Annotated in this window: 52 protein-coding genes and 2 pseudogenes (1 of these 54 running past the window's edge); 20 read left to right on the top strand and 34 right to left on the bottom strand. The window is 63.4% G+C overall.

From position 1 onward, the window contains the following. Positions 1-374 carry the 3' portion of a cytochrome b/b6 domain-containing protein gene (locus HDG39_RS31470; protein WP_184011723.1) on the top strand. The gene continues 319 nt to the left of window position 1, outside the view, so only the last 374 of its 693 coding nucleotides appear in the window; the start codon falls outside the window, past its left edge; the stop codon is at positions 372-374. Positions 375-418: 44 nt separating this feature from the next. Here the strand turns inward: HDG39_RS31470 and HDG39_RS31465 are convergent, their stop codons facing one another. Beyond that, positions 419-880, bottom strand: coding sequence for a CHRD domain-containing protein (locus tag HDG39_RS31465; protein ID WP_184011722.1), 462 nt, complete (start codon positions 878-880; stop codon positions 419-421). 335 nt (positions 881-1215) lie between these two features. Here HDG39_RS31465 and HDG39_RS31460 point away from each other — a divergent pair, with 335 nt between their 5' ends. Further along, positions 1216-2424, top strand: a complete 1209-nt coding sequence (locus tag HDG39_RS31460) for a GGDEF domain-containing protein (RefSeq protein ID WP_184011721.1) — start codon at positions 1216-1218, stop codon at positions 2422-2424. Between the two features lie 176 nt (positions 2425-2600). On the opposite strand, the gene ilvD is transcribed toward HDG39_RS31460, so the two are convergent. Then, the gene (gene ilvD / locus HDG39_RS31455; protein ID WP_184011720.1) at positions 2601-4463 is read right to left on the bottom strand and encodes a dihydroxy-acid dehydratase; all 1863 of its coding nucleotides are present in this window, start codon (positions 4461-4463) and stop codon (positions 2601-2603) included. Positions 4464-4948: 485 nt separating this feature from the next. Here ilvD and HDG39_RS31450 point away from each other — a divergent pair, with 485 nt between their 5' ends. Next, positions 4949-6340, top strand: coding sequence for a TIGR00366 family protein (locus HDG39_RS31450; protein WP_018423655.1), 1392 nt, complete (start codon positions 4949-4951; stop codon positions 6338-6340). Between the two features lie 109 nt (positions 6341-6449). Here HDG39_RS31450 and HDG39_RS31445 read toward each other — a convergent pair. The 6 genes and pseudogenes from HDG39_RS31445 to HDG39_RS31420 all read right to left on the bottom strand — a co-directional run. Further along, a pseudogene (locus HDG39_RS31445) lies at positions 6450-6785 on the bottom strand (ABC transporter substrate-binding protein); the annotation flags it as partial. A gap of 178 nt (positions 6786-6963) precedes the next feature. Further along, a complete protein-coding gene (locus HDG39_RS31440; protein ID WP_184011716.1) occupies positions 6964-7395 on the bottom strand; it encodes an NUDIX hydrolase in 432 nt (143 codons plus the stop codon). A gap of 23 nt (positions 7396-7418) precedes the next feature. After that, complete coding sequence (locus HDG39_RS31435; RefSeq protein ID WP_184011714.1) at positions 7419-8063, bottom strand: LysE family translocator; 645 nt, start codon at positions 8061-8063, stop codon at positions 7419-7421. An 88-nt stretch (positions 8064-8151) separates the two neighbouring features. Continuing rightward, a complete protein-coding gene (locus HDG39_RS35970) occupies positions 8152-8286 on the bottom strand; it encodes a hypothetical protein (RefSeq protein ID WP_018423659.1) in 135 nt (44 codons plus the stop codon). 55 nt (positions 8287-8341) lie between these two features. Then, positions 8342-9322: a substrate-binding domain-containing protein gene (locus HDG39_RS31425; RefSeq protein WP_184011712.1), complete on the bottom strand. Its 981-nt coding sequence runs from the start codon at positions 9320-9322 to the stop codon at positions 8342-8344. Continuing rightward, positions 9319-10713: a leucine-rich repeat-containing protein kinase family protein gene (locus HDG39_RS31420; RefSeq protein ID WP_184011710.1), complete on the bottom strand. Its 1395-nt coding sequence runs from the start codon at positions 10711-10713 to the stop codon at positions 9319-9321. The genes HDG39_RS31425 and HDG39_RS31420 overlap by 4 nt, the downstream gene beginning before the upstream one ends. 299 nt (positions 10714-11012) lie before the next feature. Between HDG39_RS31420 and HDG39_RS31415 the strand changes: the two genes are divergently transcribed. Together HDG39_RS31415 and HDG39_RS31410 are read left to right on the top strand one after the other, a co-directional pair. Then, complete coding sequence (locus tag HDG39_RS31415; protein ID WP_018423662.1) at positions 11013-11636, top strand: methylated-DNA--[protein]-cysteine S-methyltransferase; 624 nt, start codon at positions 11013-11015, stop codon at positions 11634-11636. A gap of 134 nt (positions 11637-11770) precedes the next feature. Next, entirely contained in the window at positions 11771-12076 is a 306-nt protein-coding gene (locus HDG39_RS31410) for a panthothenate synthetase (RefSeq protein ID WP_184011708.1), read from the top strand. Between the two features lie 8 nt (positions 12077-12084). On the opposite strand, the gene HDG39_RS31405 is transcribed toward HDG39_RS31410, so the two are convergent. The 4 genes from HDG39_RS31405 to HDG39_RS31390 all read right to left on the bottom strand — a co-directional run bounded on the left by HDG39_RS31405 (position 12085) and on the right by HDG39_RS31390 (position 15819). After that, positions 12085-13326, bottom strand: a complete 1242-nt coding sequence (locus tag HDG39_RS31405; RefSeq protein ID WP_184011706.1) for a Zn-dependent hydrolase — start codon at positions 13324-13326, stop codon at positions 12085-12087. After that, on the bottom strand, positions 13320-13511 hold the full coding sequence (locus HDG39_RS31400; RefSeq protein ID WP_260328404.1) for a hypothetical protein: 192 nt from the start codon (positions 13509-13511) through the stop codon (positions 13320-13322). Before HDG39_RS31400 ends, HDG39_RS31405 begins: the two co-directional genes overlap by 7 nt. A gap of 103 nt (positions 13512-13614) precedes the next feature. Beyond that, the gene (locus tag HDG39_RS31395) at positions 13615-14322 is read right to left on the bottom strand and encodes a dienelactone hydrolase family protein (RefSeq protein ID WP_184011704.1); all 708 of its coding nucleotides are present in this window, start codon (positions 14320-14322) and stop codon (positions 13615-13617) included. 324 nt (positions 14323-14646) lie between these two features. Beyond that, a complete protein-coding gene (locus HDG39_RS31390) occupies positions 14647-15819 on the bottom strand; it encodes a porin (RefSeq protein WP_184011702.1) in 1173 nt (390 codons plus the stop codon). Between the two features lie 377 nt (positions 15820-16196). Between HDG39_RS31390 and HDG39_RS31385 the strand changes: the two genes are divergently transcribed. Next, positions 16197-17705: an MFS transporter gene (locus HDG39_RS31385; RefSeq protein ID WP_184011725.1), complete on the top strand. Its 1509-nt coding sequence runs from the start codon at positions 16197-16199 to the stop codon at positions 17703-17705. A gap of 136 nt (positions 17706-17841) precedes the next feature. Here the strand turns inward: HDG39_RS31385 and gudD are convergent, their stop codons facing one another. Together gudD and HDG39_RS31375 are read right to left on the bottom strand one after the other, a co-directional pair. Beyond that, entirely contained in the window at positions 17842-19191 is a 1350-nt protein-coding gene (gene gudD / locus HDG39_RS31380; RefSeq protein WP_184011700.1) for a glucarate dehydratase, read from the bottom strand. 130 nt (positions 19192-19321) lie between these two features. Further along, the gene (locus HDG39_RS31375; RefSeq protein ID WP_184011698.1) at positions 19322-20653 is read right to left on the bottom strand and encodes an MFS transporter; all 1332 of its coding nucleotides are present in this window, start codon (positions 20651-20653) and stop codon (positions 19322-19324) included. Between the two features lie 415 nt (positions 20654-21068). Between HDG39_RS31375 and HDG39_RS31370 the strand changes: the two genes are divergently transcribed. Then, positions 21069-21779, top strand: coding sequence for a FadR/GntR family transcriptional regulator (locus tag HDG39_RS31370; protein ID WP_184011696.1), 711 nt, complete (start codon positions 21069-21071; stop codon positions 21777-21779). Positions 21780-21834: 55 nt separating this feature from the next. Here the strand turns inward: HDG39_RS31370 and HDG39_RS31365 are convergent, their stop codons facing one another. The 3 genes from HDG39_RS31365 to HDG39_RS31355 are packed head-to-tail and all read right to left on the bottom strand — an operon-like array spanning position 21835 to position 24830. Next, complete coding sequence (locus tag HDG39_RS31365; RefSeq protein WP_184011694.1) at positions 21835-22140, bottom strand: AtuA-related protein; 306 nt, start codon at positions 22138-22140, stop codon at positions 21835-21837. A gap of 1 nt (position 22141) precedes the next feature. Next, complete coding sequence (locus HDG39_RS31360) at positions 22142-23500, bottom strand: acyclic terpene utilization AtuA family protein (protein WP_184011692.1); 1359 nt, start codon at positions 23498-23500, stop codon at positions 22142-22144. Positions 23501-23525: 25 nt separating this feature from the next. Then, positions 23526-24830, bottom strand: a complete 1305-nt coding sequence (locus HDG39_RS31355) for a CitMHS family transporter (protein ID WP_184011690.1) — start codon at positions 24828-24830, stop codon at positions 23526-23528. Positions 24831-24928: 98 nt separating this feature from the next. On the opposite strand from HDG39_RS31355, the gene HDG39_RS31350 reads away from it, so the two are divergent. After that, positions 24929-25825, top strand: coding sequence for a LysR family transcriptional regulator (locus tag HDG39_RS31350; RefSeq protein ID WP_184011688.1), 897 nt, complete (start codon positions 24929-24931; stop codon positions 25823-25825). Between the two features lie 359 nt (positions 25826-26184). Next, a complete protein-coding gene (locus tag HDG39_RS31345) occupies positions 26185-26412 on the top strand; it encodes a hypothetical protein (RefSeq protein WP_184011686.1) in 228 nt (75 codons plus the stop codon). A 188-nt stretch (positions 26413-26600) separates the two neighbouring features. On the opposite strand, the gene HDG39_RS31340 is transcribed toward HDG39_RS31345, so the two are convergent. Further along, positions 26601-28829 (bottom strand): NADP-dependent isocitrate dehydrogenase, encoded by a 2229-nt coding sequence (locus tag HDG39_RS31340; protein WP_184011684.1) that lies wholly within the window; start codon positions 28827-28829, stop codon positions 26601-26603. A 362-nt stretch (positions 28830-29191) separates the two neighbouring features. On the opposite strand from HDG39_RS31340, the pseudogene HDG39_RS31335 reads away from it, so the two are divergent. After that, positions 29192-29527: pseudogene (locus tag HDG39_RS31335) on the top strand (substrate-binding domain-containing protein); the annotation flags it as partial. A gap of 46 nt (positions 29528-29573) precedes the next feature. On the opposite strand, the gene HDG39_RS31330 reads toward HDG39_RS31335, so the two are convergent. The 9 genes from HDG39_RS31330 to HDG39_RS31290 all read right to left on the bottom strand — a co-directional run bounded on the left by HDG39_RS31330 (position 29574) and on the right by HDG39_RS31290 (position 38364). Continuing rightward, positions 29574-29924, bottom strand: a complete 351-nt coding sequence (locus tag HDG39_RS31330) for a type II toxin-antitoxin system ChpB family toxin (protein ID WP_184011682.1) — start codon at positions 29922-29924, stop codon at positions 29574-29576. After that, positions 29918-30169, bottom strand: a complete 252-nt coding sequence (locus tag HDG39_RS31325) for an AbrB/MazE/SpoVT family DNA-binding domain-containing protein (RefSeq protein WP_184011680.1) — start codon at positions 30167-30169, stop codon at positions 29918-29920. The genes HDG39_RS31330 and HDG39_RS31325 overlap by 7 nt, the downstream gene beginning before the upstream one ends. 191 nt (positions 30170-30360) lie before the next feature. Continuing rightward, positions 30361-31245 carry an alpha/beta fold hydrolase gene (locus tag HDG39_RS31320; RefSeq protein WP_184011678.1) on the bottom strand — a complete coding sequence of 295 codons (885 nt, stop codon included), beginning with the start codon at positions 31243-31245 and terminating at the stop codon, positions 30361-30363. Between the two features lie 81 nt (positions 31246-31326). After that, complete coding sequence (gene mhpT / locus HDG39_RS31315; RefSeq protein WP_184011676.1) at positions 31327-32589, bottom strand: 3-(3-hydroxy-phenyl)propionate transporter MhpT; 1263 nt, start codon at positions 32587-32589, stop codon at positions 31327-31329. A gap of 101 nt (positions 32590-32690) precedes the next feature. Beyond that, a complete protein-coding gene (dmpG, locus tag HDG39_RS31310; RefSeq protein WP_184011674.1) occupies positions 32691-33722 on the bottom strand; it encodes a 4-hydroxy-2-oxovalerate aldolase in 1032 nt (343 codons plus the stop codon). A gap of 13 nt (positions 33723-33735) precedes the next feature. Further along, the gene (locus HDG39_RS31305; RefSeq protein WP_184011672.1) at positions 33736-34686 is read right to left on the bottom strand and encodes an acetaldehyde dehydrogenase (acetylating); all 951 of its coding nucleotides are present in this window, start codon (positions 34684-34686) and stop codon (positions 33736-33738) included. 35 nt (positions 34687-34721) lie between these two features. Continuing rightward, entirely contained in the window at positions 34722-35531 is an 810-nt protein-coding gene (locus tag HDG39_RS31300; RefSeq protein WP_184011670.1) for a 2-keto-4-pentenoate hydratase, read from the bottom strand. Positions 35532-35549: 18 nt separating this feature from the next. Continuing rightward, complete coding sequence (locus HDG39_RS31295) at positions 35550-36500, bottom strand: 3-carboxyethylcatechol 2,3-dioxygenase (RefSeq protein WP_184011663.1); 951 nt, start codon at positions 36498-36500, stop codon at positions 35550-35552. Between the two features lies 1 nt (position 36501). Then, positions 36502-38364 carry a bifunctional 3-(3-hydroxy-phenyl)propionate/3-hydroxycinnamic acid hydroxylase gene (locus tag HDG39_RS31290; protein ID WP_184011661.1) on the bottom strand — a complete coding sequence of 621 codons (1863 nt, stop codon included), beginning with the start codon at positions 38362-38364 and terminating at the stop codon, positions 36502-36504. A 220-nt stretch (positions 38365-38584) separates the two neighbouring features. Between HDG39_RS31290 and HDG39_RS31285 the strand changes: the two genes are divergently transcribed. Then, on the top strand, positions 38585-39424 hold the full coding sequence (locus tag HDG39_RS31285; protein WP_184011659.1) for a DNA-binding transcriptional regulator: 840 nt from the start codon (positions 38585-38587) through the stop codon (positions 39422-39424). A 495-nt stretch (positions 39425-39919) separates the two neighbouring features. Here the strand turns inward: HDG39_RS31285 and HDG39_RS31280 are convergent, their stop codons facing one another. From HDG39_RS31280 to HDG39_RS31260, 5 genes are all read right to left on the bottom strand, one after another. After that, positions 39920-40615, bottom strand: a complete 696-nt coding sequence (locus HDG39_RS31280) for a response regulator transcription factor (protein ID WP_184011657.1) — start codon at positions 40613-40615, stop codon at positions 39920-39922. 32 nt (positions 40616-40647) lie between these two features. Next, entirely contained in the window at positions 40648-42030 is a 1383-nt protein-coding gene (locus HDG39_RS31275; protein ID WP_184011655.1) for a sensor histidine kinase, read from the bottom strand. Positions 42031-42080: 50 nt separating this feature from the next. After that, a complete protein-coding gene (locus HDG39_RS31270; RefSeq protein ID WP_184011653.1) occupies positions 42081-43121 on the bottom strand; it encodes an ABC transporter substrate-binding protein in 1041 nt (346 codons plus the stop codon). A gap of 126 nt (positions 43122-43247) precedes the next feature. Next, on the bottom strand, positions 43248-44633 hold the full coding sequence (locus tag HDG39_RS31265) for a sensor histidine kinase (RefSeq protein ID WP_184011651.1): 1386 nt from the start codon (positions 44631-44633) through the stop codon (positions 43248-43250). A 2-nt stretch (positions 44634-44635) separates the two neighbouring features. After that, positions 44636-45313: a response regulator gene (locus HDG39_RS31260; RefSeq protein WP_018423692.1), complete on the bottom strand. Its 678-nt coding sequence runs from the start codon at positions 45311-45313 to the stop codon at positions 44636-44638. Between the two features lie 280 nt (positions 45314-45593). Between HDG39_RS31260 and HDG39_RS31255 the strand changes: the two genes are divergently transcribed. The 7 genes from HDG39_RS31255 to HDG39_RS31225 all read left to right on the top strand — a co-directional run bounded on the left by HDG39_RS31255 (position 45594) and on the right by HDG39_RS31225 (position 53013). Continuing rightward, the gene (locus HDG39_RS31255) at positions 45594-46613 is read left to right on the top strand and encodes an ABC transporter substrate-binding protein (RefSeq protein WP_184011649.1); all 1020 of its coding nucleotides are present in this window, start codon (positions 45594-45596) and stop codon (positions 46611-46613) included. Positions 46614-46652: 39 nt separating this feature from the next. After that, a complete protein-coding gene (locus HDG39_RS31250; RefSeq protein WP_184011647.1) occupies positions 46653-47447 on the top strand; it encodes an ABC transporter ATP-binding protein in 795 nt (264 codons plus the stop codon). 16 nt (positions 47448-47463) lie between these two features. Further along, positions 47464-48327, top strand: a complete 864-nt coding sequence (locus HDG39_RS31245; RefSeq protein ID WP_184011645.1) for an ABC transporter permease — start codon at positions 47464-47466, stop codon at positions 48325-48327. 286 nt (positions 48328-48613) lie between these two features. Next, on the top strand, positions 48614-50089 hold the full coding sequence (locus tag HDG39_RS31240) for a tetratricopeptide repeat protein (RefSeq protein WP_184011643.1): 1476 nt from the start codon (positions 48614-48616) through the stop codon (positions 50087-50089). Positions 50090-50143: 54 nt separating this feature from the next. Beyond that, positions 50144-50626 carry a glycoside hydrolase family 108 protein gene (locus HDG39_RS31235; RefSeq protein ID WP_018423697.1) on the top strand — a complete coding sequence of 161 codons (483 nt, stop codon included), beginning with the start codon at positions 50144-50146 and terminating at the stop codon, positions 50624-50626. Continuing rightward, the gene (locus tag HDG39_RS31230) at positions 50626-51318 is read left to right on the top strand and encodes a hypothetical protein (protein ID WP_090807513.1); all 693 of its coding nucleotides are present in this window, start codon (positions 50626-50628) and stop codon (positions 51316-51318) included. Before HDG39_RS31235 ends, HDG39_RS31230 begins: the two co-directional genes overlap by 1 nt. A gap of 150 nt (positions 51319-51468) precedes the next feature. Continuing rightward, positions 51469-53013 carry an alkaline phosphatase family protein gene (locus HDG39_RS31225; RefSeq protein WP_184011641.1) on the top strand — a complete coding sequence of 515 codons (1545 nt, stop codon included), beginning with the start codon at positions 51469-51471 and terminating at the stop codon, positions 53011-53013. A 253-nt stretch (positions 53014-53266) separates the two neighbouring features. Here the strand turns inward: HDG39_RS31225 and HDG39_RS31220 are convergent, their stop codons facing one another. Beyond that, complete coding sequence (locus HDG39_RS31220) at positions 53267-53899, bottom strand: LysE family translocator (protein WP_184011639.1); 633 nt, start codon at positions 53897-53899, stop codon at positions 53267-53269. A gap of 377 nt (positions 53900-54276) precedes the next feature. On the opposite strand from HDG39_RS31220, the gene HDG39_RS31215 reads away from it, so the two are divergent. Continuing rightward, positions 54277-55227 carry a PhzF family phenazine biosynthesis protein gene (locus HDG39_RS31215; RefSeq protein WP_184011636.1) on the top strand — a complete coding sequence of 317 codons (951 nt, stop codon included), beginning with the start codon at positions 54277-54279 and terminating at the stop codon, positions 55225-55227. Positions 55228-55372: 145 nt separating this feature from the next. Then, a complete protein-coding gene (locus HDG39_RS31210; protein ID WP_184011635.1) occupies positions 55373-56416 on the top strand; it encodes a hypothetical protein in 1044 nt (347 codons plus the stop codon). Positions 56417-56884: 468 nt separating this feature from the next. On the opposite strand, the gene HDG39_RS31205 is transcribed toward HDG39_RS31210, so the two are convergent. Continuing rightward, entirely contained in the window at positions 56885-57349 is a 465-nt protein-coding gene (locus HDG39_RS31205) for a hypothetical protein (protein ID WP_184011633.1), read from the bottom strand. Between the last annotated feature and the right edge of the window lie 322 nt (positions 57350-57671).

Raw genomic sequence — 57671 nt, 5'->3', positions numbered from 1 at the left:
ATGCGGCCGGCGGCTGGATGGTTCTATTTCTGCTCGTCTTGCTGCTGACCGAAACGCTGAGCGGGCTCTACGTCAACAACGACATCGCCGACGAAGGGCCGTTTAGCGAACTGGTGCCCGCGTGGCTCGCCAACGCAATCTCGGCGTTGCACGGCCTTGTCTGGTACGTGCTGCTCGCCGCGGTGGTGCTGCACGTGCTCGTGATCGCCCTCTACGCGGTAGCGAAGGGACACAACCTGCTGCGCCCGATGCTGACCGGCTACAAACTGCTGCCCTCGTCCGTGGACGCGCCGCGGCAAGCGCCAGCGCTGCTGGCGCTGCTGCCATTCGGCGTCGGCGTTGCCGTGGTGATGCTGCTCGCGGCTTATCTTTGAGCCTGACGCAAACCCGCTCTCCGGGCGCGGCTACCGTGCCTGCTTCAGTTGCCCTTCGGCGGCGTCACCTGGCCGCGAATCTCGCCATCCGGATTGTTCTTCGTGTGAACGTTGATGTACATGTCACCGGCTTCGAACATCTTGGCGTCGGCCGGAGATAGCGTGGCCTGACCGGTGATCGGGCTCGTCACCTCCATGGTGCCCTTCTGCGACAGCCAGACCTTTACGCCAGCGTTTTTACCGGCCGGGGCGGGTCCGTGGAAATGCGCCATCGTGGTCGGACTCGTCAATCCGCTGAAGCTGATGTTCCAGGTGACGACCCGTGTGCTGGGGTCGTACGTGAGCTTGGCGCTGCCGCTGCCCGGCGTCTGCACCGGCGGAACCTGTTGGGCGCCCGTCAAAGGCACCTCAAATGAGACGGGCGCCGCTTGCGCCAAGGTCAGCGTACCCGCGAAGGCCAAACCACCGAACACCATGAAAGCGCGCCGCGTGATGGATCGTGACATCTGGTTTTCTCCTGTTGGGTTGCCCCTGGTGAGCGGGCGATTATTGAAGACTGCAGAAGACCTCGTCGGCGTTGCTGGCAGCCAAACAAGTGAGTCAAGCATAGACGCAAGCAGGCCGTAACGCGAAGGTTGCATGAGGCCGAAATCCGGCTATGCGTGGCGACCGCCCCGTTACGTCGACGCCAGATGAGTCTGTCCAGCGATTCGAAAGGAAGCCGTCGAGCGAAAATCGTTGAAATTTGATCTGGCGCGAAAAATTCTTCCGGTACGATATGTGCTTTGCGCGAAGGCAGCGGATGTAACTGGCGCGACCTGGTGTTGCGCCAGGAGCCTTCATGGATCACACCCATTGTTACGCTGCCATGTCCATCCCGAACGCTTTCATCGGCATTGCGATTCTGTCCTGCCTGATGAGCGTCGCCGTTCTCGGCTCGCTGTTTCGCGCTCAGGTTCCGGGGATACGCCATTGGTGTGTGGCAAGTGGCCTGCTGGCCGTCACGGCCACGCTCCTTCTGTTCCGTCGGTCGGATATCGTCGTACTGGGCGCAAGCGCGTTGCTGCTACTGGCCTCGCTCCTCGCGATCCACGGCTTCCGGCGATTCTTTCATCGGCCGCCATCGGTTATCTGGGAATACGGCGCGCTCTGTGCGATCCTGGCTGGCCTCGTCTATTGGACCTACGTGCGGCCTGACGTCAGTGCCCGGGGCGCGATGATCTCGGGCTTTCTCGCCTATGTCCGATTCGTCATCGCCTGGGTCGTCCAGCGCTACCGGCCGGTGGGCAGACCAAAATATGGCTACCACTTCGTGGCTATGGCCTCGGTGTTGGGGGCGCTCGTCCACGCAGTCCGTTGTGTCGTATATGGATCCGGCCTGGCGCATGAAACGACTTTTCTGGAGGACACGCCGCTGAACGTCGCGTTTCTCGGCATGGCGATCCTGACCTTGCCATGCCTGTCGGTTGGCATGGTGATGCTGGCGCATGACCGGCTGGCGGAGCGGATGGAGCGCCTCGCCACCATCGACGATCTGACGGGCGCGCTCGGGCGGCGGGCGTTCATCGCCAGGACCGAGTCGCTGTTCGAGTTGGCAAAGGTGGCGAAGTCGAAGCTGTCCATCGCTATTCTGGACATCGATAACTTCAAGGGCATCAATGACAGATACGGGCATGCTGCCGGCGACCAGGCTCTTGCGCATGTTGCCTTGACGATATCGCGCGAAATTCGGCAAACCGACGTCCTTGGCCGCATCGGCGGTGAGGAGTTTGCGCTACTGCTGCCACTGACCGGGAAAGAGGAGGCGGCCCGTCTCACGAACCGGTTGCGCGCACTCGTCGCGGCGTCTGTTGCGCGCGCTCCGACCGGCGACGTCGCATGCACACTCAGCGCTGGCGTCGACGAATTCGGTGACGGCGATACCGTTGCCTCGGTGATGGCGAGAGCCGATACAGCGCTCTATGCCGCGAAAGCCAACGGCAGAAACTGCGTGATGCTGGCGGGGTCGTCGCAGCGTGCCGATGACATCGTTTCCAGTTTTCCGGCTTAGGAAAGGCTCCGCCCAGGGCTGCGCAGGAGACGCCTTAGCGATCGTCGATTCGCACTGCCACTGCAAAAAAAACCGGCATGCAGTCGCCCGCATACCGGTCTCTATTGGGGTCCAGTCGCGTCACCGCGAAAAGGGCCGCCGCGCCGATCCGCGCCAGTCCGCGCTTTATTGGCGCTTTACTTGCGCTTCAATTGCGAAATATCGCGCACCGCGCCGCGATCGGCCGAGGTCGCGAGCGCCGCATACGCCTGCAATGCCTGCGACACGACACGCTCGCGATTGGTCGGCTGCCATGCGTCGTCGCCGCGCGCTTCCATCGCCGCGCGACGGCGTGCGAGCTCTTCATTCGACACCGCGAGATGCATCTTGCGCTGCGGAATGTCGATCTCGATCACGTCGCCGTCTTCGACCAGACCAATTACGCCGCCTTCCGCCGCTTCCGGCGACGCATGGCCGATCACGAGGCCCGATGAGCCGCCCGAGAAACGGCCATCGGTAAACAGCGCACAGCTCTTGCCGAGGCCCTTCGACTTCAGATACGAAGTCGGGTACAGCATTTCCTGCATGCCCGGACCACCCTTCGGACCTTCATAGCGGATCACCACGACGTCGCCCGGCACGACCTTGTCACCGAGAATCGCGTCGACCGCGTCGTCCTGGCTTTCGAACACGCGGGCGCGGCCCGAGAACAGCCACTGCGATTCGTCGACACCGGCGGTCTTCACGATACAGCCCTTCTCCGCGAGGTTGCCGTACAGCACCGCGAGGCCGCCGTCCTTCGAGTACGCGTTTTCCTTGCTGCGGATACAGCCGCTCTTGCGGTCCGTATCGAGCGTCGCGTAGGTCGCTTCCTGGCTGAAGGCGACCGTGGTCGAAATGCCGCCCGGCGCCGCGCGGAAGAATTTCTGCGCTTCCTCGCCCGCGCCGCCGGCGACGTCCCACTTCGCGATCGCGTTGCCGAGGGTGCCGCTATGCACGTTGCCGCACGACAGATCGAGCAGCTCCGCGCGCGCGAGCTCACCGAGAATACCGATGATGCCACCCGCGCGATGCACGTCCTCGATGTGGTACTTGTCGGTCATGGGCGCGGCCTTGCACAGGCACGGCACCTTGCGTGAGATACGGTCGATGTCCGACATCGTGAAATCGACGCCCGCTTCCTGCGCGGCGGCCAGCAGGTGCAGCACGGTGTTGGTCGAGCCGCCCATCGCGACGTCGAGCGTCATCGCGTTTTCGAACGCCTGCTTGGTGGCGATGCTGCGCGGCAGGACCGAGGCGTCCTCTTCCTGATAGTAGCGGCGGCACAAATCGACGACCAGGCTGCCCGCCTGCTCGAACAGGCCCTTGCGCCATGCGTGCGTCGCGACGATGGTGCCGTTGCCCGGCAACGCGAGGCCGATCGCCTCGGTCAGGCAGTTCATCGAGTTCGCGGTGAACATGCCCGAGCACGAACCGCAGGTCGGGCACGCGCTGCGCTCGACTTCGGCGACTTCGGCGTCGCTGATCTTCGGATCGGCGGCCTTGATCATCGCGTCGATCAGGTCGATCTTCGCGATCACCTGGCCGTCGATCGGCGACTTGACCTTGCCCGCTTCCATCGGACCGCCCGACACGAACACGACCGGAATGTTCAGGCGCATCGCGGCCATCAGCATGCCCGGGGTGATCTTGTCGCAGTTCGAGATGCAGACCATCGCGTCCGCGCAGTGCGCGTTGACCATGTACTCGACCGAGTCCGCGATCAGTTCGCGCGACGGCAGCGAATACAGCATGCCGCCGTGGCCCATTGCGATGCCGTCGTCGACGGCGATCGTGTTGAATTCCTTCGCCACGCCGCCGGCCGCTTCGATCTGCTTCGCGACCAGCGCGCCCAGGTCGCGCAGATGCACGTGGCCCGGCACGAACTGCGTGAACGAATTCACGACCGCGATGATCGGCTTGCCGAAATCGTCGTCCTTCATGCCGGTGGCGCGCCACAGCGCGCGGGCGCCGGCCATGTTGCGGCCATGAGTCGAAGTGCGTGAGCGATAGTTGGGCATCTGTATCCTCAGGAATTGCTGTTATCGGTTTTGATGAGCGCCCGCGCGGGCGTGGGGATCGCATGAGTACGCGGACTTTGCGCTGGGAACGAATAGTGCAAGAGCGCCGGTAAGACGTCCAATATATTTTTTCTGGGTAATTAGGTCGTGAAAGATATTAATCGATGTCGCGACCGTTCAGCCGATTTCACGTTTTCTTGACATTGCCCGCTCCCACCGCGAATAATGCAGCGTTCGTTTAACGAAACCGTGTTCACCGTAAGAACATTGAAACGGAAACAGAGGTCTTTTCGAGCGCAACAGCGGGTTCGAGGCCAGTCGCGCCCAAGCTTGGGCCCACCCTCCTGGATTCGCGCCAATCTGTCCGCTGTGATCAAGATCAGGTAAGGCAAGTTTGCCGCCAATACGCGCCAGCATCCCGCGCCGGCGCGCCGTACCCGCCCCTCCGCCCAGCACAGGGCCGGGCACTACACAGAGTCACACACATGAAGCGAGACACTCCCCCTCACGCCGCCGGCCGACCGGCCGCTTCGCGCGGCATCGTCGAAGGTCTGGTGTATGTTTTCGAGCAGGTCATGCCCGACCCGTTCGTGCTATCGATCTGCCTGACGTTCTTCGTCGCCGTGCTCGCGATGCTGATCGCGCCGACCGGCACATTGCCGACGCTGCTCGACTCCTGGTACACCGGCACGTTCGGCATCCTGGGCTTCGCGCTGCAGATGATCCTGATCCTTGCGACCGGCTTCGCGATAGCGGAAGCGCCGATCGTGCAACGTGGTCTGCGCGCGCTCGCCTCGCACGCGAACTCGCCGACGCGCGCCGCGCTGCTCGTGTTTCCGGTCGTCGCAGTTGCCGCGTGGCTCAACTGGGGGTTCGGGCTGATCGTCGGCGCGTTGCTGTCGAGGGAAATCGCGCGGCGCGTCGACGTCGATTTCGCGTGGCTCGTCGCCGGCAGCTATTCGGCCTGGTCGATCTGCAATAGCGGGCTGTCGAGTTCGATCGCGCTATCGCAGGCGTCGCACGGCAATGCGCTGAACCTCGTCGAGAAAGCGACTGGCCACGTGGTGCCGCTCAGCGAAACCATCTTCGCGCCGTTCGTGTTCATTCCGACCGTGCTGGTCGTCGTCGTGATGACCGCGATCTTCATCAAAATGCATCCGAGGGCGGAGAACGTCGTCGCGTTTCGTCAGAGCGGCGAAGCAGCCGCCGACACCCCGAGCGACGATCCGCATGCCCGCGCGAGCGGTGCGACATCGCTCGCGGCGCGCCTCGAACAGTCAATGCTCGGCACGCTGCTGCTGCTCGCGCTCGGCATCGGCTATCTGGCGATGACGTGGCACAAGGAAGGCTTCGATCTCGACATCAACAATACGATCCTGATCTTCCTGATGATCGGTCTCGCGCTGCAACGCACGCCGATCGCATACGCGAATTCGATCCGCCGCGCCGCGCGTCAGACCGGCTCGATGCTGCTGCAATATCCGATGTACGGCGGGATCATGGGCATCATGAAGGGCACGGGTCTCGCGTCGATGATCGCGAAGGCGTTCGTGACGATCGCCTCGCCGGTCACGCTGCCGCTGTGGAGCTATCTGAGCTCGCTGATCATCACGCTGCTGGTGCCGAGCGCCGGTGGCCACTGGGCGGTGCAGGGTCCGTTCGTGCTGCCCGCGGCGCTCAGCCTGCATGCGTCGGTGCCGCGCACCGCAATGGGCGTCGCGATGGCCGAGAACGTATCGAACATGCTGCAACCGTTCTGGGCCGTGCCGATCGTCGCGATTGCGGGTATCCGGATTCAGCGCGTAATGGGCTATACCGCGGTGACGTTTGCGGTGTCGCTGGTGATTTACGCGGTGGCGTTGTGGCTCGTGCCATAAGTGCAATGGCCTGAGTCGAACCAGGCCACTACCGTTAAAACAAAGGGCCGATGAAGCAATGCTTCACCGGCCCTTTGTGCTTTTACCGCTTTTACCGCGTCTACCGTTCTTACATCTTCACGACGTCGAGCAGCGTCTTCTTGCCGTCCTTATAGTCGTACAGCGAGATCACGCCGTGCTGAAGGTCGCCCTTCGCGTCGAACGTCGTTTCACCGGTCACGCCCTTGTAGTCGGTACCCGACGCCTTGGCGAGCACCTTCGCCGGATCGGTCGAGTTCGCGCGCTTCATCGCGTCGACGACGATATACACCGCGTCGTACGTGAACGGTGCGTCGAATTCGATCGGATGACCGAAGCGCTTCGTGTACTTCGCCGCGAATTGCGCGCCACCGTTCATGCGCTCGACGGCCATGCCGGCCTGCGAGCACACCACGTTGCCCGCCGCCGGATTTGGTGCAGCACAATAACGCAAAACCGGCGCAAGCGACAGATTCCCGCGCAATCCCGATTGGAGGCGCGTCAACTGGCGGTCGTTTCGTCGCTCGATTCAGCGCGATTTTGCGGGTTTGATTCGTTCAGGACATCGTCAGCAAAAGTGACGAGATAAGCAGGAACTCCGCGAATCACGGCTTGAAATCGGCCAGCATCACACCGTCGCGGATATGCGCGAGAGCGGCCGCCACGTAGTCGACGACCGGTGCCGGCGGATGGTCCGGCTTCGCCCACACGAAGCCCGAGCACTTGTGCGGCTCCATGTTCGCCAGTTCGCCTTGCCATGAACGGCACACGAGAAAGAAGCTGATGCGGTTCGTGTCCGAGTCGCGCCGCATCACGAGTTTGAATTCGAGCGCGCCGGGCGCGATCGTCACACCCGCTTCTTCTTTCGATTCGCGAATCGCGCATTGCTCGATCGATTCGCCCGGTTCGAGATGGCCCGCAATCAACCCGTACTGGCCGTCCCTGAAACCGGTATTCGCGCGCCGGATGAAAAGGCACTCGCCCTGCCCATTCAGGAACAGCACGTTCACATCGACGATGCTTTGCATTCGGCTCATTTTCTTGCCGGCATCATGACTGACTAGCCGCGTTGCGCGGTCAGCAGCTTGATGCCAAGCGCGACGAAGACGAGCCCGCTGGTGCGTTTGATGGCCGCGACCCAACGGCTGGCTCCGACGCGCGTATGGATACCGCGCACGCCGAGCGAATAAATGGTGTGCACGAGCGCGACGGTGACCGCGATCGTCAGATACATCACGGTGAACTGCTCCGACAGGCCGCGCTCGTGGTCGATGAATTGCGGCATGAACGCCGATAGAAAGATCATCGTCTTCGGATTGCTGCCCGACACGAGCAACGCTTCACGGAATACCTTCTTGCGCTCGAACGTATAAGCGGACGATGCGACGCCCGCCGGCTGCGCGGCCCGCGATGCCTCCTTGTTGCCGCCGCGCAGTTGCCTGATGCCGAGATACATCAAATAACCCGCGCCGAGAACTTTCATCGCGACGAAGAGCGGCGGCAGCGTCGTCAATACCGCGCCGACACCTAGCGCCACGAGCGCGACGACGACTCCTTGCGCGAGCAGATTACCGGCAACGCTCGCCGCCGCGCCGCGGTTTCCATAGCGGACCGAATTGCGGATCACGAGCAGAACGTTCGGTCCCGGCGAAATGGTGGTGAGCAGATAGGCACCGGCGAAAAGCAACCAGGTATGAAAGGACATGGCAGGTCCAGCGGTTCGTTGTGGTTGAATACCAATACACCGGGCATCATCATGCCACGGAAAAAATCGCTGCCGCCGTCGCTGCGCGCTAATCGGTACGCACGACCTGACACAAGAACTGCTTCAAACGCGCGCTTTGCGCGACGCGCTGCTGGCCGCCCGATAGTTGCGTCGGGTACTTGTGCACCTGCCCGGGAATGCGCACGCGCTCGATGTAGTGCATCGCGAGAGCCTGCGCATCGGCCTTGCTGATACGCCGGACGACGTCGCGCGCCGCCTCAACGTTTCGAGCCCGTCACCAGTTGCAGCGGCGTCTCGATCACTTTCGACAACTCGCGCTGCTTGCGCCGCTCGGTCACCGCCTTCAACGCGAAGTCGATGCCGAACACGGTCTGGCGGCCGGCGAACTGGTTCATCGTCGCGAGCACGCGGCCGTCGGCGAGTAGCGGCTTGATCGCATCGATCGCGTCGTAGCCGGTGACATAGACGCCGCCGCCGCGACCCGCGTCGCGAATCGCGTCGACCGCGCCCATCGCCATGTTGTCGTTGCCGCATAACAGCGCGCGCAGCTGCGGGTGCTCGGCCAGCATTTTCGCGGCCACGTCGCGGGCCTTGCCGTACTCCCAGTCACCCGGCTCGACCGCGACGACCTGCACGCTCGCGGCATCCATCGCGTCGCGGCTACCGGCCGTGCGCTGCTGCGCGTTGCTGCTCACCGAAATACCTTCGATGATGCCAACCTGATCGCCGGGTTTCAGCCGCGTGGCCAGATATTGGCCGACCTGCTTCGCGCCGTTGCGATTGTTCGGCCCGACGAACGGCACCGAGATGCCGGCGGCCGCTTGCGCCGCATCGTCGAGCGGGTTGTCGATCGTGATCGTGATGATGCCGGCCTTGATCGCGCGCGCGATCACCGGGATCAGCGCCTTCGAGTCGGTCGGCGCGATCACGATCGCGTTCACCTTTGCCCTGATCGCCTCGTCGACCATGCGGATCTGCGCGGCGGTGTCGGTCTGTTTGGCCGTGCCGCGAATCGTCAGGCTGAATTGCGACGAGAAGTGGTCCTGGTAATTGCGCGCAGCATCGACCATCGCGACCGTAAACGGTTCAGACATCGATTTGAGTACGAGCGCGATCTTCGGCTTCGTGCCGGGCAGCACTTCGGCGCCGGCATCGTCCGCGAACAGCGCGATGCCAGTGAGACCAGTTGCGGCCAGCGCGCACGCGAGCAGCACGCGGCGGCGCATGTTCTGCGTCATGGCTTGACTCCTTCGCGGAGGTGCCGGTTGCGGAGGTGCCGGTTGCGGAGGTGCCGCTTGCGGACGCGCCGATCGAACGACGCGACGCTGGCGGCAATTTCGTCGAAGAGCGGCCGGCTGTCGATGTCTTCGCTCAGACAACGCGTCTTCAGGGCGGCGAGTTGCGCGTCGAGTCCACCGGGTACGTCGCAACGCTCGAGCAGTTCTTCGAGCAGACAGCCGTACGCCCTCACTTCGAGCCGCTGCAACGCGATAGCGAGCTCGCGATCGCCGGCGTCAAAAAACGACGCCGCCCCGAAATCGCCGAGCAGCGCGCGCCCCACGCCGCCGTGCAGGATATTGTGCGCGTACAGATCGCCGTGCATCACGCCGCTCCGATGCAGATGACTCGCGACCGTAGCGATGCCGCCTGCGATACCGAGCACCGTCGCAAGATCGAAGCGCGCGTCGTCGCGATAGATGTCGCGCGTACACGATGCGAGGCTCGGCGGACCGGCGAGATTGGCGAAGCGCGGATCGATCAATCCCATCACGAGGCCATGCGTATCCGACGGATGCCCGACCACCTTGCCGAGCACGGGGATCAGGTTCGCATGTTCGCCGCCGCGAATGCAAGCAGCCATCTCGCAGTCGGGCAAACCGTCGCTCGTCACCGCGCCCTTGAACAGCTTGACGGCGACCGCACGCGGCGCGGGCTCGTTGTCCGCGTGCAGCGCCGCGCGATAGATGACGCCCGATGCCCCCTCGCCCAACGGCCGTTCGAGCCGCAACGCATCCCAACGAATGCCGCTGATCGGTGTGTCGATGAGGGCCGCCTGTTCGAGCGCCGCGTTGAACGGATTGCCCGCATACGCGAGCCACGCAAGCCGCGGCAGACGCAGCAACCAACGCGGCAATGCATCGAAACGATTCGCCGCGAGCCGCAGCAGTTCGAGCCGCGTGCATGCGGCCAACTCCTCGGGCAGCGCGCGCAGCCGGTTGCCGGCAAGCATCAGCTTCTGCAGTTGCGTGCAGCGGCCGAGCTCCGCGGGCAAGCGTTCGATGTCGTTGTCGGTCAGAATCAGCCAACGCAGCAGCGGCGGCAGCGCGCGTGCCGGCACCTCGCGGATGCGATTCGACTTGAAGCCGATCATGCTCAGTTGCGCGCATTCGCCGAGCACGCCGGGCAATTCGGTGAACGGGTTGTTGGACGCGAACAGGATGCGCAGTTTGCGCAGACGCGGCAGATCGTCCGGCAGCGTCGTCAATGCGTTGTTCGACAGGTCGAGCACTTCGAGCGTATCGGCGAGATCGAAAATCTCGCGCGGAAATTCGCTCAGGCCGCACGCGAGTTTGAGTTCGCGCGCACCCGCCAGTCGCCCGGCCCGCAGTTGTTCTAAAGTCGTGGTCACAGTCGTGGAAAAGAAGATCGGGCAGCGCCCGCAGCGCGTCGTACCGAAGCTGTCGATTTTACTGAGTCAAAGGCCATCTGGGGTGCTCTGCGATACAGTGACGTGATCGCTGCGACGGTCACGCTCGTCGCGGCCATGTCGAATGCGAATGAGACCGCAATATCTGGAGCGCGTTCAGGCGACACAAGCGACACACTATTGAACAACGGCGCAGCCTTCATGCAGCTTTCCGCGTCCGGTCGAAGAAACGCCTCCGCCTCGCGAACCTTGCGCCTCCACCCTGTCAGGAGCCTGAGAAAGTGACGTACACATACAAGTTGATCGATTCGCCGGTCGGTCAGTTGAAGCTCGTGGCGAAAGGCGAATGCCTTGCCGCGATTCTGTGGGAGCACGACAAGCCGAACCGCGTGCGACTCGGCGAAATGCGCGAAGCGAACGAACTCGCGGTGCTCGTCGAAACCGAGCGGCAATTGCGCGAGTACTTCGCGGGCACGCGCCAGGCCTTCGATCTGCCGCTCGACTTTCAGGGCACCGAGTTCCAGAAGCAGGTCTGGCGCGCGCTGCTGACTATCCCGTTCGGCCAGACCCGCAGCTACTCGGAGATCGCGCAGCAGATCGGCAACCTCAATGCGGTGCGCGCGGTGGGCGCGGCAAACGGCCGGAATCCGATTTCGATCGTCGCGCCGTGTCATCGCGTGATCGGCGCTTCGGGCGAGCTGACGGGATTCGCCGGCGGCCTCGCCAACAAGATGCTGCTGCTTTCGCTGGAGGCGGGGCAGACCTCGCTCGAAGCAGCGGCCGATGACGCGCATCGGCTGGCGCCGAAGCGAAACGCGCCGCAACCGGTCAAGGACGATGCACCCGCGAAACCGGCGCATCGTCCGCCGAGTCGGGGAACGCAGGGTTCGCTGTTCGGCAGCTAATGCAGGGCACACCCAGCACGACGCGCCACCCATCGGCCGTATTCGCCGATGCTTCGTCTGCGATCAACGCCACCGGCCGCGCATGCAACACCTATCCTTAAGATGCCCTTTGGGGCATCGAACAGGAGGATGACATGCGCATGCTTCTCAACATACAAATACCGAACGAACCGTTCAACACGCTCGTGCGCGAAGGCCGAATCGGCGAACTGATGGCAAAGATCCTCGAGGACATGAAGCCGGAGGCCATCTACTTCACCGAACAACAGGGCAAACGCGGCGCGGTGGCGGTCGTCGAGGTCGCCGATGCATCGGCGATCCCCGCGCTTGCCGAACCGTGGTTCCTGACGCTCGACGCCGACTGCGAGCTGCGCATCGCGATGCTGCCCGAGGATCTGAGGAAAGCCGGCCTCGACGCGCTCGGCGACAAGTGGAAATAGCGCGGCCCTCAGGAATGCCCAGCCGATAGCTGCAGCAGCATCGAAGCCGCGGCCGTCGCCGCGACCTGGCAGCCGAGCACGATATGCTCCTCGGCTGTGTCCTCGATAAAGTCGTGACTCACGCCGCCGATGCTCGGCACGAACATCATGCAGGCCGGCATGCAACGCGCGATCACCTGCGCGTCGTGCGCGGCGCCGCTCGGCATGCGCAACCACTGGCCCGGCGCGAGTGCTTCGGCGGCTCGCGCGATGTGCTCCGCGAGCGTGGCGTCCATGCTGACGGGTTCGAACGGCTCGTCGAGCGTCTGCAATTCGACGCTCACGGCGTCGTGCGCGTTGAAATCGCGCACCAGTTCCGCGAGCGCGCGTTCCATGGCCTGAAGCCGTGCCGGGTTCGCATCGCGGAATTGCAGGTACATGTCGGCCGCGCCGGGCACGACGCTCATCGAGCCCGGATCGAGATCGATGCGGCCCACGGTCCAGACGGTATCCGCGTCCGCCAGCTGCCCGAACGCGTCGTTCATCCGCGCGATGAACGCGACCAGCGCCGCGCCCGCGTCGCGGCGGATCGCCATTGGCGTCGTGCCCGCGTGATTGCGCTGACCGGTGAAGCGCAGCCGCGATTCGCGCAACCCGACGATCGTCGTGACGACGCCGATCGCTTTGCCGATCGTTTCCAGCCGTCCACCCTGCTCGATATGCGGCTCCAGATACGCGACCTGGCGCCCTGCCTCGAAACGTGCACGCGGCCGGCCCGCCAGTCCAGCGGCCTCGAGTACGTCGGCGAGGCGTTCGCCCTGCCGGTTCGTCGCGCCGCGAATCGAGTCGTCGACCGCCTCGCCGACGAAGCTGCGGCTGCCGAGCAGGCCCGAGAACGTGCCCTCCTCGTCGATCCACGACGCGACGTCGACGGCGAGGTGCCGCGTCGCGTCATGCTCCGCTAGCGCGCGGGCGATTTCGAGCCCGTACATCACGCCCATTGCGCCATCGAGCCAGCCGCCGGTCGGCTGCGTGTCGGTATGCGAGCCGATCACGAGCGCGGGACCGCTATTACGCGAGCGTCCGAACACGGTGCCGACGCCGTCGATGCGCGCGTCGAGCCCCGCCTCCGTCATCCGGCCGACCAGCCATTCGCGCGCCGCCAGATCGACCGGCGACAGCGCGAGCCGGACCACGCCGGGACCGGTCGCGCCAAAAACGCGCAGCCGTTTGAGGTCGGCCATCAGCCGGTCAGGATCGATCTTCACCACGTTGTCGTCTCCATGAATTGATTGCGGATATACGCGTGAAGCCCACCCTCCGGCTCGAACAATCGATACAGCGTGGGCCGCGACAGCTGCGACATGGCCAGCACGCTGTCGACCGTCAGATCAGGTTGGCCGGGATTTGCGTCGATATAGCGGCGCGCTGCCGTGAACATCGCGGTGCGTGCCACCGCCCAACGTGCGGCACAGTTCGGACGGCCGTATCAAGAAAGCGCCACGACCGCGGGCACCCCCACGAAGCGGACGAGCCGTCCGCTTCCGCCATTCACCAACTCATTTCCACAGCGTGCGGCCAAAGAACGTCAACGTACGATCCCACGCCTGTTGCGCCCAGACCGGGTCGTATTGCGTCCCCGCGATGCGGCCCGACCCGACCGCCGTTTCGTTCGCGAACGCGTGACGCGCCAGATAGCGATGAAACTCGACGTCGACTTTCGCGTCGGTGAGTTTCTTTTCGAGCGCGTCGACGATGTCGGCGGCGAAGAACTCGTCCTGCAGACCCCAGTGGCCCATCACCGGAACCTTGATCTTCGACGCGTCGATATAGTCGAGCGGCGGGAAGCCATACCAGACGACGCCGGCCGCCACTTCAGGCACGTTGCACAGCGCGAGAAACGTCAGCGCGCCGCCCATGCAATAGCCGGTCAAGCCAACCTTCGCCGCGTGCTGCTGCAAATACTGGACCGCGCCGCGCACGTCCTGCGTTGCGGCATCGCCGAAATCGAGGCCGCTCATCAAGTGGTGCGCCTCATCCTCTTCGACCGTCGACTTGCCGCGATACAGATCAGGCACCAGCGCGAAGTAGCCGGATTTCGCGAGGCGATCGGCGACGCCGCGAATCTGGTCGTTCAAGCCCCACCATTCCTGGATCACGACGACCGCGGGCGCACCCGCGGTTTTTTCAGGCTTCGCGAGATAGCCCTGTAGCTGCTTGCCGTCGGGACGGTTGAACGTGATCATCGAACCTGCGTGTTGGGTCATCGGTCGCTCCTCGAGTAGACGAAACCGCTAGCATAGCGCCACTACCCCGTTTTCTGTTCAATCGGAATCGTGCCAACGCGCGAGCGCGATCCCGCGGAATCTGCGCGTTATGTGAATCGAACGATGCGAGGATCAACATCAGGAAAATTGTTTATTGATTCGTCGACGCGAAACACGCCCTCAGCCGTTTCGTGTTGAAAGCTGGCGTAAAAACGCGACGCAGAAATCAGGCCCGCGCGACATGTGATTTCGCGCACGCATTCAAGCGCTTTTATCCAATGGGTGAATTGACTCGACTGAAAGCTTGACGTATTGCGATGCGCGCTAGAACCGCTCTATCACACCAAATTGGACGCCCGCGACCGGCGCGCCCGGATAGGCAACGGGCAGCCCGGTCACGTTGACGCCGCGCAGCGTGAAGCGCGAGTCGTCGTGATTCGCGAGATAGGCGGCGCTGAAATATAGCAGCAGCGTCGGCGACATGCTGTATTCGAATGCCGCGCTGAACTGGTCCGCGCTGCCGCCAGGCGTCGTGTAGTCGCGCACGTGCGCATAGCCGAGCGAGGCACGCGCATTGGTCGAAAAACTGTACTGCGCCGACAGCGAGCCGCCCGCGCCGTGATAGACCGGTGTGCCGCCATCGCCGTTGAAAAAGGACAGCCACACGCGCAGTTTGCCGAAGGCGTAGTTCGCGCCGCCGAGGTTCGCGCGCAGCTCGCCGGCACCGTGCGTCTGCTGGCGCGCGTACAGCAGATGCAGGTCGTCGAGCCGATACGACGCGCTCACGTAATAACCGTCGATGCCGTTGCCGTCGGCCTCGGACGGATCGCGCATCGCCATCATCAGCGTCGCACTGAAGCCGGCGATGCGCGGCGACAGATACGCAACCGCGTTGTTCGCATACGGCGTGATCTTCGACAGATTGTTGAGCCCCGAGGCGATCGTGCCGGCGCCGAACGCGTCGAGATCGCCCTTGAACGGGATATAGATCGGCGAATACTGACGGCCGACGCGCAGTTCGCCCCAGCTGCCGCTCGCGCCGATCCATGCCTGACGATTGAAGATCGAGCCGGGCACCTGCAAGCTGCCGTCGGTCGAACTGAAGCCGTTTTCGAGCGTGAACACGATCGCGTTGCCGCCCCCGAGCGGCTCCGCGCCATGCAGCCCGACCCGCGAGCCGCGATACGCGCCGGAGTCCATGCGCGCGACCCAGCCCGAACCGGGGTCGGTGATTTCGACGCTCGTATCGATCACGCCATACAGCGAGACGAAGCCGGTGTTGATTCCCGAGGCGGCGCCGGCGCCGGTATCGATGTCGGTGACGGCGGCTGCGCCGTGCGCATAGAGCAGAAGCGCGCCACCTCCCCAAACCGCTCTCGCGCCGACGCTGATCGTCAAGGCTTCGCGGACTGTGTTCAGCAGGAAAGCCATGGCGTGACGCAGGATGAGTTCCTCCTCGAACACATCGATCGGATATTCCGCGAGCGAACTTACCACGTTCGGGCGAACCCGTGCGGGCCGTCCAGTACGCTCGCGCACGTCCCAACGATGCAAGCGCGCGCCAGCGTCCGCGACTGGAGGACGGCGATGCAGGGGTCGCCGCGGCCCGTGTGCGGCGCCGTGCCCGGGGCACCGCCTTTTTTCCGGCGCCGTGTGGTTTTTCGTGCGACGAATGATTTTGACCAAGGGGAAACCCGTATAATCCCCGAGACGTCAGACAACTTGCGCACAATCGCCGGGAGCCTGACCGCGATCCGCCGTGCAGCGTCCACCCCGAACCGCCTTCTGCCCGATCCGTGAATTCCACCGCCCCCGCCAGTTCCGCCGCCGCCGCCGCCGCCCCCGCCCTGCCGTTTCGCCACGCGCTTTACGCGATGCTCGGCATCGGCCTCGTCAACATGCTGGTCGCGCTCGACCAGACCGTCGTCAGCACCGCGCTGCCGTCGATCGTCGCCGAGCTGCACGGCTTCGAATATTTTGCGTGGATCGCAAGCGCGTACCTGCTCGCCTCGGTCGTCACGGTGCCGGTGTTCGGGCGGCTCGGCGACTACTTCGGCCGCAAGCGCTTCGTGATCGCCGCGGTGATCACGTTCACGGTCGCGTCCGTGTTGTGCGGCCTCGCCAACAGCATGCTGTTTCTCGCGATCGCGCGCGGACTGCAAGGCGTCGGCGGCGGCATGATGGTCGGCACCGCGTTCGCGTCGATTCCCGATCTGTTCCCCGACCCGCGCACCCGCGTGCGCTGGCAGGTCGTGCTGGCCGCGGCCTACGGCATCGGTACGGCGGCCGGCCCGTCGCTCGGCGGCTGGATGAGCGAGCACCTCGGCTGGCGCTCGACGTTTCTCGTCAATCTGCCGGTTGGCGCGGCGGCGCTCTATTTCATCTGGATGCATCTGCCGAATTTCCGGCGGCCGCATGACGGCGAAGTCAAGATCGACTGGCTCGGCGCGGGGCTCGTCGCATGCGTGCTCGGCGGCTTGCAGGCGTTTATCGAAGCGGTGCCGAAGCACGGCCTCACCGTGGGCAATCTCGTGCTCGGCGCGTGCGTGATCGCCGGCGCGATCGCACTCTTCACGTGCGAAAAGCGCGCCACGCATCCGATCATTCCGCTCGATCTGTTCAAGGACGCGCAGCTCGTCACGCTATTCACGCTCGGCATGCTGTCCGGATTCGTGATGTTCTCGCTGATCTTCTTCGCGCCTTTGCTGCTGCAAGGCGGTTTCGGTCTTTCGCCGCAGCAGGCCGGGCTGCTCGCGACGCCGATCGCCGCGTGCATCGCGCTCGGTAGTGTGCTGAACACGCGCATCGTGATTCACATGAAGAAGCCCACGCGCATTCTGACGATCGGTTTCGGGCTGCTGATGTTCGCGTCGATCGCGCTCGCGTTCGCCAATCCGGACACGCCGCACTGGCGCATCGTGCTGCCGATGGGCGCGGTCGGCATCGGCCTCGGCTTCATCCTGAACAACCTGAATGTGTTCGGCCAGGAGATCGCCGGACGCGAGCGCTTCGGCATCACGACCGCGCTATTGCAATCGACGCGCATGGTCGGCGGCATGCTCGGCACCAGCATCGTCGCGACTGTCGTGCAGCATCACTATCGCAATGTCGTCACGCGCACGATCAGCGTGCTCGGAGAGCCGGCCTCATCGCAATGGCGGCCGCGTTTCGTCGATCTGCGCATCCTGATCGACGACGCGTCGCGCACACAGCTGATTGCGGATATGAAGACCTCGGGACTCAATACGCTCGCGCTAATCGATAGCGCACGCGACGCGCTCGTGCAGTCGATTCATATCGGCGTGTGGCTGACGGCGGTGGCATCGCTCGCGGCCGCGCTGCTGGTGCAGCGAATTTCGCATGTAGTGTTTCGCAAGAGTTGACAAGTGGCCCGATGATGGCCGCCGACATCCGCGGTGCGGCTATCTCGCACCGTGCAATGCAAAAGGAAACAAAAAAGCCTGGTGAACCGCACCTTTCGTGCAGCCCGCCAGGCTTTTTGATTGAGTTAAATCGTCCTTAACGCACGAGACACGGCCGCTTGTTGTCGAACTTCCAGTTCGGAATCAGATATTGCATGGCAACGCCGTCGTCGCGCGCGCCGAGGCCGTGCTGCTGATACAGCGCGTGCGCCTTCTCGAGCGCATCCATATCGAGGTCGATGCCGAGCCCCGGCTTCTGCGGCACCTTGACCTTACCGCCGACGATCTGCAGCGGATCTTGCGTCAGGAACTGACCGTCCTGCCAGATCCAGTGCGTATCGATCGCGGTGATCTTGCCCGGCGCCGCGGCCGCGACGTGCGTGAACATCGCGAGCGAAATGTCGAAGTGGTTGTTCGAATGCGAACCCCACGTGAGGCCCCAGTCGTTGCACATCTGCGCGACGCGCACCGAGCCCTGCATGGTCCAGAAATGCGGATCGGCGAGCGGAATATCGACCGATTGCAGCTGGATGGCGTGACCCATCTGACGCCAGTCGGTCGCGATCATGTTGGTCGCCGTCGGCAGGCCGGTTGCGCGACGGAACTCGGCCATCACTTCGCGGCCCGAATAGCCGTTCTCCGCGCCGCATGGATCTTCCGCGTAGGCGAGAACATTGTGCTTGTCACGGCACAGGCGCACCGCTTCCGCGAGCGACCACGCGCCGTTCGGGTCGAGCGTCACGCGCGCTTCGGGGAAGCGCTCGGCGAGAGCCGTGACCGCTTCGATCTCGGCGTCGCCTGGCAGCACGCCGCCCTTCAGCTTGAAGTCGTTGAAGCCGTAGCGCGCCTTCGCGGCCTCGGCAAGACGCACGACCGTCTCCGGCGTCAGCGCTTTCTCGGTGCGCACGCGCTCCCAGTCGTCACGCGCGCCGGCGTTGTTCGCGTACGGCAAACCGGTCTTGTTGCGATCGCCGATATAGAACAGGTAGCCGAGCATTTCCACTTCGTCGCGCTGCTGGCCTTCGCCGAGCAGTGCCGCGACCGGCACGCCGAGATGCTGCCCGAGCAGGTCGAGCAGCGCGGCTTCGAGCGCGGTCACCGCGTGAATCGTCGTGCGCAGGTCGAAGGTCTGCAGGCCACGCCCCCCAGCGTCGCGATCGGCGAACTGCGTGCGCACCTTGTTCAGAATCGCCTGCAGATTGCCGATCGACTGACCGACCACGAACGGCCGCGCGTCGTCGATCGTCTTGCGGATGTTCTCGCCGCCCGGCACTTCGCCGATGCCGGTATGGCCCGCGCTGTCCCGCAGAATCACGATGTTGCGCGTGAAGAACGGACCATGCGCGCCGCTCAGATTCATCAGCATGCTGTCGCGGCCGGCGACGGGCACGACGCGCAGTTCGGTGACGACCGGCGTGGCGTTCGATTCGGTAGGTATGGTGGACATGGGAAAAGCACCTGTGTGATGAAGTAGGCCGGCCGGCGGAAGCCGCCGCGCGCCGCATGCGTGTTCGACCGGACCGGATGAGAACTCGAATACAGAAAAATCGACGGCCGCATGCGAGCCGTCAGCGTAGTCAATGCGCGTTGCCGTGCAACGGATCGGGCAACGGCTCGCGATTGCCGGGCTTCTTGCGCGTCAGGAAGCCGGCCGCCGCCGCGAGCAGCGACGCGACGCCGAGACCGTACAGCCCGCCCGCGATCGAGCCCGTATGCTGCTGCAGATAGCCGAAGGTGGCCGGCGCGAAGAAGCCGCCGAGGTTGCCGAGCGAATTGATCAGCGCGAGCACACCGGCGGCGACGCGCGCATCGAGGTAGCCCTGCGGAATCGGCCAGAACAGCGACGCCGCCGCCTTGAAGCCGATCGCCGAGAAACAGATCGCGACGAACGAGAACACCGGGTTGCCCGACGTCGACGCGAACAGACCGACCGCCGCTATGACGAGCGCGACCGCGAGCCAGCCCTGCTGATGACGCCATTTCGCCGATACGACCGCGAAGCCGTACATCGCGACCATCGAGATCAGCCACGGAATCGCATTGAACATGCCGACCTCGAAGTCGGAAAGGCCGCCCATCTTGCGGATGATGGTCGGCAGCCAGAAAGTGGCCGCGTAGATGGTCAGCTGGATCGCGAAGTACAGGAAGCAGAACAGCGCGATTTGCGGGTCCTTCAGCAGCTTCACCGTCGGCAGATGTGCGCCGCCTTGCGCTTCGCGCTCGGCCTGTTCGGCCGCGATCGATTGTTCGAGCACACGCTGTTCTTCGGCCGTGAGCCAGTGCGCGTCGCGGATGTGCGACTTCAACAGCAACCAGCTGACGACGCACAGCGCGATCGAGAACGCGCCTTCGATCAGGAACATCCACTGCCAGCCTTGCAGGCCGAGGCCGCGAATCGACAGCAGCGAGCCGGTGATCGGACCGGACAGCACCGACGCGAGCGCCGAGCCCGACAGAAAGATCGCCACCGCCTTGCCGCGTTCCTTTTGCGGCAGCCATTGCGTGAAGTAATAGACCACGCCGGGAAAGAAGCCCGCCTCGGCGACGCCGAGCAGGAACCGCAGCACGTAAAACGACGTGTCGTTCCAGACGAACGCCATCGCGCCCGCCACCAGCCCCCACGTGCCCATGATGCGCGTGAGCCAGGCGCGCGCGCCGAACTTCTGCATCAGCACGTTCGACGGCACTTCGAACAGCGCGTAGCCGATGAAGAACAGCCCGCTGCCGAGCCCGTAGGCGGCCGCGCCGATGCCGAGATCGGCCTTCATATGCGCGTTGACGAAGCCGATGTTGACGCGGTCGATATAGTTCGCGATGAACATGATCAGGAAAAGCGGCAACACGTTGCGCTTCACCTTCGCGACCGCCGATTCCAGCGGGTCGAGCGCGGTGGTCAGAACTGGTGTCAAGTTGTGTCTCCTTGTCGGCCACAAGGCCTGGTGGAACGCAGCGCGGCGCACCGGTGGGTGCAAGCCCTGCCCTACGCTTGGTATGTTGTCTGACGACAGTCTACCGCTTTGCCTTGGTCAAATCCAGTAGGGTGTTTACCCTGTGGTTCCAGGCCGATCGCTCTGAAATCATGACAGATTCAAAGGTTCAGAGCCATGTTGACCAGCCCGGAATTCGTCTCGAACTAAGACGTCTGATGTCTATAATTGGCAGACTGTAGTCAGCAGCACATGCGTTTGCGCAAATGTCCGCCTCGCCCCCGCCCCACCGCGCATCCGCACGCAAAAAAATTGCCCGCGCCGATGCCGCCGAACGCGGCAGAAACGAGTACAGTCCTGTGCGATACTTTGCAGGATCAGTCAACCAGCCACAAAAATGAGCAGCCTAACTGAAAAGGTGGTGGCCACCCTTTCCGATGAGATTCGGCGCGGGGCGCTGAGACCTGGCGACCGCATCCCCACCGAAGTCGCGATGATGAAGCAGTTGTCCGTGAGCCGCTCCGTGGTCCGCGAGGCGATTTCGCGTCTGCAGGCAGCGAGGATCGTCGAGACGCGCCACGGCATTGGCACGTTCGTGCTCGCGCCCGCCGCCGAAAAGCCGATGCAGCTTCCCGCCGCCGATCTCACCAGCATGCTCGACGTGATGGCGATCATCGAGTTCCGGATCGACGTCGAAGCGGCCGCGGCCGCGCTCGCGGCATCGCGGCGCACCGAGCAGAACCTGAAGCAGATCCGCACTGCGCTCGATCGATTCGAGTCGGAACTCGAGCGCGGCAGCACCGACACACTCGCACACGACATCGAGTTCCATCTGCAGATCGCGCGCGCGAGCGGCAACCGCTATTTCTTCGACGTGCTGAGCCAGCTCGGCCGCTCGGTCAGCCCGCGCACCCGGCTCGGTTCGGCCGAGATCGCGGAGCTAGACCATATCGAGGTGTTGCGCAGCGTGCTCGGCGAGCATCTGACGATCTATCGCGCGATCGAGCGTCAGGATGCCGACGACGCGCGCGCCGCGATGCGCATGCATCTGAGCAACAGCCGCGAGCGACTGCGCCGCGCGCATGACCTGACGAAGGCTGGCGTGTGATCACATGCGGGGCTGAGCGGCCGCCCCGCAATACGACACGCCGCCGGCAATGCCCTCACTGGCCCACGTCGAGATCCATTAACGCCGAGCTCAGCGATTTGCCATGCGCATCGAGCGCGAGCGAACGCGTAACGCCGCCGCCGAGCGCGTCGCCGAGCACGAAGTTGAATGCGGCAAGGCCCGGCAACTCATGGCGCACCACATCGCCGCGCACCACATCGCGCAGATGCGTCTTGACGCGCTCGAGCGTCAGCACATCGCGCAACCGCTCGTAATGCAGCGCGTCGTAGCAGATCACCGAGATATTGAGCGTATTGCCCTTGTCGCCGGTGCGCGAATGGGCCAGTTCTCGTAGTTTCATCTCAAGCCTCCATCAGCGAGAAAGCCGGCGTCGCATGCTCGCGCGGCAGCAGCACCGATTGCACCGCGACCACCTCGCGCGCCACCTTCGTCACGCCGCCGCCGCCCGCCGGTCCGTTCGTGTACAGCGTCTCGACCTCGTTGCCGATGCGCAGCGCCTGCGCGAGCGACGCCGTGCGTCCCGCCACCCGGGCGCGCACTTCGTACGGCTCGCCATGACCGGCCGCCACCGCATCACCATGCAGTGCATTCACGCCGATCAGATCGAAGCGCAACTCGCGCGTCTGCACGCCGGTCAGCGCGAGACGCTCGCGCACGATATCGAGCGCGAGCCGCGCCCGCGCGAGCGCGCCGGGTCCGCCGTACGAAATCTGCCCCTCGCCGATATAGCCGTCGAAATACGCAACCGACACTTTCAGCGTCGCGGTGCGCTCCGTGCCGCCACCGCCGGTGACGCGCACACGGTCCACGGCTTCCTGCTCGACGCGCACCTGCGAGAAATCGGCGACCACGTCGGGCTGCAGATAACGACGCGGATCGTGGATCTCGTAGAGCAACTGCTCCTTGCAGGTCGCCTCGGTCACGAGCCCGCCACTTTGCGCGAGCTTCGTGATCACCGCTGAACCGTCCCGCGCAACTTCGGCGATCGGAAAGCCGAGCCGTGCGAGATTCGGCACGTCCTTGAAACCGGGGTCCGCGAAATAGCCGCCGGTGATCTGCCCCGCGCATTCGAGCAGATGGCCGATTACCGTCGCCTGGCCGAGCATCGGCCAGTCGTCCATGCGCCAGCCGAATTCGTGGATCAGCGGCGCGACGAACAGCGACGGATCGGCGACGCGCCCGGTCAGCACGATCTGCGCGCCGGCCGCGAGCGCCTCGACGATGCCGCTCGCGCCGAGGTATGCATTGGCCGATATCAGCCGGTCCGCGTACGCGGCCACCGCCTCGCCCGATTCGACGAAATGGAAGTCGCCCGCGCGCACGACATCGAGCACGTCGTCGCCGGTGACTGCGGCAATCCTCAGGCCGCCGAGCCCCAACTCGCGCGCGATCTGCGCGGTCCGGCGCGCTGCCGCGAGCGGATTGGCCGCGCCCATGTTCGACACGATACGCACGCCGTTGCGCGCCGCGACGGGCAGCACCGCGCGCATGCGGGCTTCGAGCAGCGGGTCGTAGCCGAGCTCCGGGTCCTTGCTGCGCGCCTGCTGCGCGATCGCGATCGTGCGTTCGGCGAGGCATTCGAACACGAGATAGTCGAGCTGGCCGTGTTCCGCGAGTTCAAGCGCGGGTTCGATGCGGTCGCCCGAATAGCCCGCGCCCGCGCCGATGCGCACGACGCGTCGAGGTTCAGTGGCTGTCATGGTGCTCCCGTTCGTTCAGTGAAGCTCACAGTGGAAAGATCCCGAGCACGACGCACGCGATCGTCATCACGACCGACGCGCCGAACAGCAGGGGAAACGTGAATCTTTGATGATCGGCCAGATCGATACCGCACAGCCCGACCACGAGGAACGTCGCGGGCGTGAGCGGACTGACCGGAAAACCGGTGGTCATCTGTCCAAGCAACGCGGCCTGACCGACGTGCACCGCGGGCACACCGAGCTGGCCCGCCACTTCCGCGATCACCGGCAGTACACCAAAATAAAACGAATCGGGATCGAACAGCATGCTGAGCGGCATCGACAGCAGGCCGAGCACGATTGGAATATGGCTCGCCATCGCCGGCGGCACGAAGCCGACGGCCGCCTGCGCCATCGCCTTCAGCATGCCGCTGCCCTGCATCACGCCGGTGAACACGCCGGCCGCGAGCAGGATGCCGGCCATCATCAGCGCGGCGCGCGCATGCGCGTCGATCCGTTTGCGCTGCATGTCCACATTCGGATAGTTGACCATCAATGCGATGCACAGGCCCACCATGAACATGATCGCCGGCGGGATCTTCTCGCCCATCACGATCATCGTGCCGAGCACGACGAGCGTCAGCACGATGTTGAACCAGAAGTTTTGCGGGCGGCGCAGCGCCTGTTGTTCCGGCGTCAGTTCGCGTTGGGGCATCGGCACCGAACCGCTCGCAGCGTTGAGACCGAGGCGCTTTTCCTCGCGCCGCCCGAGCCAGTACGCCATCGAGAACACAAATACGAGGCCGATGGCCTGCACCGGAATAAGCGGATTGAACAGCGCCGAGATCGGCAGATGCAGCGACGCGGACGCGCGAATCATCGGCCCCGTCCATGGCAGGAAATTGATGCCGGCCGCCATCGATACCGCCGCGGCGAGCACTCGCCGGTCCATTTTCAGGCGGTCGTAGAGCGGCAGCATCGCCGGAATCGTGACGAGGAAGCAGACGGCGCCGGAGCCGTCGAGGTGGATCAGCAGCGCGAGCAGCGTGGTGCCCATCACGATGCGCGTGGGCCGTGTGCCGACCGCGCGCAGGATGCGCTCGATGATCGGGTCGAGCGTACCGGCGTCGGTGATCGTGCCGAAGTACAGGATCGCGAATACGAACATGCAAACGACGGGCGCGAGGCTCTTGAGGCCATCGACGACGAACTTGCTCGTCTGCAAGCCGAAGCCGCCGAGCAGCGACGCCGCGAGCGGCACGATGATCAGCGCGACGAGCGGCGACATGCGTTTGGACAGGATCGCGCCGAGCAGCACGACGATGGTAGCCAGCCCCAGCAATGGCAGCATGAGCTTGTCTCCAGGTTGTTTTTTAGTGTGATCGAGCGTAAGTTCGGGGCAGCAATAAAGCAATTGAAACGAATTGATTGCAGCAATCACACATCATCATGGATCTGAATCTCCGGGACATCCGCGCATTTATCGCGGTCGCGCAAACGGGCAGCTTCACGCGTGCGGCCGCGCGGCTGCATCTGTCGCAACCGGCGTTGACGGTGCAGATTCGCCGGCTCGAGGAAACGGTCGGCCTGCGCCTGTTCGATCGCAACAGCCGCAACGTCGCCCTGACGCCGACCGGCCGCGAGCTGCTGCCCGTGCTGCAGAAATCGCTGCACGACATGGAGCACGTGCTGCTCGATGCGCGCGCGCTCGGCGAAGGCGCGAGCGGCAAGGTGCGCATCGCGTGTCTGCCGACCTTCGCGGCGAGCGTGTTGCCCGAGCTCGTGCAGGCGCTGAGAAAAGCCGTGCCGCGTGTCGGCTTCGAGGTGCGCGATGTCGTCGCGAGCATGGTCAACACATTGGTGCGCAACGAGGAAGCCGATATCGGACTGACTGGCGGCGAGCTGAACGACAGCGGGCTCGAGGTGCTGCATGCGGGCATCGACCGGCTCGTCGCCGTGCTGCCAAAGCAGCACGCGCTCGCGCGGCGGCGCCGGCCCGTCACGCTCGCCGATCTCGCCAGCGAGCCGCTCGTGCTGACTGCGCAGGGCACGAGCGTGCGAGCGGTCGTCGACAGCGCGTTCGCCGACGCGCAATGTGAGCCGCGCATCGCCTGCGAGCCGACCTACATGATGAGCGCGGTCGCGATGGCGCGCGCCGGGCTCGGCATCACGATCCTGCCGGCGTCGGCGCGCGAGGTGCGCGCGGAGCCCGAGCTAGTCGCGCGACCGATCGACGAAGCCGCGTTCACGCGGCGCATCGCGCTGATCAAAAAGCGCGGCCGAACCTTGCCGCCGGTGACCGAGACCTTCGTCGCGATGCTGATCGAACGGCTCGACGCGTCATAGGGCCCACAGCGTCGTTTTGCGCGTCGCGCGCAGCCCTAATTTTCACGATACGAAACGATGGCGCGCGTCGTAAAAAATCATGGTGCGTGGCACAAAGCGGCCATTTCACGATGCCCGGCGGCGTTGCACATCGCAAAACGAATCGCGCAAGCCTTTGTTTTTACATTAATATTTTTAAGATAAAGACCAGTTCGACGCCCAATTGCCCGCCGATTCGCTGACGTAGACTCTTTCGCAAGAGCACGCGCTTCACGCAGTCGGATTCGAGGGGCCTCACGACACGGCCACCCAAATCCCACAGATTGCGAAGAAGCCGTCACGAATCGCGGCTTTTTTTATTGGCAACTGGGAGACTAAAAATGAAAGGCTTTCGCTTTGGTTCGACGCAGGGAGCGTTCTACATTCTGCCGGGTCAGGACGGCTGGGAAGCCACCTACGGCAACGAAACGCTCGGAGAATTCTCGAGCCCGCAACAAGCCGCCGACGACCTCGCGCGCGGTCTGAGCTGCGAGCATCTGTCGGAGCTCGACACGTCGACGCTCGAGATTCCGGAGAGGCTCGCCGATTGGGAAATCGTTCACGTATAAGGACGGGTATGACCGACGGCGACGTAGCAGTGACAGTAGAAACGACAATGGCGCCCGAAGGCGCCATTGTCGTATTTGCGGTCCTGCTTGCGGCTTTGTCCTCGGTTGCGCTGCGTGCTTACCGCGCGGCTTTCGGGGCCAGCGCAGGTGCGGCCGCGGCGCTTACCGCATCAGTCGCCCGCGCGAGCTCAAGCCACCGAATCGACGATTGCGTTCAGCGTCGCGCTCGGGCGCATCGCCTTGCTAGTCAGCTCGACGTTCGGACGGTAGTAGCCGCCGATAACCACCGGCTTGCCCTGCGCCGCGCCGAGTTCCGCGACGATCTTCGCCTCGTTGTCGGCCATCGCCTTCGCGACGCCCGCGAACTGCGCCTGCAGCGCGGCATCGTCGGTTTGCGCGGCCAGTGCTTCGGCCCAGTACATCGCGAGGTAGAAGTGGCTGCCGCGATTGTCGATACCGCCGACCTTGCGCGCCGGCGACTTGTCGTTGTCGAGGAACTTGCCGGTCGCCTGATCGAGCGTCTTCGCGAGAATCTGCGCCTTCGGGTTGTGATACGCATTGCCCAGATGCTCGAGCGATGCCGCCAGCGCGAGGAATTCACCGAGCGAATCCCAGCGCAGGAAGCCTTCCTCGACAAGCTGCTGCACGTGCTTCGGCGCCGAACCGCCCGCGCCGGTTTCGAACATGCCGCCACCGGCCATCAGCGGAACGATCGACAGCATCTTCGCGCTGGTGCCCAGTTCCATGATCGGGAACAGGTCGGTCAGGTAGTCGCGCAGCACGTTGCCGGTGACCGAGATCGTGTCCTTGCCGGCGCGGATGCGCTCGACCGAGAACTTCGTCGCTTCGACCGGCGTCATCACGCGGATGTCGAGACCGTCGGTGTCGTGATCCTTCAGGTACTGCTCGACCTTCTTGATGATCTGCGCATCGTGCGCGCGCGCCGCGTCGAGCCAGAACACGGCCGGCGTGTTGGAAGCGCGGGCGCGGTTCACCGCGAGCTTGACCCAGTCGCGGATCGGCGCGTCCTTGGTCTGGCACATACGGAAGATGTCGCCCTGTTCCACCGGCTGCTCGAGCAGCACCGCGCCGGCTTCGTCGGTCACGCGGACCACGCCGTTCGCCGGGATCTGGAACGTCTTGTCGTGTGAACCGTATTCTTCGGCGGCTTGTGCCATCAGCCCGACGTTCGGCACCGTGCCCATCGTGACCGGGTCGAACGCCCCGTGCTTTTTGCAGTCTTCGATCACCGCCTGGTACACACCGGCGTAGCAACGGTCCGGAATCACCGCCTTCGCGTCGTGCAGCGCGCCATCGGCGCCCCACATCTTGCCCGACTCGCGGATCATCGCCGGCATCGATGCGTCGACGATCACGTCGCTCGGCACGTGCAGGCTCGTGATGCCCTTGTCCGAGTTGACCATCGCGAGCGGCGGACGCTGTTCGTACTGCGCCTTGATGTCGGCTTCGATCGCCGCGGCCGTTTCAGCCGGCAGATCCTTCAGACGCGCGTACAGGTCGCCGATACCGTTGTTCGGGTTGAAGCCGGCCTTGGCCAGTGCTTCCGCATGCTTTGCGAGCACGTCCTTGTAGAACACCGACACCACGTGACCGAAGATGATCGGGTCCGAGACCTTCATCATCGTCGCCTTCAGGTGCACCGAGAACAGCACGCCGTTCGCCTTCGCGTCGGCGATCTGCGCTTCGATGAAGCTGCGCAGCGCGTTCTTGCTCAGCACCGACGCGTCGATGATTTCGCCTGCCTGCACCGGCGTCTTCGCCTTCAGGACCGTGGTCGTGCCGTCGGCGGCAGCCAGTTCGATCTTCACGCTACCGGCCTGCGCGACCAGCGCCGACTTCTCGCTGCCGTAGAAATCGCCATCGCTCATGTGCGAGACGTGCGACTTCGAGTCCGCGCTCCATGCGCCCATCTTGTGCGGATGCTTGCGCGCATAGTTCTTCACCGACAACGGCGCGCGGCGGTCCGAATTGCCTTCGCGCAGCACCGGGTTCACCGCGCTGCCCTTGATCTTGTCGTAGCGGGCCTTGACGTCCTTCTCGGCGTCGGTCGTCGCGACGTCCGGGTACGACGGCAGCTTATAGCCCTGGTCGCGCAGCTCGGTGATCGCGGCCTTCAACTGCGGCACCGACGCGCTGATGTTCGGCAGCTTGATGATGTTCGCTTCCGGGCGCGTGGTGAGTCCACCGAGCTCCGCCAGATCGTCGGAAGCCTTCTGCTCCGCGCTCAGGTAGTCCGGAAATGCGGCAATGATCCGGCCGGCGAGCGAGATGTCGCGCGTTTCGACGAGCACGTTGGACGAGCGCGTGAACGCCTTGACGATCGGCAGCAGCGAGTACGTCGCCAGTGCGGGCGCTTCGTCGGTCAGGGTGTAGATGATCTTCGGCGGTGTGGACATGATTAATGCTTTGCTAGGAAGTGATAGACAGAGCGTTGGCAGTCGAAGCCAGCGCAAATCGTGGCGCGACGGCGACGGCGTCAGTTCGCCACGACGCAACCCCGCGACCTTCGTTTTGCGATACGACCGAGAGTATATGCGCGTTTTCCACTAAATGTGACCAGACAAACAGGTCGCGAGACCGTACCCAAACGGGTCGATCCATGACTGGCAAGGGTTTGCGGCGGATTACCCTAGTCTTAAGACAGATATCTTATAGATGACCTGTCGCATATTATTTTTGAACAAATGCGAATTGGTCGCATTGACGAGCCTCAAATGCCGCCATGGAGCCGTGACTGCTGCCCTCCACTTGATCGCCGCTCGGCTTCATCAAGGAAGCGCGCGAGCTGGGCTTCTCGTTGCCGCGCGATGTTTCCATCGCTGGATTCGACAACGTGCCGTATGGCGAGTACGCGTCGCCGGCGCTGACCTCGGTAGACTTTCAGAGCGAGAAGATGGGTGAGCTCGCGATAATGAAGCTGAGCGACGAACTGCACGGTAAGGGCGAAGAAAGCGCGGGTTATTCGATGCTTGATCCGCATCTGGTGGTGCGGGAGTCGACGGTTAGGCAGGAGTCGGGAGAGGCAGCGGACGACGCCGCGGGTAGTGATGGGCGGGTGCCGAAGAGTGTGACTCGGATGCCGGCGGCGGAGTGATGGGGTCGCTCGCCGCGGATTGGTTCAGTTCGTATCGTCTTTCCCGTCATTCCAGAATCGTTTGAAGTCGGGCGAGCGCGTCCTCGACTACCTCGGCCGGAGCGCGCTCGACTTTGCGTGCGCCGCGGGCCTCGAGGTCCAGAGTGCGCACCATATTCACCAGAGCCACCCCCTGAGTCTCTGTTCCCGAACCCGAGAGCGGTACCGCAAATCCGGCATATCGAGCGAACTCCCCCCCCTGCGTGATCGGCGCAACGAGCGCGACCCCAAGAGCATTGAATGCGGCAGGCGACAAAACCAGCGCGGGACGGAAATCGCCTTGCTGCTCCTTGCCAAGCGTCGGATTCAGGCTCACGCGCACGATATCGCCGCGCTCAAACTTGATGCGCCTTACCATGCTTCGCGCCCCGCCGGCTTGACTTCACTCCAGACGTCGAGATCGGCTGGCGGTGGCGCCTTCGGATCGCACTGCGCGACGAGTTCATCCAGTGAATACTTGCGACGCGCAGGCGTAAGCAATACCCCCTCGGGGCGCACGTCCGCGTTCAGCGAACTGCCCACCGACGCATGAATTTGCTCCAACAACACGGTCGGCAACCGTACTGCAGCGCTGTTGCCCCACTTCTGAATCTTGAGTTCCATATTCCAGCTCCAAATGTATATCCATTGTAGATACTCACAGCGAAAACAGCAAGTCGCCCGTATCTACATTGACTCTACATTTGGAACCTTGAAATCGCCTATTAGTCGGCGAAGAAAAGAACCCAAACCTAAACGAGGCAACCAGCCCGCCGCCGCAACGACGCACCAGTCGCCCACAACGACAACCGTTCTTATTGCCCGCGTCCGAGAAACTCCACCACCATCCGGTTGAACTTGTCCGCATGCTCCCACTGCGCCCAATGCCCGCAGCGGCCGAACACATGCAGATCGGCGTTCGGCATCCCGGCAACGAGTCGCAGGCCGATGTCCATCGGCACGAAACGATCGTCGCGGCCCCAGATCACGAGCGTCGGCGCGGTTACTTCGCCAAGGCGCGGCCCGTAGTCGTTGAACTGCTTCGGATGCGCGGCGAGGCTCGCGACGAAGTTCTCGAGATGATCGCGGCGCGCCAGCATGTTCGCGAGGCGCGCCTGCATCAGGTCTTCGGTCAACGCCTTCGTGTCGAACACGAAGACGATCATCATGCGCTGCAGGTTCTCGATGGTCGGGTTGCGGTACAGCCCTTGCAGCAGCTTGATGCCTTCGGTCGGCATCGGCACGAACTGGCTCGGGCCGCCGGTGCCGCCGCCCATCAGCACGAGCTTGCCGACGCGTTGCGGCTCGGCGAGCGCGAACGCGACCGCGCTATGCCCGCCCATCGAGTTGCCGATGATATGCGCGCGTTCGATATCGAGCGCATCGAGCAGCGCCTTCAGGCAGCGCGCGTTCAGTTCCGAGCGCGAGCCCTTGCAGACGATCGGGTCGCTCTTGCCCCAACCGAGGCAGTCCATCAGGATCACGCGATAGCCCGCCGCGACGAGCGGCTCGACGTTGCGATTGAAGTTGGCCCAGCCGGTCGCGCCCGGTCCCGAGCCGTGCAGCATCACGACCGTTTTCGCACCCTGCCCCACGTCGTTGTAGTGAAGCTGCATCTCGCGGCCGTCTTCGGTGATGCGGACGAATCGGCTGGTCGCTTCCTCGGTGATCGCTGCTGCTTGCGTATTGGTGTTGCTCATGTCGAATTCCTTTGTTTCACGGATTAAGTGACCGCGAGTCGCCGTTGACGGCGGACCCGCGCGGTATTTCGGTCTGCAAAGCTATTGCGCGGCCACCGGGGTATAACGAAGTGTCGAGCGATTCACGACGAGCCACGCGCCAATCGCGGCGAGCGCGATCAACGGAATGCTCGCGCCGAGCAGCACGCTCGCGCCTTGGCCGATCGCGAGCAGTTGCCCGGCGATCAACGGACCGAGGATCGAGCCGAGACGGCCTACCGCCACCGCCGCGCCGACGCCGGTGCCACGCACTTCGGTCGGGTATAGGCTGCTTGCCAGCGCATACAACACCGACTGCCCGCCGACCAGGAACAGCCCCGCGAGCAGACCGCCCCACGCCATCGACGTGCCGCCATTCGCGCTCAGCAACGCGCCAAGCGCCACGACGATGCCGACATACATGCCCGCGACCGTGCGGCGCCGGCCCATCCGGTCCATCATGCCGGCGATCACGATCGCGCCGATGCCGCCGCCGATGTTGAACATCATCTGTACGACACCGGACTGCACGCGCGTCAGACCGCGCGTCAAGACGAGCGACGGCAGCCAGTTGATCAGGAAATACAGCACGATCAGCGTGCCGAGATAGCTGATCCACAACGCGATCGTCGTGCGCGCGCGTCCTTCCCGCCACAGCGCGTGCGTCACGCTAGCCGACGCATCGCGTCGCGCGCCCTTGGTTGCACGCGCCGCGACGAACTGCGCCGACTCACGAAGGAACAGCGTAAGCAGCGGCAGCACCAGCAACGGCCCGAAGCCGCCGACGTAGAAGATATGCCGCCAACCCGCGTCGCCCGGACTGATGATGCCGACCACCGCCGCGAGCGCCGCGCCGAACGGCATGCCGCAATACATGGCGCCGACCGCGGTGTTGCGCTGATGGGGCGGCGCCGCTTCCGAGCACAGCGCGATCAGATTCGGCATCGCTGCGCCAAGACCGAGGCCGGTCAGAAAGCGCGCGGCGAGCAGGCTGTTCAGGTCCCACACCTGCGCGGTCGCGAGCGAGAAGATGCCGAATAGCGCGACCGACCACATCAGCACGCGCTTGCGCCCGAGCCGGTCGGCGAGACGTCCGCCGATCGCGGCTCCTGGCAGCAGCCCGAACGCGCCGATGCTGAACGCCCAGCCCATCTGCGCGACCGCGAGATGAAATTCGCGCGCCATGCGCGGTGCCGCGAGGCCGGTCGATTGCAGGTCCACGCCTTCGAGCAGTGCGACGATCAGGCAGAGCCCGATCGTCAGCGCGCCGCCGGCAAGAGGTTTCGTCGACTGTGTTGTTTGCGTTGTTTGCGTTGACTGCCGCATAAAAGTCTCCAATGTTGAGTCAGCGTCGCTCTTGCGGCGACCTTGCTGGATGAAATGAACGCTGCGCGCGCGGCATGCGGCGCCGTCGCGCAGCGTCCGGGTCATGAAGCCACTGCGTCGGTTGCGTGCGCGCGCTTCAGATCCAGTGCGACGTCGACGATCATGTCTTCCTGGCCGCCCACCATGCGGCGTTTGCCCAGCTCGACCAGAATGTCCACGGTCTTCAGGCCGTATTTCTTCGCGGCCACTTCTGAATGACGCAGGAAGCTCGAATACACCCCCGCATAGCCGAGCGCGAGCGTTTCACGATCGACGCGCACCGGCCGGTCCTGCAGCGGACGCACGATGTCGTCGGCGGCGTCCATCAGCGTGTAGAGGTCGGTGCCGTGATTCCAGCCCATCCGCTCGGCCGCCGCGATGAACACCTCGAGCGGCGCATTGCCCGCACCGGCGCCCATGCCCGCGAGCGATGCATCGATACGGTCGCAGCCCCCTTCGACCGCGACCATCGAGTTGGCCACGCCCAGCGCCAGGTTGTGGTGCGCGTGCATGCCCGTCTGCGTTTCGGGTTTCAGCACCGCCTTCACCGCGCGGAAGCGGTCGCGCACGTCGTTCATCGTCAGCGCGCCGCCCGAGTCGACCACATAGATACAGGTCGCCCCGTAGCTCTCCATCTTCTTCGCTTCGATGGCGAGGTTCTCCGCCGTGGTCATGTGGCTCATCATCAGAAAGCCGACGGCGTCCATGCCGAGTTCGCGCGCGTATTCGATGTGTTGCTTCGAGATGTCCGCTTCCGTGCAATGCGTGGCGATGCGCACGACGCGCGCGCCCGCGTTGTAGGCGGCCTTCAGATCGTGGATCGTGCCGATGCCAGGCAGCAGCAGGGTCGCGATCCGAGCGTGCTCGACGACGTCAGCCACCGCTTCGATCCATTCGAGGTCGCTATGCGCGCCGAAGCCGTAGTTGAAGCTCGAACCTTGCAGGCCATCGCCGTGGGCGACTTCGATGCTGTCCACCTTTGCGCGGTCCAATGCGCGTGCGATGTCCTGCACGTTCTGGATCGAGTACTGGTGACGAATGGCGTGGCTGCCGTCGCGCAGCGTCACGTCTGAGATATACAGTTTCTTGTCCATGCGGGAAGTCTCCTTAAGCCTCTGATGCCTGCACGAGCGCCTGCGCCATGCGCTCGGCGGTCGCGAGCGCGGCCGAAGTCATGATGTCGAGATTGCCCGCATACGCAGGCAGATAGTGCGCGGCGCCTTCCACCTCGATGAAGATCGACGTCTTCAGACCACTGAAGCTACCGAGGCCCGGAATGTTCAGCGGCGCGCTCGCGCTGATTTCGTCGAACTGCACCTTCTGCTTCAGACGATAGCCGGGCACGTACGCCTGCACCGCGGCGGCCATCTGCTCGATCGACGCCTCGACCTTGTCGAGGTCGGCCAGCTCCGACAGCGTATAGACGGTGTCGCGCATCATCACCGGCGGCTCGGCCGGGTTGAGCACGATGATCGCCTTGCCTTTCGTGGCGCCGCCGACCACTTCGATCGCCTTCGAAGTCGTCTCGGTGAACTCGTCGATGTTCGCGCGGGTGCCTGGGCCCGCTGACTTGCTGCTGATCGACGCGACGATCTCCGCGTAATGCACCTTCGCGACGCGCGACACGGCCGCGACCATCGGGATCGTCGCCTGTCCGCCGCACGTGACCATGTTCACGTTCGGCGCGTCGAGATGCGCGTGGAGATTCACCACCGGCACGCAGTACGGGCCGATCGCCGCCGGCGTCAGATCGATCACGCGAATCGAGGGCTTCAGCTTTCGCAACAGCGCATCGTTCTTGACGTGTGCGCCGGCCGAGGTCGCGTCGAACACGAAGTCGATGTCGTTGAACACGGGCAGACGCGTCAGACCTTCGACACCTTCATGCGTGGTCGCGACGCCAAGCCGCGCGGCGCGCGCGAGGCCGTCGGAGTTCGGATCGATGCCGACCATCGCCGCGACTTCGAGATGCTTGCCGTGACGCAGGATCTTGATCATCAGATCGGTGCCGATGTTGCCCGAGCCGATGATCGCGGCCTTGAGTTTTTCGCTTGCCATATGAGTTCCCAATCGAATGCTTGCGAGTGCTTGCGTTATGCGGAAAAAGTCGCGCGGACGCTGCCGAGACCGTCGATCTGCGCGCAGTAGGTGCCCGGCTCCTTGACGGCGACCATCGGGCCCAAAGCGCCCGTCATCAGCACGTCGCCGGCACGCAGCGGCGTGCCGAGCCGGACCATGCGATCCGCGAGCCAGGCGGCGGCATTCAGCGGATTGCCGAGACACGCGGCGCCATTGCCGCGCGACAGGACTTCCGCATCCTTCGATAGCGTCATCGCGCAGGCCGCGAGATCGGTATCGCGCAGCAGAACCGGGCGGCTGCCTAGCACGAAGCGCGCGCTCGACGCGTTGTCCGCGACCGTATCGACGAAACGGATGTTCCAGCCTTCGATGCGGCTGTCCACCACTTCGATCGCCGCGACCGCATACGCGGTTGCGCGCATTAGATCGGCGTACGTGTGGCGCTCGTGCAGCAGATCGTGTTCGAGCACGAGCGCGATCTCCGCTTCGACCTTCGGCTGAATCAACTGATCGAGAGGAATCGGCTGGCCGTCGCCATACGCCATCGATGCGAACAGCGCGCCGAAGTCAGGCTGGTCGACACCGAGTTGACGCTGCACCGCCGGCGACGTGAGTCCGATCTTGCGGCCGACGACGCGCTCGCCCGCCGCGATGCGCGCGGCCACGTTGGCCTGCTGCACCGCGTACGCGAGCTCCTCGGCGTCGGCCGGGTTCGACAGTTCGACGAAACGCGGGTCGTCGCGCAACGGCGCGATGGTCGCGCGCGTACGTTCCGATTCGCGCAGGCGCAGCGCGAGCGCGTCTGCATTGCTTTGAGTGGTCATAGTGGGTTCCTGATTCGGTTAGACGTGGGCGGTCACGGGTCGCGCATGCATCGCGCCAAAGCCCGCGATCCATTCGGGGATCGGACGGTAGTAATCGAGCGACGCGCGATACGGGCCGCTCGCGTTCAGTGCGCCGAACGCGGCGATCCACGTCCGGATTTCGTGCGCGGACTTGCCGGCCTCGCGCGTGATCGCGCGGTTGGTCAAACCGTCGAGCGCGGTGAGTTCGCCGTCTTCGAGCAGCTTCAGGAACGCGCGATCCCATTCCGGATTGAGCGGATGCAGACGGCTGTCGCCCGCGGCGAACGCGCGCGCCGCCGCGATCGTGCGCGCCTCACGCGCCGCGCGTGATTCGGCCGACGGATTGCGGCCCGCGATCAGACGCTCGGCGACTTCCTCGCTCGCGCCCGCGAGTTCCGGCACCGGCGGCTCGTGCGAGATGCCGCCCGAGCCGATCACGAGTACGCGTTGCTTCGAGCGTGCGAGCGCTCGACCCAACGCATCGCCGAGCAGACGCGCGCGGCGGCATGAAGCCATCGGCGCGGCCACCGAATTGATGAATACCGGCACGACTGGATAGCGATCGAGGCCGCCCGTCAGAATCTCCAGCGCTTGCGCGCAACCGTGATCGACCTGCATGCGGTACGAGACGGCGACGTCGACCTCGCTCGCGAGCACCGCTTCGGCAAGGTCGAGCGCGGTATCGGCGGGCACGTCCAGCGGACCGGCGAGGCTCTTGAAGTCGCCGATCGCGCTCGCCGATGCGCCGATGCAAAACGGCGGCATCACGTCATAGAAGAAACCGTTGTAATGATCGGGCGCGAACACGACGACCAGTTCGGGATCGAACTCGACGACGCGCGCACGCGCTGCCGCATGCACGCGCTCGACTTCCGCGACGACTTCGGGCGCGGGATTGTAATAGCCGTGCAACGGCGTGTGCGATAGGCATTCGAGCAGCATCGGCATATCAGGCTCCGGCGATTGCAGCGGTGGCGAAAGTGGCGACGACATCGGGCGCGAACGCTGCTTCGTTGCGGTGACCGGCCACGTCAGCCCGCCCTGCCAGGTCGAGATGCAGCTGCTGCGCGAGTTCGACGACGAGTTGCGACACCTGCTGCGGCGAGCCCATGCCCGCGACGAAACGATCGGGACGCAACAGCACGACCGATTCCGGCACTCGCGTGAACCAGTCCTTCAGCCGCGTGTTCACATCGCCGATCGCGATGACGTCTTCTGGCACGTCGTCATGGAAAGACAGCTGCGTGTCCGGCTTCGCGACCACGAAGCAGCCGCCGAGCCGCTGCCAGATCGCACGCGCCTGCTCCGACAAACCGAAGGTCGGTTCCGCGCCCCAACCGACGATCGCGAAGCGGTTGCCGAGCACATCGTCGAGTCGCACGACCTCGCCGCTCACCGTGCGCACGCGCGGTTGAATGAACATGCGGCCGACCGGCGAATGACAATGCGGGTCGCGTCCATACACGAGACGGCCGAGCCGCGACTCGCGCTTCTCGCTCATCAGACCGAGCAGGCGGCCCGGCGCCGAATGCCCCGAGCGTTCGAGCACGCGCGCGAGCCAGCCACGCCTGGGCGGCGTGCGCGCCAGCAATACGACGCCGCTTTCATAGCGTGGCATCGGCTTGAAACGCATTTCGACGAAGTAGCGCTTGACCGCCGGGAACCAGTTGAACGTACGCACGAACGCGTCGCGAAACTTGATGCCGAAGCGGCTCGTCGGCGCGAAGATGTCGCCCGCGACCTCAGAGAGGTGGATCATCGAGCGAGCATGCGAACGGCGCTCGGCGGTGTAGCTATCGAGCAGCGCATCGCCGGCGACGCCCTTGACCACCATCGCGAGTTTCCAGCCGAGGTTGCTCGCATCGCGAATACCGCTGTTGTAGCCCTGGCCCTGCCACACCGGCATGATGTGCGCGGCGTCGCCGGCGAGCAGCACGCGCTTAACGCGGAAGCTGCTCGCGAGGCGCGCGTTGTGCGTATAGACGCGCTTGCGGATGTAGTCGACCTTCTCCGGCTCGGCGACGACCTTGCGGATCAGCGCGGCCATGTTCTCCGGCTTCGACAGCTCTTCCTCGGTCTCGCCGGGCATCACCATGAATTCGAAGCGGCGAATCCCGTGCGGCAGCGCGGCCGACACGTACGGGCGCCGCGGATCGCAATGCATGTACACGTGCGGCGAGCCGATCGGGTCGTTGCGCACGTCGACGACGATCCACTGATTCGGTTTCGTGCGGCCCTCGAACGGCACGTCGAGGGTGCGGCGCACGAAGCTGTTGCCGCCGTCCGCACCGACCATGTACGACGCGCGGATCGTGCGGCGGTCGCTCTGCGCGTGTTGCGCTTCGATCGTGACGCCGCTGCCGTCCTGCGTGAACGAGTCGACCGTGTGGCCGAACCGCACCTCGACGTGCGGGAAGCGTTGCAGGCCCTCGTACAACACGCGATCGGCCAGCGGCTGAATGAACGCGTTGCGGCGCGACCAGCCGAATTCGTCGGTGCGCGGCTCGATCGATGCGAAGCAGTGACCGTTGCTCGTGACGAAGCGCATCCAGTGATCGGGGGTCGTGTGCGGCAGCAATGCATCGGCGAGGCCGACGGACTGAAACACGCGCAGCGCTTCGTCATCGAGGCCGATCGCGCGCGGATAGTCGATGATCTTGTCGAGTTTTTCGATCAGCACGACGCGCACGCCCTGCAGGCCGAGATAGTTGGCGATCATCAAACCGACCGGGCCGGCGCCGATGATCGCGACGTCGGTGGTGACGGGTCCGCTGTGACCTTGCGCGGCCACCGGGTCGAGCGTTTGGGGCATGTTGTCTCCGTATGTCGACCAGAGTGACCGGGTCGAGATATTCACGGAGCGCGGCGGCGTGAACCGGCTGTCGCCATGGCGAAAAATCGCCTGCGGGCAACAGCTTGCGTCTCCATGAATTCGTTGATTTGTTGGCAGTCTAGGACCGGCCACCTGCCCGCTCAACAAAATCTGGAAATTGTGCATAGAATGCACATAGTTGATTTGATTGAGGTTTCAAGTGACCAAATACACGAATGTGCGAGGTCTGTCGCGCGGCTTGCAGGTGCTGCAGGCGCTCAACTCGATGGACAGCGGCCGCGCGACGAGCCAGCAGATCAGTGAGCTGACCGGCCTGCATCGCACCACCGCGCGGCGGCTGCTCGAAACGTTGATGGAGGAAGGCTTCGTGCGGCGCAGCGCGTCGGACGACAGCTTCCGGCTCACGCTGAAGGTGCGCGCGCTGAGCGAAGGCTTCACCGACGACGAACGCATCGCGACGATCGCGCCGCCGGTGATGGGGCGTCTGCTGCAACGCGTCGCGTGGCCGTCCGATCTGACCACGCCCGACGGCGACGCGATGATCGTCCGTGAGACCACGCACCGCTTCAGTCCGTTGTCGTTTCATCGCGCGATGGTCGGCCGCCGTTTGCCGATCCTGCTGACCGCGGCGGGTCGCGCGTACTTCGCGATGTGCCCCGACGAGGAGCGCGAGGACATTCTCGATCTGCTGCGCGCGGGCGCCGGCGGCGAGGAGCAGAAGGCGCTCGCGTCGAACGACGCGTTGATCCGCAGCCTCGTGCGACGCGTGCGCGCGGATGGGTTCGGCTCGAATCACGGCGACTGGGCGGACCAGGGGAAGATCGGCGCGGTTGCCGTCGCGATCGTGTTCGAGGAACGCGTGCTCGCGAGCTTGAACGTGGTGTTTCTGTCGCGCGCGGTGTCGCTCGCGGAAGCGAAGCGGCGCTATGTGCCCGAGTTGCAGACGGCCGCGCGGGAAATGGTCGAGGAACTCGCGGCGCAGACCCGCGCGAGGAGCGGAGCGGACAAGACGCGTGCGGGACGCGAGCGGAAGTCGTGAGGTGGCGTTCGCAACCTTATCAAAATCTTACGGTGCCGACATCCAGCACGAGCGGCGCATCGTCAGCAGGACCGACAAGCGGCACCACCTCGTCGTCATACACCGTCAGCATCAGCAGCGCGGCGCGGGCCCTGCTCGCGGAATCCAGCGAAACCTCGGTTCAGACCGCACAGGAAGCGGCAAAGGGCGATCGTCAGGCTCAACGCCTGCTCGCCAGGGAGACTGCGGTCAAGGCCGGCTAACTACGCCAACCATTGACCCGCGTAAAGAGCGACCGCCGCTGAACTGGCGGCGGTCTTTCCGGCATTGAAATAGTCGCAAGCCGTCCCGCAACTCAGAATCGCGTGCGAATACCCGTCGTCAATTGCAACTGGTTCTTCGCGCCAAACGTCGTTGTCGTGACGTTGGCCCAGCGCACCCCGATTGCCCGTGTAATGGAAATAGCCTGCGTTCAGTAACGAGTCGATCAGAGGCGTTTTTGTCGAGCCGTCACTTTCAGGTCGACGCAAACGCTTCGCGCGGTTCTTCTTCGCGCAAGATATAACCGAGTCCGCGCAGCGTCATGATCTTCGCGGTCGATGCCGACAGATGCTTGCGCAACCGGTGAATATAGATATCGATCGCATCGGCGCTCGGCTCTTCGTCGAGCGTGAAGATCTTGTCCATCAGCGTTGCTTTGGATACGGTCTTGCCCTGCTTCAGTATCAGCGCTTCGAGGATCGCGTGTTCGCGGCGGCGCAGCGGCAGACGTTCGTCCCGCAGCACGAATTCGCGCGAGTCGAATAGATACCGCAGATCTCCGCACTCGGTCGACTGCCCTCTGTCTCCCGCGGCCTGACGGCGAATCAGTGCCTTGATGCGCGCCACCAGTTCGCGCGCGTCGAAAGGCTTGACGACATAGTCGTCGGCACCGGCCGAAAAGCAGGCTACCTTGTCGTCCGTCGAGCCATTCGCGGTCAGCATCAGCACCGGCACGTTGTCGCGCTTGCGGCGCAGCCTCGCGAGCACCTCCTTGCCGCCCATGCCGGGCAGGCGCAGATCGAGCAGCACCGCGTCATAGCATTGCAGACCGAGCAGCGTTTCCGCGCATTCGCCGTTCTGCGCCCAGTCGATCGCGAATTGCTCGACCTGCATCAGGTTCATCACCCAGCGCGCGAGGTCCGCGTCGTCTTCCACGAGCAGCAGTTTCATCCTTGTCCCCCTCTTTTGCGAGTCGAGCGACGTCAGGTTGCGCCGATCCATAGGCGCATCTCGACGGTCGCGACGAGGCCCGCGCCGCCCTCATTCGATTCCAGCATTACGCTGCCGCCCTGGCGATGCGCAATCTCGCGCACGATCGGCAAGCCGAGTCCTGTGCCTTCCGCATGACTCGACGCGCGATAGAAGCGCTCGAACACCCGTTCGCGCGCATCGGCCTTGATGCCGGGTCCGTTGTCGATCACGCGCACAATTGCCATCCCGTTGCGCCGCTGCGTCTGCACCGTGACGCGACCGCCCGCCTGCGTATAGCGCAGCGCGTTGTCGACCAGATTGGTCACCAGCGCCGCGGTCAATGCCTCGTCGCCGGTCACGTACAGGCCGTCTTCCAGCTCCGCGCCCAGGTCGATTTCTCGCGACTGTGCAAACGCGATCAGTTCCTCGAGCACGCCCGCGATCAACGCGCTCAGATCGATCCGCTCCCGCACGTTCAGCGACGCGGCCGACTCGGCCTGCGCCAGCAGCAACAGTTTGTTGGTCAGCGTGGTCAACTTGCGGCCGCTCTTGTGCATGCCCGCGAGCGCTTCGGCAAGCGGGGCGTCGCGGCTATCGCGTTGCCGCGCGAACTGGATCTGTGCGACCAGCAGCGCGAGCGGCGTGCGCAACTGATGCGCGGCATCGGAGATGAATTGGCGCTGCGTCGCCGCCTGCTGGCCCATTCGCGCGATGCACTGGTTGATCGCTTCGACGATCGGCCTCAGTTCGACGTGCAGACGCGCGACGCGAATCGGTTCGAGTTGCGACGCATTGCGATCGGCGACGTCGTCCTTCACCTTCATCAGCGGCAACAGTTCGAAGGTCAGGCCCAGGTAGACGAACACCATCGCCAGTACCAGCGTCAGGATTTCGCCGGACAATTGCGGCCGCAGCAGACGCCACACCATCGCATCGCGCGAGCCTTCCGTCTTCGCGACCGCGACGATCACCTCCTCGGTATGTCCCGAGTCGTAGAGCTGCCGCGCGTAGGCGACCGCGCGCGCCGCGCGGCCATCGGCGAAATGCGTGGAATAAAGCGTGGGCTTGTCGCTCACATGTGGCGGCAGCGGCAACTCGGGGATGCCCGCGAGCAGACGATGGCCGCTTGCCTCGACCCGATAGAAAACCGTGTCCTGTTCCGGCGATTCGAACAGTTCGAGCGCGGCCGGCGGAATCTGGATCGACACCGAACCGTTGTCCCAGTCGATATCCTCGCCGATGATCCGCATTGACGACAGCAACGCATTGTCCTGAACCAGGTCCGCGGTGTTCTGCGCGAACCGGTATGAAATGACGACGGAAATGGAAACGAATGCCGCCAACGGCAACAGCAGCCACCACAATAAGCGTCCGCGCAAACTGCCTGAAAACACGATGTGCCGATCCTCTTGTGCTCGAAGCGACCCACGCGGTCAGCCCGCTTTCAAGGCTTCACGTCATCGACGAACTGATTGGTAAACGTGCGCGACAGATCGATATGCCGCCCCTTCACCGCCGGATTGAAACTCGACAATACCTTCAGCACCGTCTGCGGACCGTCGGCTGGCATCTTGCCGTCGACGGTGTACATCGGCAGCGAGGCCTGCAATGCGCTGATATACAGCGCCCTGTCGTTGCCGATGTCTTCTTTTGGCATCTGCGCGGCGATTTGTTCCGCGCTGTGGGTGTGCATATAGCGCAGCGTCTTGACGAATGCACGCGCGAGTTTCGCGGCTACGTCGGCATGCGCGTCGAGCCACGTGCTTTGCACATAGAGGCTCGACGCCGGATACATGCCTCCAAGCGCGGCGCGCGTGCCATCGACATTGCGCATGTCGACGAGCACTTTGGCGTCGCCCGCTTTCAATAGTTGAGTGACGGTCGGCTCGGTCGTCATACCCGCGTGAATGCGTCCTTGGCGCATCGCCGCGATGAAACTGCTGTCCGCGCCGACCGGCAGCAGCGTGTATTGCGTGGACCGCACGCCCGCGCGCTGTGCGAGGTACTGCGTGAGAAAACTCGTCGAGGAGCCGAGCCCCGTCACGCCGAGTGTTTTACCGCGCACGTCGGCCATGCTCCGGATCGAATCGGCCGATTTCGCCGCGACCAGTTGCACTTCGCCGGGCACCTGGCTGAACACGACGATCGTCTTCACTTCCTTGCCGCGTGTCTGCAGATCGATCGTGTGATCGTAGAAGCCGACCACGCCCTGCACCGCGCCCGCGAGCATTTCGTTTTCGCCGTCTATTCCAGTCGGCTGCGACAGCAGTTCGACGTCGAGCCCTTCGGCCTTGAAATAGCCGAGCTGTTCGGCAAGACGCGCCGGCAGATAGATGAGCTTGTTGGTACCGCCCACCATGATCGCGAGTTTCTCCGGCGCGGCGGCTTGCGCAGGCGTCGCGAGTCTCGCGAGCGCGCACAGCGCGAGCGACGCCGCGACGGCGGCATAGGCCGCGCGCGAGAAACGCGTCAAGGAAAGCTTCATTGGGGGTGTCTCCGTTATCTTGCGTCTGGGTGCCGCGCGGGTCGCCTGCCCGTGATTGTGAAGGTGCGAACCCTTCCCGATGCTTTCAGGACTGTGGATGTTGCGCGAACCTCGGGTTTATCCCGATCACTTCGGCATCGCGCGCGGAAACGTCACGGCGATATGCACACCCTTGCCGCCCTCGCCCGCCTTCAGCGTGATCTCGCCGTGATGGGCGTCCGCGATTTCGCGCACGATCGCAAGACCGAGGCCTGTGCCCTCGGTATCCGTCGACGCACGAAAGAACGGCTCGAACACGCGGCTGCGCGATTCGGCCGGAATGCCGGGGCCGTTGTCGGTCACGCTGACCGTCACCGCATTGGCCGCGGTATCAGCGTTCACGGCGACCGTCACGTGACCACCGCTGCCCGTATAGCGAATCGCGTTCTCGGCGAGATTCGCGATCAGTGCCTGCAACAAGCCGCGATGTCCGAGCACCGGCGCCGCGCCGTGCAATTCCGCGCCCAGATCGATTTCACGTGCCTGCGCGAGCAGGCCGAGATCTTCGACGACCTCCATCGCGAGCGGCACCAGATCGACGCGTTCCATCGCGAGCTGCGAGTTGTCGGCGGCCTCGGCCTGCGCGAGCAAAAGCAGCTTGTTGGTGAGCCCGACCATCGAGCGGTTGCTGCGATGCATCGCGGCAAGCGCTTCGTCGAGTGCGGGATTGAGGCCTTCCTGCTGCCGCGCGAATTGCAGTTGCGTGCCGAGCAGCGTAAGCGGCGTGCGCAACTGATGCGCGGCGTCGGCGATAAAGCGCCGCTGCGCCGCTACCTGCACGCCGAGCCGCGCGATGCACTGATTGATCGCATCGACGATGGGCCGCAGTTCCGTATGCAGACGCTCGACGCGAATCGGTTCGAGCTGCATCGGATCGCGGTCGGCCACCTCGTCTTTCACCTTCATCAAGGGCCGCAACTCGAACGTGAGCCCGATGCAAACGAGCGCCACCGCCAGCGCGATCATTTCGAGCTGGCGCACGAGTTGCGGCCGCCACAGCTGTTGCGTCATCGCATCGCGCGAGCGCACGGTCTTGCCGACAGTCACGCGCACGGGACGCGTCGCGCCGTTGTCGTACATGAGCCGCACGACGTCGACAGCGCGCACCTGCTGGCCGTGCAACTGCGTGTAGTACGAATCCGGCACGTCGGGGGCCCGCAGCGGACGTGGCGGAAAATCAGGCGTACCCGCGAGCAGCCGCCCGTCGTCGACACGCACGCTATAGAACACCTGGTCGCGATATGGCGATGCGAAGATCTCGAGCGCGGCGGGCGGCACATCGACACGCAGAAAGCCGTCGCTCCATTCGACCTCGCCCGCGATCATCCGCGCCGACGCGACCAGCTGATTGTCCTGCACCAGATTCGCGGTGTGCCGCGCGTTGTCGTACTCGGTCTTGCCGGTCACGAACACATAAAGCGCGAGCGGTACGAGCAGCCACCACAGCAGGCGTATGCGTAGGCTATTGGCCATCGTTACTGGTCGTCTTCCCGCTTGCGCAGCAGATAGCCGAGCCCGCGCAGCGTGACGATCGCGGCCGAGCTGCCATCGAGCTTCTTGCGCAGACGCGAAATGTAGATCTCGACCGCATCCTCGCTCGGCTCGTCGGCGAGCGTGAAGATCGCATCGACGAGCGCCGGCTTCGTCACCGTCTTGCCGAGGCGCAGGATCAGCGCTTCGAGCACCGAACGCTCGCGCGGCGTCACGTTCAGCGGCGCGCCCTTCAGCGTGAACTGGCGCGTGTCGATGTCGAACGACAGATCGCCGCACACCACCTCGCCCGCTTTCGACGGCGACTGCCGCCGAATCGCCACCTTGATGCGCGCGATCAGCTCGCGCACTTCGAACGGCTTCACCAGATAGTCGTCGGCGCCGGCACCGAGCAGCTCCACCTTCTCGTCGATCGAGCCGCTCGCGGTGAGGATCAGCACCGGCGTCGCGTCGCCACGCTGACGCAGCCGGCGCAGCACGTTCTTGCCCGACAGCTTCGGCAGGTTCAGGTCGAGCAGGATCACGTCGTAGTGATTGGTGCGCAGCAGGCGGTCGGCTTCATCGCCGTCCTGCACGGCGTCGAGCGCGAAGGCTTCCTGCTCCAGCATCTTCGCGAGCCAGTGCGCAAGCGTGGGGTTGTCTTCGATCAGCAGCAGCTTCATGGCGGCAACGGCAAAAGTCAGGTCGTCGATTGTGCCTTAAAACAAGGGGGCTGCGCGCATACCGTGTGGTTTGCCGCATACGTCCAGTGCCCGCCGCAAGCGCAGTGCCGAGCCGCGCGCAATTTTCGGCGCTTTTTCGGCGCATTTTCGGGTTAACACCCATGTTTTGCGCCAAACCCCGAAAGCTGACAGAAGGTTTCGCGTTTCTATAATCGCCCCCATTGACCCAGAAAAGCGCCGCGCACCACGCTCGCGGCGACCAACCTAAGGAGACTGCTTCATGCGTACCTTGCGCCAGATTGCCGCTGTATCAGGAGTTGCGTTCGCCCTTGCGACCGCTTCGGCCGCCGCTCACGCCGAGAAGATCACGATCATGGTCGGCGGCGCCACCAAGATCATCTATCTGCCGGCCAAGCTCACCGAGCAGCTCGGTTACTTCAAGGACGAAGGCCTCGACGTCGAGATCCTGTCGCAGCCGGCCGGTGTCGATGCGGAGAACGAACTGCTCGCGGGCGCGGTGCAAGGCGTGGTCGGCTTCTACGATCATACGATCGACCTGCAGAGCAAGGGCAAGGAAGTGCAGGCGCTCGTCGTCTTCGGCCAGGTGCCGGGCGAAGTCGAAATGGTCTCGACGAAGGCGGCCGATTCGCTGAAGAGCATGGCCGACGTCAAAGGCAAGACGCTCGGCGTGACCGGCCTCGGTTCATCGACCAGCTTCCTCACGCAGTACCTCGCGCAGCGCGCGGGCGTGCCGTCGACGCAATACACGATGTTGCCGGTCGGCGCGGACAACAGCTTCATCGCCGCCGTCAAGCAAGGCCGCATCGACGCCGGCATGACCACCGAGCCGACCGTCTCGCAACTGCTGAAGACCGGCGACGCGAAGGTGCTGGTCGACATGCGCAACGTGGACGGCACACGCGCCGCCCTCGGCGGCACCTACCCCGCTTCGAGCTTCTACGTGCAGCGCGCGTGGGCCGAAGCGCACAAGGACGAGGCCGCGAAGCTCTCGCATGCGTTCGCGAAGACGCTGAACTACATCGCGACGCATAGCGCCGAGGACATCGCCGCGCAGATGCCGAAGGACTACTACGGCAACAACAAGGACCTTTACGTGAACGCGCTGAAGGCGTCGCTGCCGATGTTCACGAAGGACGGCAAGATGCCCGCCGACGGCCCGGATACGGTGCTGAAGGTGCTGTCCGCATTCAATCCGTCGGTGAAGGGCAAGCATATCGATCTCGCCAAGACCTACACCAACGACTACGTGTCGGCGCCGGTCAAGACCGCGTCGAAGTAACGCTTCTTTCATATTCACAGAACTGCGAGGCACCCGCCGATGAATCAACCTATGTCACGCGAGACGCCAGCGATCGAAATGCGCAAAGTGTCGTGCCGTTTCATTTCCCCGGACGGCAAGGCCACGATCGCGCTGCGCGACTTCAGCATGTCGGTGGCACGCGGCGAATTCGTCGCGGTGGTCGGCCCGACCGGCTGCGGCAAGTCCACTACGCTGAGCATGATCACCGGCTTGCTGAAGCCGACCACCGGCGAAGTGCGCGTGATGGGCGCGCCGGTGGACGGCATCGATCCGCGCATCGGTTTCGTGTTTCAGGCCGATGCGGTGTTCCCGTGGCGCTCGGTGCTCGACAACGTCGCGGCGGGTCCGCTGTATCGCGGCCGCTCGAAATCGGCCGCCTACGAGGAAGCGAACGAATGGCTGCGCCGCGTGGGCCTCGACAAGTTCGGCAAGCACTATCCGCATCAACTGTCCGGCGGCATGCGCAAGCGCGTCGCGCTTGCGCAGACCTTCATCAACAAGCCGGAAATCCTGCTGATGGACGAGCCGTTCTCGGCGCTCGACATGCAGACGCGCACATTGATGCAGGACGAGTTGCTGCAATTGTGGGGCGGCGCCGGCTCGGTCGTGTTCGTCACGCACGACCTCGAAGAAGCGATTGCGCTCGCCGACCGCGTGTTCGTGCTAACTGCCCGCCCCGCCACGCTGAAGAAAGTCTACGAAATCGATCTGCCGCGACCGCGCGTCACATCGGAGGTCCGCTACGACTCACGCTTCATCGAAATTTCGCGCGATATCTGGCATGACTTGCGCGAAGAAGTGCAGATCGGTTAATCAAGGAACGGCAAACATGTCTACAACCTCTCAACAGATGATGCCCTCGGGCATCGACGCCGCGTCGCTCGCTCACGTCGAGCGTATTGCGCAGAAGAAGATCCGCCAGCGCCAGATTCTGGTGATTTCGCTGCGCATTCTCCTGCTCGTGGTCGTGCTCGGCGGCTGGGAACTGTCCGCGCGCCTGAAGTGGATCGACCCTTTCTTCTTCTCGATGCCGACCGAGATCTTCGCTCAGATCGTCGACTGGTTCGTGAACGGTACGTCGCAAGGGCCGCTGCTCACGCAGGTGTGGGTCACGCTGGAGGAAACGGGGCTCGGCTTCATCATCGGTTCGATCGGGGGCATCTTCTGCGGCATCGTGCTCGGCCGCAACAAGCTGCTCTCCGACGTGTTCAGTCTCTACATCAAGATCGCCAACTCGATCCCGCGCGTCGTGCTCGGCTCGGTGTTCGTGATCGCGCTCGGGCTCGGCATGGCATCGAAAGTCGCGCTCGCGGTCGTGATGGTGTTTTTCGTCGTGTTCGCCAACGCGTTCCAGGGCGTGCGCGAAGCAGATCGCTACATGATCGCGAATGCGCAGATTCTCGGCGCGTCGCGCCGTCAGGTGACGACCTCGGTCGTGATTCCGTCGGCGCTGAGCTGGATTCTCGCGAGCCTGCACGTGAGCTTCGGCTTTGCGCTGGTCGGTGCGGTGGTCGGCGAGTTTCTCGGCTCGAAGCAGGGCATCGGTTTGCTGATCTCCACCGCGCAGGGCGCGTTCAATGCGGCCGGCGTGTTCGCGGCGATGATCGTGCTGGCGGTGGTCGCGCTTGCCGCCGACTACCTGCTGACTGCGGTGGAGAATCGATTGTTGAAGTGGCGGCCGAGTTCGGTTTAAACCACGGCAGCGCAGAGTCCACAAACAGTAGTTCGCTTCACCGATGCCGCTCAGTCTTCTGGACTGAGCGGCATTTTTATTTGCTAACGCACGTCCTGTCTCCCGCCAGCAAACTGTTTTTCGCAATACGTTGGCCATCTCACAACGCTTCTTTCTTTCAATCCCCCACCAGAAGGCCAACATCCGGCTGCCAGCCCGTTCCATGTGCGATGGCACGTTCGATGCATACCCACCGCGCAAGTCAGGCGATCGCCAACATCGATCGCAGATCGAAGCGAGGTGAGTCATGTCGAGTGCACAGAGTCAACGCCGGTCAACCAACGGGTACGACGGCCCGTTCATGCGCGCCAACACCGCGAATCGTCGCGATCGTCATCATTCGAGCGGATTCGTGCTGTTCGGCTTGCACACCGTCGGCGTGATCGGTCGCGGACCGAAACGCCTCTGGCCGTATGTCCTACCCTGGTTGTTCATCTTACTGACGATCGGTTCCATCTGCCTCGTCGTGCGCGGCGTGCTCACGCGTCAATTGCTGGTACCGCCGGTGGAGACACCGCAAACGTTGACCGAGCGCGGCTATACGGCGAACTTTCTCGCCGAGCGGATCATGTCGGCGATGAAGGAAATCGGCCAGGATGCCGAATCGATTCCGCACGACACGATGGCCAGCAACGACGCGCAGCAGGACATCCAGATTCCGGGTCAGGAAATGTCGTATGCGACGACGGTGCGCTTCATCAAAGGCGTGCTCAAACGCGACGATGTCGCCGTGCACATCGGCATCACGAAGACGAATAGCAGCGCGGATTCATACGTTGCGCACGTGCAGATAGAACACGGACCGTTCAACGGCCGCGAAAGCACGGTGCCGTTCGAAGGGCGAGACCTCGAAAAGCTCGTGCACGACATCGCAGTCACGGCGATGCGCCTCGCCGAACCTAACATCCTCGCCAGTCATCTGTACACGCAGGTGCAAAAGACCAAATGCTCGCTCGCGCAATGCGACTATCGCGAGATCGTCGGGATCTATGACGAAGTCCTCGCGTTGCCCTCATCCGAGCAAGCCCAATGGGCAGTCGCGGGCAAGGCGTGGTTGCTCGACAGTCAGCAGCGCTCGACAGAAGCCGAGCAGCAGATCCGTGAAGCATTGATCCAATACAAGCACTCGGCGGTGCTGCGCGCGGGTCTCGGCATTGCGCTCGAACAGCAGAACCGCATCGACGATGCGCTACAGGAACTGCGGGCCGGCGCGAAGGAAAAGTCGCGCACCGCTGAAAACCTGCGACTGCTCGGCGACGTGCTGTTGCATTCGGAGAAGCACGATCGCGAAGCACTCGAAGCATTCAGGCAGGCCGCCGAGATGAACCCCGACTCCGTCGACACGCTGCACGACTGGGCCGAGGCGCTCGTCAAAACCGGCCACGACGACGAAGCGATCGACAAGCTCTCGCACGCCGTCGCGTTGCGTCCCGATCTCGCGCCGCCCTATGTGGAATGGGGCCACGCGCTGGAACACAAAGGCGCGCTGCGCGAGGCCGCGCGCAAGTATGCACAGGCATTGCAGCGCGACGCCGGCACGTTGTCGGCGCGCGAACGCGAGCTGGCGCTCTCGACGGACTCACCGCCCGACGAAGCCGACACCCGGACATCGAGGCCTGACCTGCGCGTCAAGCCCGTTTCGAATCCCATGACGTCGTACCCGCTTCGGGCATCGCTCGATACGGTACGCGACGCCGTAGGACGGGCGATGCGAGCGGCCTGAGCCGCGCGCATTCGCCATTTGAGTTGGCAACACAGCCGAACAGGAGACAGTTCGATGGACAGCTTCGAAGATGCATTCAAAGCCTTGATCGGAAACGAAGGCGGGTACAGTTTCAATCCAGCCGATCCAGGCGGCGAAACGATGTGGGGTGTGACAGCGCGCGTCGCGCGCAGTGAGGGCTATAACGGCGCGATGAAAGACCTGCCGCTCGATACCGCCCATCAGATCGCCAAGCGCAGGTACTGGGACCCGTTGCATCTCGACGAACTCGATCCGCGCGTGGCTTTCCAGATTTTCGATGCGAACTACAACGGCGGCCTCGTCGTGCTGTGGATGCAGAAAGCGTCCGGCGCCAGGGAAGACGGCAAGTTCGGCCCCGACACGCTCGATGCGGTCAAGAACGCCGATCCGATGAAGTTCGTGATGCGCTTCGCCGCGTATCGTCTGCGGTACCTGCGGAACCTGCATTCGTGGCCGAATTTCAGCCGCGGCTGGACCGAACGCATGGCAGCCAATCTTCTCCTGGGAGCAGCATGATGGACTGGTCTAAAGTAGCGAAAAATATCAACAGCACCGCCCCGCTTCTCGCCGGGCTCGTAGGGGGGCCGGTCGGCCTCGGCGTGACCGCTGCCGCCGCGATCATCTCGCACGCGCTCGGCACGCCGAGCGACCCGGCCTTCGTGGAACCCGCGTTGAACGACCCCGGCGCACTCGAAAAACTTCGCCAGGCCGAAAGCGCGAACTCGCTGCAATTGCAGCAGTTGATGGTGACGGCCGCGCAGTCGAGCCTCGCGCACGACGCCGACATGGCCCGCATCGCCACGAGCGACACCGCGAACGCACGCGCGATGGGTGTCGCCAATCGCGACTGGGTCCCGAAAGTGCTCGCGATGGCCGTCACCACCGGCTTCTTCGGCATTTTGCTGCTGATGGCGTTCCAGCCTTTGCCGGGTACCAACAAGGATCTCGTCAACGTGATCGTCGGCGCGTTGGGAACCGCGTGGATCAGCATCATCGGCTATTACTTCGGCACCTCGGTCGGCTCGATGCGCAAGACCGAGCTGCTCGCGAAGCCGAGCGTGCCGATCACGGCAGATAGCGCCTTGACGTTGCGCGAACCGGCGTCGCAGTCGGGAGCGCACGCACCGGCGGCGGCCGCGCCGTCCGGCGACCACTTCCCATCGTTCGCGCCAGGCGGGCAAGGTCCGATCTTCTCGGGCGGTAGTTGAGTCGATGCTGCATTGAGCGAATCATGCACGCGACGAAATACCCCAAGCGTCGCGTGCATGTCCGTTTCAAAGCAGGGCACTTTCGCCGCCGCGCGTTTTGCGCTAAGTTGGCAACGCGAAGTCCATCCCGTCCCGAGTGGAGCGATAAAGATGAGTGACGTCGAGCAGAACACGCAGAACGATCCGATCGAACACGTCGTGCTGCTGCTGATGGAGAATCATTCGTTCGACCAGATGCTCGGCTGCCTCGACGCCGTGCACGACGAACTGGACGGCGTGCGCAACGCGGCCGGCAAATCGAACGCCGACGGTCAAGGCCACACCTTCTATCCGCGTGAAACGCGCGAGCGGCAGATGAAGCAAGATCCGAATCACGAGCACAAGGCCGTGATGGAACAGATCGCCGCCGACAACAGCGGTTTCGTGCGTACGTTCGTGAACGACTACCCGAAGAGCAGCCTCGCCGCGCGGCAAGACGTGATGGGCTATTACCCGCTCGGCTTTCTGCCCGCGCTGCACACGCTCGGTACGCAATTCACCGTGTGCGACCGGTGGTTCTCGTCATTGCCGGGGCCGACGTGGCCCAACCGTTTTTTCGCGCTGACGGGTACGTCGAAAGGCGAGATCGAAATGCCTTCGGGACTCGACGGACTCGATCCGCACTGGTACACCGAGCAGGATCAGGACACGATTTTCGATCGGTTGAACGCCGCGCGCAAAACATGGAGCGTCTATTTCTACGACTTCCCCGCCTCGTTGCTGCTGAAGAACCAGCGACGAGCGGAAAACCTCGCGAATTACCGCTCTTTCGATAAATTCTTCGAGGACGCGGCGGGACCCGCCAGTCAGTTTCCGCAATTCGTACTGATCGAGCCGAAGTACTTCGGCGAAGCGCAGAACGACGATCATCCGCCGCACAACATCATGAAGGCAGAGAAGCTGATCGCGGATACCTACAATGCGCTGCGCTCGAATCAGGCGCTGTGGGAGCGCACGTTACTGGTGGTCCTCTACGATGAGCACGGCGGTTTCTACGACCACGTATCGCCGCCGGCCGACGCGGTCGCACCCGACGACCACACCGCGAGCTTCGATTTCAAACAACTCGGCGTGCGTGTTCCCGCCATCCTGGTGTCACCGTGGTGCGAAGCCGGCGTGTGCAACGAACGATTCGATCATTGCAGCCTGCTGAAGTACCTGTGCGACAAGTGGCAAATGCCACAGCTCGGCAAGCGCACTGAGGCGTCCGCGAGTCTCGGTGTGGCGATTCGCCGTGGCGGCGGCGCGCGCACCGATACGCCGCCGTTTATTCGCGTGCCCAATCAATCGCTGATTGCGCAGCACGTCGAACTGGAGCGCAAATCGTCGAATGGCAATCAGCACGGCCTGCATCATTTCGCCGACTATCTGCACGCGGAACTGGACCGGCTCGCCGCCGAGGCGGTCGAGGCGGCCGCGCAACTGGCGCGCACCGGCAACGCATGGGTGCGCTTCAAGAGCGCGTTGGGCTCGCTGATGATGAGTCTCGGCCAGTGGCTCAGCCAGGACTTCTACGACGCACGCGACCAACGCGATGCACGCACGAGCCAGGCGTTCACGCGCTTGCGGCAATCGGCCCGTGAGGCGACGCCGGGCATCGCGCGAAACGATGCGGAAGAAACGGCCTCGTCCGTCAATCCGGTCTCGGAGAAATAGCACGCCGCAAAGTGGTGGTAGTGCGGAACGTTGCCGGATGCCAGAGTTCGTGAAATCGGGGACCTTGGATTTCTTCGACTATTTCAGTAGTCTTGACGCAGTGGCCGGTTGGCAGTGACGGTATCAGTGAAGCGGACGGTGAATCGTGCCACAGAAACCGAGAATTTCGGTTCGGGACCGCCGCGGCGCAGCGCCGCCGGCTATTTTCCCGGCGACAAGCGACATCGCGCGGACAACGGCCATTTTGAGACGTTCAATTCCGGCTGGCGACAGCAAGTCTCGCCGCCAATCCCGCAAAAACTGATGCGAGCAGATATTGGGGGACCCGAGACTGCCGGCGTCGGCCAGCCCACCGTCGGCTAAGTTGGCTTGCAGAAAGTATGACCACACCGTTCACAATCAAACCGATGAAGTTGAGTACGGTGGCGAGCGTCAAAATCTGAAAGGCAACTGCCCCGTCTTGCGGACGCACAAATTGAGGGAACAGTGCAAGGACGAACAATGCCATCTTCGGATTGAGCAGATTTGTCAGCAAACCCTGCCTGAAAATCTTTCGAATAGGGAAACGAACTTCGCTCGCGGCGGCTGAAGTCAGCATGGGGGTCGCGCGAAGGGTCTTCCACGCAAGGTAGAGCAGGTAGGTGGCTCCGACAAACTGGACGACATCGTAGGCTACCGGAACTGCGAGAAACAATTGGGACAGGCCGAACGCTGCCAGCATCGCGTGGCAATAGGTTCCGGCCAGAATTCCGGCAAGCGATGCGAAGCCAGCAGAACGTCCCTGAGTAACGCTTCTCGACGCCATGAGCAGCATATCCGGACCCGGGGTCATCGTAAGCGCGAGACAGGCCGCTGAGAAGAGTCCGAGACTAGCAAGGCCAAGCATAATAGATCCCCTTGTGCGCATGGCGCAAAAGGGATCTCAGTCTAGTGAATGTTTTTTCTGGGGTCAATCAGGTCGGCCGCCCGCGTTCGGCGATGAGGTCGATCCGAGTCAAACTGAACCGGTCCTCACTCGGGCGGGCCTCGTCCAAATGCGGACGGTCGCTCGATCGAGCAACATTATCGACAAAACGAGGCGAGACTTTTCACGGGGCAGTTGATCATTCCAGCGGCTGACACATCCCGTCATCGCTGAGACAGGCGAGCGGTCATCGACGCGCTGGCCCGGTCTATCAGGACAGAACAGTGTCTGTCACTTCGGCGACTCATAGCCGATCATGGGGTAGATCGCTAAAAACAATCAACAAGCCGAGATACGAAATGAATCGCCGCTATGTCACCGCCGATGTGTTCACAGACGAGAAATTTAAAGGCAATCCAATTGCGGTTGTGCTTGACGCCGCTGGTTTGTCTACCCACCAGATGCAGGCAATCGCCAGCGAGTTCGCGTATACCGAAACGACATTTGTACTGCCTCCCCGCGATGCTTCGAATACTGCCTGGGTGCGAATATTTACGCCGAGCCGGGAGATACCCTTCGCAGGACACCCGAACATCGGTACCGCATTCGTCCTCGCCGCGAAAGCTGCGTCATCTCGGAAGGGCCTGCCGGACTTGCTTGTATTCGAGGAGCTCGCGGGTCTGGTGCCGGTCAATCAGTTGAAAGAGGGAGAGACTGTAGTCGGTGCTGAACTCATTGCACCGGAACCGTTGGCGCGGCTATCGCAGGTTGCCGCAAACCGGGTAGCGGCTTGCCTCTCACTCAGCGCTGACGATGTCCGGATCGATGCTCACGCCCCTCAAGTCGCTTCTGTTGGCCTGCCGTTTCTTGTCGTCGAACTTGCTTCACGCGATGCTCTAAGACGGTGCGTACCCGATCTGGTGGCATTCAAAGGCCTACTTCCAATCGACGGCGCCGTGTCCATCTACGCCTATACGCGGGATATCGACAGCGTCAGGGCCGGAGATGCCTGTGATCTGGAGGCGCGCATGTTCACGCCGCGCATGACAGAAGACCCGGCTACGGGTAGCGCGACCGCAGCCACCGCAGCGCTCATTGCGCACGTGCGAGGTTTGCCAGAGCTATCGCTATGCGTTGCTCAAGGCGTTGACATGGGCCGACCCAGCATTCTCCTTGCCACAGTTGACTTGCATGGCGGGCGTACAAGGATACGTGTCGGTGGGAAATGCGTCAGCGTCATGGAGGGGGCATTTCAGCTTGAAGGCGATGAATGTTCGTCGTCGGCGAGCGTCCGCCATAGACGAAGCTGAGTGTCTTTTGGGGGTCGTTCTCGGCTGGTCGCGCATAAGACAGAAGGCGGCACCCGCGGTCGTTCGACATTGCCGTTGAGATTGGTGACAATTGTGATGCTCTTTATGCACTCGCTTTACGTCTAGATTCCTTACGGAAAGAAAAATGATCGGTACGGGCACGGTCCAGATTATCTCAACTCTTCTCATTGCGGTTGCGTGTGTGATCAATGTCGACGCAGCCGAGCCAGACGATGTGCGCGAAGCCGCGACAGCGGTACCTGCTGTGGATCAAGAAGTGATGTCCGCGTACGATGCCTTACGCTCTGCTTCTGGCCAGCAGCGGAGCATATTGCTGGGGCAGGAACATTGGCGAAAACTTCGAGTTGAAGCGTGTAGTGCAGCCGGGCATGCTGCGACTGATTCCGATGGTTGTTTCCAGCGAGTCGACGACGAGCGACTGCGCGAGCTTCGCGAACAGATGGACATAAGAGCGAGGGAACTGGCTGCGCAATCGCCGGAAATGGATTTGGAAGCATTGCTGGACAAGCCGATTAATCTTGCCGCTTACAATCCCGAGGACATGAGCGACATTCATTTCGATGGCTCATACCAAGCGGAACGGCTACCCAGAACATGTCGCGAGCTTTACACGTTGACCTCTGGCGCGTGGGGTTACTCGAACGATACGATTGGTATGAATTCCGAAGGAAACGCATTCGATGTGTGTCAAAGCATGCTTTTCACCGCGCAAGCTCAACCCCCAAAACGAAACTCCCGGATCGATTTCAACGACGTCAAGCTCTACGCCAACGAGATAATGTGTTTTGCTTTGCGGTGTGACGACGGCGAGTCAATCTCTAAGGAACCAGCGGAATCGTTCGAGACGTTGAAACAGCGGGGTAATCTGATATTCGAATCGGCTGACTTGCCGATGTGGGGCCCAGATGCTTGCAACGAGACACTTGTGATACGGCAGCCCTTCTTCTGCCTTGACGGGATGAATGCCCGATTAGAAGCCAGTGCATCGGCGGACTACACGGGATCTGGTGACAGTGAAGCCGTGGTAACAGTCGTGTTCTTTCCGACGCAGGGGACCGAGCGACTTCACTGCAGATTTCTTGCCTCTTATGATGCCCAATCTCATTCAATCAGGGTTATTCGGATCGATCGGAATGCAAGAATTAAGCTGTTAACAGCAACAGACTAGCGATGGATATGCGGCTAACATGCCGCAGACATCGATCTCGGGTCGACTTGTGAGTGACCGCTTCCGGAAAACGTGACTGTCTCAAAAGGGTGGCGCAGAGACGTTCGAGACGCCCAGCGTAGCGCGCTTAGCGTACGAAAAGTCCGTTCAGGTGATGAACCGCTGCCCCGCGATCGAAATCCCCCGCCTGGGGTTGCCGCCGATCCAGGTTGCGGGCGGGTCAGCTTAGGCTCAGAATGATCCACCGAGGGTGCCCGTCGCCGGGCGACCCGGCAACCGTCAGGGAGGTAAGTCATGCGTGTTATGTTGAAGTTCTCGTTTTCCGCTGATGCCGGCAACTCCGCCATCCGCGCCGGCAAATTAGAAAAAGTCTTCCAACAGCTAACCGAGGATCTGAAGCCGGAAGCCGCTTATTTCCACGCCGAGAATGGCGACCGGGGCGGCTTCTTCATCGTGAACATGGCGGAATCATCGCAGATTGCCGATACCGCCGAGCGGCTCTTCTTTGGTTTGAACGCCAAGATCGAACTCGTGCCGGTCATGAATGCCGATGACCTGCGCAAAGGTCTGTCGGGCGTGCAGGAAACGATCCGCCGCTACGGCTGAGTCCCCCTGGACGATGACCTCGCCCTTGCCGGCCGCCGCGTCGTAGTCGCGCTCTAGCCATAAGCGGGCATAGCACCGGAACGGAGCCAGCTTCTGATGGTCGCCGCTCAAGATCGCGTCGGCCTCGACGATCTCGGGCACGACGTCGGGGTCGTAGTTGAGGTTCATGGCGAAGACGCAGCGCGAGCGGTTGTCGGCAGTGCCGAACCGCTCGCGCACGGCCTCCTTGGCGCGTTCTAGGCGCTTCTCGAGCTGGCCGAGGATCTGCCGGCCGCGCTCCACCATCCCCCGCACCACGGCGATGCCGTCATAGCCCGATGCCGTCATAGCCGCGCCGATCGGCAAAGGCGGCCGTTTCGTAATCGGGGTACCGTCAAGATTCGGACGTTTACGTACGTCAACGGCGAAACTGTCAGATTTGGTCCTGAGACTTTGCAGCGAGGGTGTCAATTTACGTTGGAAATACCCTTAATCTGACGCGTTCCCCGCCGGGCTCTGACGTCCGGCTGAAGTACGCTTCAACTGGACGACACGCAGGCTTATGAGTCAGCAGTCGGCCAAAACCCGACGGTCAACGGACTGCCCTAGATTGCCGACAATTCAATCCAGAGCGATGCGTTGAGGACGTTCCTCTTGCCATCAACCCCTC

Origin of the sequence: Paraburkholderia lebeckiae (assembly GCF_014201005.1) — a bacterium.
GTDB lineage: Bacteria > Pseudomonadota > Gammaproteobacteria > Burkholderiales > Burkholderiaceae > Paraburkholderia > Paraburkholderia tuberum.
The sequence above is the reverse complement of the archived record's forward strand: the minus strand, read 5'-3'. Positions and strand labels throughout refer to the sequence as shown.

Coding starts and splice junctions, on each gene's coding strand:
- HDG39_RS31355 (WP_184011690.1), bottom strand. CDS start 24,830: ATGCTGCCATTGCTGGGGCTGGCTACCATCGTCGTGCTGCTCGGCGCG.
- HDG39_RS31345 (WP_184011686.1), top strand. CDS start 26,185: ATGAAAGGCTTTCGCTTTGGTTCGACGCAGGGAGCGTTCTACATTCTG.
- HDG39_RS31230 (WP_090807513.1), top strand. CDS start 50,626: ATGGACTGGTCTAAAGTAGCGAAAAATATCAACAGCACCGCCCCGCTT.
- HDG39_RS31325 (WP_184011680.1), bottom strand. CDS start 30,169: ATGGAACTCAAGATTCAGAAGTGGGGCAACAGCGCTGCAGTACGGTTG.
- HDG39_RS31290 (WP_184011661.1), bottom strand. CDS start 38,364: ATGCCCCAAACGCTCGACCCGGTGGCCGCGCAAGGTCACAGCGGACCC.
- HDG39_RS31330 (WP_184011682.1), bottom strand. CDS start 29,924: ATGGTAAGGCGCATCAAGTTTGAGCGCGGCGATATCGTGCGCGTGAGC.
- HDG39_RS31435 (WP_184011714.1), bottom strand. CDS start 8,063: ATGTCCTTTCATACCTGGTTGCTTTTCGCCGGTGCCTATCTGCTCACC.
- HDG39_RS31340 (WP_184011684.1), bottom strand. CDS start 28,829: ATGTCCACACCGCCGAAGATCATCTACACCCTGACCGACGAAGCGCCC.
- mhpT (WP_184011676.1), bottom strand. CDS start 32,589: ATGCGGCAGTCAACGCAAACAACGCAAACAACACAGTCGACGAAACCT.
- HDG39_RS31235 (WP_018423697.1), top strand. CDS start 50,144: ATGGACAGCTTCGAAGATGCATTCAAAGCCTTGATCGGAAACGAAGGC.
- HDG39_RS31460 (WP_184011721.1), top strand. CDS start 1,216: ATGGATCACACCCATTGTTACGCTGCCATGTCCATCCCGAACGCTTTC.
- HDG39_RS35970 (WP_018423659.1), bottom strand. CDS start 8,286: ATGCACTACATCGAGCGCGTGCGCATTCCCGGGCAGGTGCACAAGTAC.
- HDG39_RS31385 (WP_184011725.1), top strand. CDS start 16,197: ATGCTCGGCATCGGCCTCGTCAACATGCTGGTCGCGCTCGACCAGACC.
- HDG39_RS31260 (WP_018423692.1), bottom strand. CDS start 45,313: ATGAAGCTGCTGCTGATCGAAGACAACCCCACGCTTGCGCACTGGCTC.
- HDG39_RS31265 (WP_184011651.1), bottom strand. CDS start 44,633: ATGGCCAATAGCCTACGCATACGCCTGCTGTGGTGGCTGCTCGTACCG.
- HDG39_RS31360 (WP_184011692.1), bottom strand. CDS start 23,500: ATGACAGCCACTGAACCTCGACGCGTCGTGCGCATCGGCGCGGGCGCG.
- HDG39_RS31410 (WP_184011708.1), top strand. CDS start 11,771: ATGCGCATGCTTCTCAACATACAAATACCGAACGAACCGTTCAACACG.
- ilvD (WP_184011720.1), bottom strand. CDS start 4,463: ATGCCCAACTATCGCTCACGCACTTCGACTCATGGCCGCAACATGGCC.
- HDG39_RS31365 (WP_184011694.1), bottom strand. CDS start 22,140: ATGAAACTACGAGAACTGGCCCATTCGCGCACCGGCGACAAGGGCAAT.
- HDG39_RS31210 (WP_184011635.1), top strand. CDS start 55,373: ATGATCGGTACGGGCACGGTCCAGATTATCTCAACTCTTCTCATTGCG.
- HDG39_RS31270 (WP_184011653.1), bottom strand. CDS start 43,121: ATGAAGCTTTCCTTGACGCGTTTCTCGCGCGCGGCCTATGCCGCCGTC.
- HDG39_RS31295 (WP_184011663.1), bottom strand. CDS start 36,500: ATGCCGATGCTGCTCGAATGCCTATCGCACACGCCGTTGCACGGCTAT.
- HDG39_RS31205 (WP_184011633.1), bottom strand. CDS start 57,349: ATGACGGCATCGGGCTATGACGGCATCGCCGTGGTGCGGGGGATGGTG.
- HDG39_RS31300 (WP_184011670.1), bottom strand. CDS start 35,531: ATGACCACTCAAAGCAATGCAGACGCGCTCGCGCTGCGCCTGCGCGAA.
- HDG39_RS31215 (WP_184011636.1), top strand. CDS start 54,277: ATGAATCGCCGCTATGTCACCGCCGATGTGTTCACAGACGAGAAATTT.
- HDG39_RS31255 (WP_184011649.1), top strand. CDS start 45,594: ATGCGTACCTTGCGCCAGATTGCCGCTGTATCAGGAGTTGCGTTCGCC.
- HDG39_RS31465 (WP_184011722.1), bottom strand. CDS start 880: ATGTCACGATCCATCACGCGGCGCGCTTTCATGGTGTTCGGTGGTTTG.
- HDG39_RS31370 (WP_184011696.1), top strand. CDS start 21,069: ATGAGCAGCCTAACTGAAAAGGTGGTGGCCACCCTTTCCGATGAGATT.
- HDG39_RS31220 (WP_184011639.1), bottom strand. CDS start 53,899: ATGCTTGGCCTTGCTAGTCTCGGACTCTTCTCAGCGGCCTGTCTCGCG.
- HDG39_RS31245 (WP_184011645.1), top strand. CDS start 47,464: ATGTCTACAACCTCTCAACAGATGATGCCCTCGGGCATCGACGCCGCG.
- HDG39_RS31395 (WP_184011704.1), bottom strand. CDS start 14,322: ATGACCCAACACGCAGGTTCGATGATCACGTTCAACCGTCCCGACGGC.
- HDG39_RS31450 (WP_018423655.1), top strand. CDS start 4,949: ATGAAGCGAGACACTCCCCCTCACGCCGCCGGCCGACCGGCCGCTTCG.
- HDG39_RS31250 (WP_184011647.1), top strand. CDS start 46,653: ATGAATCAACCTATGTCACGCGAGACGCCAGCGATCGAAATGCGCAAA.
- HDG39_RS31280 (WP_184011657.1), bottom strand. CDS start 40,615: ATGAAACTGCTGCTCGTGGAAGACGACGCGGACCTCGCGCGCTGGGTG.
- HDG39_RS31305 (WP_184011672.1), bottom strand. CDS start 34,686: ATGGCAAGCGAAAAACTCAAGGCCGCGATCATCGGCTCGGGCAACATC.
- HDG39_RS31320 (WP_184011678.1), bottom strand. CDS start 31,245: ATGAGCAACACCAATACGCAAGCAGCAGCGATCACCGAGGAAGCGACC.
- gudD (WP_184011700.1), bottom strand. CDS start 19,191: ATGTCCACCATACCTACCGAATCGAACGCCACGCCGGTCGTCACCGAA.
- HDG39_RS31440 (WP_184011716.1), bottom strand. CDS start 7,395: ATGAGCCGAATGCAAAGCATCGTCGATGTGAACGTGCTGTTCCTGAAT.
- HDG39_RS31350 (WP_184011688.1), top strand. CDS start 24,929: ATGGATCTGAATCTCCGGGACATCCGCGCATTTATCGCGGTCGCGCAA.
- HDG39_RS31425 (WP_184011712.1), bottom strand. CDS start 9,322: ATGACGCAGAACATGCGCCGCCGCGTGCTGCTCGCGTGCGCGCTGGCC.
- HDG39_RS31225 (WP_184011641.1), top strand. CDS start 51,469: ATGAGTGACGTCGAGCAGAACACGCAGAACGATCCGATCGAACACGTC.
- dmpG (WP_184011674.1), bottom strand. CDS start 33,722: ATGGACAAGAAACTGTATATCTCAGACGTGACGCTGCGCGACGGCAGC.
- HDG39_RS31240 (WP_184011643.1), top strand. CDS start 48,614: ATGTCGAGTGCACAGAGTCAACGCCGGTCAACCAACGGGTACGACGGC.